The organism is Neorickettsia risticii str. Illinois, from assembly GCF_000022525.1.
Classification (GTDB): Bacteria; Pseudomonadota; Alphaproteobacteria; order Rickettsiales; family Anaplasmataceae; genus Neorickettsia; species Neorickettsia risticii.
Genome location: NC_013009.1, coordinates 692058 through 749728 on the forward strand (window position 1 = coordinate 692058; position 57671 = coordinate 749728).

The following is a 57671-nucleotide window of genomic DNA, read 5'->3' on the forward strand; positions in this document are numbered from 1 at the left end:
TTATTTCCAATACTCTTGATATATAGATTCGAAGCACTCGTGCCCATTGAGGTGGCGAATCTCTCCACAACCGAAAGATCTGAACCAACACTTGGACCCTTTTTATCAACTTTTTTATTAACAGGATCGCTGTTTACATCGTCTATGAGTACTGCTATTCTCCTGCAACTAGTAAAGACTTCTATCTTTCCAACACTTAGGTCCTTCGTAGCAGACGAAAAAAGGTCAAAAAAACTTTTCTGTGCATAACTTTGGAGAGCTGCGGGTATTTCTTCAGACAAAATTTCTAGAAGAAACTTAGGCACAAGACCCCTCCTGTTCTACAAAGAGCTCACAACACTGCTTCACCAAGCCCCTGATATCCAAGATGTACTTAGCTCGTTCACTGACGCTTATGAAGCCCCTAGAATCCATAAGATTCAATATATGGCTTGTCTTGACGCAATGGTCGTATGCAACAAGTGGCAACTTTCTCTCTATAAAAATTTTTGCTTGGGCAGCATTATCGTTGAATTGACTCAACAAGAGCTCATACTCATAGGACTCCAGGGCCGCAATGGAAAATTGACGCTCATTTTCGCCATAGACCTCCATATACTTCACAGTGTCCTTGGAATAGAGCAAGTTTCCCACATTGTCAACATCCTGCATATACATTGCAATCCTCTCCAAGCCGTAGGCCAGCTCTCCAGGAATACTACTTAGCGCGACCCCACCAACCTGCTGCATGTATGTAAACTGCGAAATCTCCATTCCATCACACCAGACTTCCCAACCCATACCCCATGCACCTACACTCGGATTCTCCCAATCATCTTCAACGAAACGTATATCATGATTACGTATGTCGATACCGACGTGTTTTAGGCTATCTAGATAAAGGTCCTGTAAATTATCTGGGGAAGGTTTTATAAGCACTTGGTACTGGTGGTGTTGATACAATCTATTTGGGTTCTTTCCATATCTCCCATCGGCCGGACGTATTACGGGTTGAACATAAGCAATCTTTGCATCCTTAGCTGAAATAGAAGAAAAAATTGTTGCAGGATGCAGAGTCGCGGCACCAAGCTCACTCGTATAGGGAAGCAAGATAGAACAACCGTATCCACTCCAATACTCTTCCAATTTTTTTATAAGACTGTAGAAACTACTTATGGACATCACAAGCCCAAGTATTAAGAGCTCAGTATAAACCAAAGGTAAGGAGACATTCAATCACCTTACCTTGGGAAATTAACGACTAATAATCCTCATTTGAGCACTTTGAACGCATTAACTATACGCACACAAGCTTGCTCCAGCAGATCCATTGACAAGGCATAAGAGATCCTGAAATATCCTGGTACTCCAAATTCCTCGCCAGGCACAACCGCAACAGCATGTTCCTCAAGAAGATATTCCGCTACATCAGAATCCGTTTTTAATTCAAAACCACTAGGACTCCTTTTGCCGAAGAAGCCCGAGCAACGGAGAAAAAGGTAAAACGCACCATCTGGTTTATAACAACACAACTCAGGCAACACAGAAAGCATCTCAACAGCCTTATTTCTTTTCCTTTCAAAAACAACAAGTCTATCAGAAAGAACCTCTTGTCCAGAGCGCAGTGCTCCTATAGCGGCAACCTGTGCTATCGTACATACACCAAATGTACTGTGCTCCTGTAACCTACAAACTAGAGAAATAACTGTCTTATTTGGAATAGCGGCATAACCCACTCTCCAACCGGTCATAGCATAACATTTAGAAACACCGTTCACCAAAATTATGCGCTCCCTCAACTCCGGCGCAACATTGGCAATATTGAGAAAGTTAGACTCCGAATAAGTGATATGCTCGTATATGTCATCGGATATGATATAAACCTGCGGATGCGCTTTCAGGACATTTGCCAACTCTCTGAGTTCATTTTCATCGTAGCACACCCCAGATGGATTATTAGGAGAGTTAATCAGTATTGCCTTGGTTTTTGTGTTCAGTGCTTCCTGTATTGCCGTGATATTCATTTTAAACTTTTCTGTGCTTGGCACGACAACAGGCTTACCTGAAAAGATGCGCACCATTTCGCAATAGGAAACCCAATAAGGAGCAATAAGCACAACTTCATCCTCGGGATTAAGGAGGGCACCAAGGATATTATACAACACTTGCTTTGCACCATTACTCACGACAATTTCATGCGGTGAATAATGCAAGGCATTATCACGAGCAAACTTCGCAGCAATCTCCTCGCGGAGCACCATTGTTCCAGCAACCGGAGAATAATTATCATCACAATCTTTTATGGCCTGTATAGCCATTTCCTGCCCTAAGAAAGGTGTAGAAAAGTCGGGCTCTCCTATACACAAGGATATCACATCCCTTCCACGCGCCTTCAACTCACGCACCCTACGCGCAGCCTCAGCCGTCGCAGAAGGTTTAATGCTCTCAATCTTTTTTGACAACATAAATCAAAACTCAATTAAATAAATTTGCCCCTTCCTCAAAACACGGACTTTTGAGTCCTTTGTCATATTTGGCAACACATGAAGTAAGCAACAACAATAGGCAGATGGATAAGACTCGCATTGTATGGCATCTCGAAAACAGCTCAATTCTAAGTCAGCAGAACTGATCTTTCAACAAATGAACAAAAAATGTGCCCGATGAGTTGCGCACGTAACAGTAATTTGAATCCTAGTTCACGAAACTGTTTCGTGATACTCTTTTAAGCCGTCCGGATGTGTATAGGATATAATATGATTAACAAAGTTATTTTGATCGGCAACCTTGGTAAAGACCCGGAAATACGCACTATGGCTAATGCAAAGCAAGTGGCTACTTTCTCATTGGCAACAACCGAAAATTGGAACGATAAAAATACGGGGGAACGTGTTTCAAAAACTGAATGGCATCAGGTAGTTGTATTCAACGAGCCTCTAATCAAGGTGATAAGTAACTACGTAAATAAAGGTACTCGGTTGTACATCGAAGGTTCACTCCAAACAAGGAAATGGACGGATAACAATGGCATTGAGAGATACACAACCGAAGTTGTGCTAAACCCATTTAATTCGGTTTTAAAGATACTCAGCCCGCAGGGGAGCACTGAAACCCATTATTCCGGAACTCCGTCCAACAACACAAGATCTGATTTGGGAACACCAGCAGCCCATGTTAATGACGTCTTAGATGATGACGATATTCCCTTTTGATTGAGAACCGTTTTTACGAGACGTGCTTTTGGCTTCGGATTCAGTTGCTAGGACTTTGCACATGAGCTTATGTATTGATCAAGCGGAGTGTGGAACTGTGAAAATTGTTTAATGTGCACCCACATCAAACGTGCATCAGTTGTACCTTTCCATTTTCTCAATTAGTCTCGCCTTAATCTTTGCGAACGCAACAATGTTTTTTATTCTCTTTCTTAGAAAGTCCCTACTTTTTTCGAAGCCATCTGAATAATCGTCAGCAAACTTAGCCATAAAAAGTGAATTTAAGGCCATTAGCGTGGCTCTTTTACTGTAAAAGGAGAAACCTGTGGCAATATCACCAATAGCATGCCATAGAGAATCAGATAAAGAAAACGAGCATCGCAGTGACTCGATAGAGTTTCCAGGTTTGAGCGCGAAACAAAACTTTGCTTTAATAAATTGTCTGTAGTTTTTAAATTCCGAGTACACTAGTGCCCTATTCCATAGAACAGATTCTATCTTTTGCGAAACTCCTCCAACTGTGTAGTCCGAACAAAGCAACGCCTTCTGCGTTACGTAATCTTCAAAAAATTCGAGAAACGTCACAATGCTCTCATTGTAGCGATACAGAAGATCCTCCGTTTGAGTCTCCTTTGCTGCAAACAACAACGCGGAATAATTCAACCCCATGAAATGGACAACATCAACAAATTTAGTTGTCAACTTTACAAACCTATCATCTTTCATGAGTAGCAAAAGAACTTACTTATCACGTTTGGCCTCTTTATAGTCTCTCATAAAAATCTCCAGACCCTTATCGGTAAGTGGATGCTCAAACATTTGTTTCAGGATTTTCACCGGCACGGTTACTACGTGTGCCCCAAGTTTCAAAGACGTGAGTACATGTTCTACACTTCTGATGGAGGCAGCAAGTATCTTCGTTTCATACCTATCCTCATACAGCTGAGCAATTTCATCTATCAGTAGTACACCCTGATGACCAATATCATCGAGGCGTCCAATGAAAGGTGAAACAAAATCGGCACCTACGCTAGCAGCAAGGACCGCCTGAGCAGCAGAAAAACAAAGGGTAATATTCACCATACACCCACGTGCTTTCAGTTTGGAAGCAGCTCTTATGCCATCTTCAGTGCATGGAAGTTTGACAACAACATTTTTTGCGATACCAGACAGGTGCAAACCTTCATCTACCATTTCAGATGAGGTAATAGACACAACTTCAGCACTCACAGGACCACGTACAATATTACAAATTTCGCTAATAACATCCTCATGTCTGCGCCCCGACTTACTAATAAGAGTCGGATTAGTTGTCACACCACTCACGAGACCCAGCTCTACAGCTGACCTTATCTCATCTAAATTTGCTGAATCAATAAAGAACATACTTCAGGCCTCCATTTGCTTAACCACACGAGCAACTACTTCAGCATCGCGGTAACGTTTTAAAAATTCTTCGTCCACTAGTTCGATATCCAGTACGGTCTCGGCTGTTAGAACATATGTTTTGTCTTGGATCCTTAGAACTGCACCCTCAACAAAAAATTTCTTCTTTATCCCATCAGCAAGAACCAGAAAGATGAGTCCATTTTTCAATGCAAAAACAGACGGTTCATGCCCTGTAAGAACAACGAATCTCCCACTATCTGTATCACCCCCCAAACTCACGACGTGCAACTTTCTGCACTCAAGGGGAGTAAAAATACTAAGCTCAAAAGTGGACATCTATTTCTCCTTTAGACTAATGGCCTTTTCTCTTGCCTCGTTCATGTTACCAACCATATAAAAAGCAGCTTCGGGCATATCATCACATTTGCCCTCAACCAGCTCCTTGAAACCGGCGATGGTATCTTTAAGGCTCACGAATTTGCCCGGCTGGCCCGTAAAGACCTCTGCTACATGAAACGGCTGAGACAAAAATTTCTCAATTTTCCTTGCTCTATAAACCGTAAGTTTATCTTCCTCGGAAAGCTCTTCCATGCCCAAAATCGCAATGATGTCTTGAAGGGATTTATAACTTTGAAGAATTCCCTTCACCTTTTGTGCAACCTCGTAATGTTCTTGACCCAACACTTCCGGAGAAAGAATCTGTGCACTAGAAGCAAGCGCGTCAACTGCGGGGTATATACCGGCTTCAGCAACTTGTCTTGACAGAACAGTTGTAGAGTCTAGGTGAGCAAAAGAGGTAGCCGGAGCTGGGTCGGTAATATCATCTGCAGGAACATATATCGCTTGCACAGAAGTAATGGAACCGTGCTTAGTGGAAGTAATACGTTCCTGTAGCCTTCCCATATCCGTCGCAAGAGTTGGTTGATATCCTACCGCCGATGGGATTCTTCCCAACAAAGTAGAGAGTTCTGCACCAGCTTGAGTGAATCTAAAGATGTTATCCACAAAGAAAAGTACATCCTGGCCTTCTTTGTCACGAAAGTACTCAGCCATGGTGAGGGCACTCATCGCAACTTTTGCACGCGCACCAGGAGGTTCATTCATCTGACCATAAACCAGGACAACCTTAGATTTCTCAGGATGTTCCTTATTGATCACCCCCGATTCAACCATTTCGTTGTAAAGGTCATTTCCTTCTCTGGTTCGCTCACCAACACCTGCGAAAACAGAGAAACCTCCATAAGCCTTCGCGATATTGTTTATAAGCTCCATAATAAGAACAGTCTTTCCAACTCCTGCACCACCAAAGAGACCAACCTTACCCCCTTTGGAATAGGGCGCAAGCAAATCGATTACTTTGATCCCCGTCTCCAGAATTTCAGAGGAGGTACTCTGCATATCAAACTTAGGAGGCTCTGCATATATTGAGGAAACTTTATTGGGTTCTGGTACAGGGCCCCCACCGTCTATAATTTCCCCAACTACGTTAAAGATTCGCCCAAGGGTCTGTCTACCAACTGGAACACAGATCGGCTTTCCAGTATCTTGGACGACTTTATCTCTTGTCAAACCATCCGTCGAATCCATCGCTACAGCGCGGACTATTCCATCTCCCAACTGCTGTGCAACTTCTAAGTATAGGGTCTTTCCATTATTCTCACAGGTAAGAGCATTCTCTATTTTTGGCAATGCGCCGTCCTCGAACTTTACATCAACTGTTGGACCAACGACTCGAACTATTTTTCCTGTACTTACTGGCATCAAAAGACTTACTTAGAGATCACTCAGGATCACATTGTAAGGTATACACAAACTTTTTCAAATCCCTGGGACACACAGCAACTTTGCACGAAATCCAACAGACAAGACAAAAACAGTCCTTCGAAAACGCAAGCGTCTCTACTTCTTAAACATTTGACAACGTACACGAATCACACCTGCACCACCACCCTGTTGCACCTCATCAGGAACTTTGTCAGGACTATCAGCATTACTCCGGACACAGTATTTAGCTGGACAACCACCTCTGCCATATTTAGCAGTTTTCTTACATTCAACCCACTGTTTGTCAGAATGTAAGCCCGCTTGTGCTAACGCATTCTTCTCTCCTTCATTTTCACGCTCGAGCGCTGTACATATGGCTTCTTCGGGCTCGGTATAAGATGGTTGACGCGTCTTTAGATCATAATACGGAACAGACGAGTGACACGGCAAAAGCGCTAATTTTCCAATAACAGATGGTTTATAGACTTTATTTATAAACCTGTCCTCAAATTCACTACCAAACCGATTAAATTCGTCCTTCTCAGGTGTAGCAGCCTGGTGCACTTTACCACCACGCGCAGCAATCAAAATGCTACAGTGCTCTTTCAGATACTCCTGATTGCGAGGGTCTGCCCTCAAACATCCAGAACCACCATCAGCAGAAGAACTTGAATCACACTCGTAGTCTTTATCACCGGTTACACGAGGATTATAACGTTTCTCAAAACTATCCTTATCACATACGTAAAGAATCGAATCTCCACCATCATTTTCACCGTCTTTTTCACCACCTCCAAGACCGACCAGGGGGAGCAAAACCTGATCCGAAGCTAAGATATTCATAAAATCCTTCGTGATCATTCTAACCGCCACATACTCACCGGAATTGCCTCCGCTCATACCACTACCAGCAGAACCACCACCTAGTGCTTCTATTTCAACTATATCACAACTTGCATAACTACCATTTTCACCCTCCCAGAATGGATCAATGGTGACCCTGTTATGCGCTTTTTCGCGATAATTCGGCGCTTTTACTTTCTGTCCACCGCCCTTAGCAGGGGAATCAATGACAGCCCTATAGTCATAACAGAGACCATCTTCTTTTTCGAAAAAGCACAGACCCTTGTATAGTGGCGTAGCAGGAACATAACATGGACCACCTCCACACTGGTTTAGTGAGTACCTGTTCTTGTCATAATCGTCAGGCAAAAAAAACGCTATCCCTTCAAAATTAGAAAACCGGGTAACGGCATATTGCACACCTTGGGAAAGATGTTCTAAGGAATAAAAAGGTCTGTTACAAGAGCCCTTTCCATCTAGATCCCCCTTAAGACAGTATACCGCCTGTTCCTCATATCTATAATTAACAACCTTAGTTTCAGACTCCGCTTTATAAAAACCCGTCCGCCTATCAAATGTTAGACTGTCCAGAACTGACTGCTCCGTATGTGGAATATCTAACGCACGTTCTTCAGATGGCATACTCTCACCATCCTTGATTCTATAAGGGATAAATTTTTTGATATTTTCTCTAAATAATCTTATTCTATCGTTGACAACAGTCATATATTCTTGAGGTAGGGAGAGTACATCCTTTGGACAGAGCACATTTCCATCTGGATCATTAACGTAACGCAATCTTGGTTGGTAGCCAGATGGACATACCTCAGCTCCTTCATTTTGGCAATGCAGATCACCCTCATTGCCTATAGAGAACTTTCCGTCACCACAAATAGGATGTGTTTTCTCGCTACCAGAATCTTCAGATTTATTCTCTACGCAAATATACCCACCAACGAAAAACCCTTTCTGGCAGAGCGGACCAGCACATTTGTCTTGCTCTTCTTTTTTTACAATGAGAGGTCTAAGGTACGGAATTGTTTTTTTACCAATGCACAGACCAGAACCACTTTCACAAATCCTTAAACCCGAATAATCCGTAGAACCATACCTATTAAAACAATGTTCTCGTTGAGCCTCACTTTCTCCACCAAAAACTTGGACCACTCTTGCACATATCTGATTCCTTGTCAGCCTTTTTTCGACTATGATCGGACCCGCCTTACCCCCTTCACTGTGGATCACTTGCCTGTGACTTTTGTAGTCCGTTGGATCTGGATAGTCGATGTTATACGTACTCATGTCATTCAAAGTTGAGACCACTACACGCAGCTTAGGATGCATGTAGTCAGAAGACCGCACTGGAACAACAGTCACCCTAGGCAAGTTGCCAAGTGTCTCAAAAAACGTCGGTGGCATAGGAAGTGGAATCAACATCACACACCCGAGCGGCATCCCATCAATTGCAGTTTTTTTATCACAAACCGTAACCTGCCTTGCACACAAACACTCCTTAGTGTAGTTTACGCTTTCTGAACTGCTCCAATCCGTGCAGACATCGGTTGGTTTTTTGAAACAAGACTTATCGCACCAAGCAGCTTTCGCACGCACGTTTGTGGGGAAAATATACTTACAATCATTAGCGGTAAGGGTCACGAAATCAGAGGTTGTCGTTGAATATACATTAATTGCGGGTTCCACAAAGCTACCTGTATCGTATTCAGGTAAAGAAACTGGCTGCTTAGACTTGCACAAAGCCCCCCTCGGAGAGCAAAGACATAGAAAAAACAAAAGCAAGAGAAATTTCTTCAGTTGCATTCGCGGCAAAATATCGGTAACCAAATAGCGGGATTATTGCCTGCTTCCCGCATAGCAGCCCTCATTTTCTCAATCCTTCCACGAGATGACAAAATTTTCATCTCATCAAATAACAAACAATCAAACTTAAGAATCACAGAATTGCGATTTTGATTAAGGAAGAAACATTTCCCGAAAAGGGATGCATCATCAAGTGTACGCATGACAGGAGAAGAGATAGTGAAGAATTTATTATATTCTGCTGGCAAAGTATCACTTAATGGCAAGAAGATCCTCGTGGTGATGTATTTCTTTCCTACTTCACCCAACTTTTCGAGAAAAGCTGTATTCTCAGCTGAGAACAGAATCATACCACCGTATTCACTCACTTTACGGAGAAACGACTCACACTTTGACAACGAAGAAAAAAGCGTCTTAAAACGAGCTGGGCTCTGTATCACGATTATAAACGGCTTCCCGGAATGCTGACGAACTTCAAGGTACTTTGCAATCATGTAAGACGTGATAGACGAAACAACTCTTTCAGGCAAAGACAATTTACCCAGTGAAAAACCAAGCTTGTCATCAAGCAACCAGTTATTTTCAGCGTCAACGGCAAAAATGTGTCCATAACTTTCTTGAAACACCGAAAGCTCACCAAAAATGGGTTGAAGATATACGGCACAGTCAGGTAGACTTCTTTTACCCGGCGGAATTTCAGATATCCTTTTCACCGCTTCTGCGATTTCTTCGCTTTTGACATCCTTAGAACAAAAGGCCGATAGAATGTCATATAAAACATCTGCATCAGTCACATCAAGTAAATTGCACTTAAATGAATCATCTGCGACCTGCAAGTAAGAGCCTTCCAACGCATGTACAAATACTTCCGAAAGACACTGATCATCCACTATCAAGAACTCAGCACCGAGCCTCACAACCGACTCTAATAAGAGAAAATTCTGCAGCTCGATTCTATTAGATTTCTCTTTACCAAAGATAATAGCGTGGCTCTCGCTTTTAGCGTCAGGAAAACTAAAGTAGTGCAACTCCCCTTCAAGCGAAACGAACTTTGTAATGCATTTACTTACATCAGTCAAAGCAGAACGAAAATGCGCATGCGTAAAGGCAAATGAATTGACCTCTTTCAGTAAGACTATCTCCCATTTTCTCATCCTGGAGAAACTCCCAGGTAAGTTGCCCCAGAAAGTATCTTCTAAAAGCAGGTCGTCACGTACAATCATGAAACCTCGCTGCGAGAAAAGCTTTTCACAATTTGCGACAACAAGACAAAGCTCCTCTAAAGAATCTGCAAACAGCGTCACCTTGAAGGAGCGCTTACAGAACTCTTCCTGCCTCTTCTCATTCATATGCTCCGCAATAACGTCTTTAGAAGAAGCACTCTGATAAGCTGTGTCACTCACAACCCCTGTTAGCTCAAGACTTTCCTCAAAGGTATTCCTAATATCCTCCTCCGTAGTCTTTGTTATGACTTCTGTGATTACCATCCTGTTTTGGACGCCCAGAAACCTTGCTACAAACTGAACATCCTCAAGGTTCCTAAAACTCTTTACCGAAAAGCTCGCACCAAAAGTCCTTTTGTCTCCATGTATCTCAAAGGTATTAAAACCGAAAAATACCTTTCTGTCAGAAAGAAGTTCTGTTGATATATCTCTAACACCACTCTCGAGACCAGTTTTTGAAATCCCAAGCAACGCGGAAAGAAAACTCATTACCCCTGCTTCACAGAGGAGCACAGGCTGGTATTCTGCCAATTCCCTACAAACCACCGCAACCGCATCTTCCAAACCTTTTATGATTACCTTGGAGGCAAACTCATCAAACCTCTTTAGCAGACTCCTAAGCAGGAAGTCGACCCGCCCGATTGCACACTCAAGAGCTGACCCTGATACAATGGAGATGAATACCTCGTTTGAGAATCTACTCTCTTTTTCTATGAATTCGCGGTAGGCATTAGATAAGCTCGCTGCAAATCCGTCCATATTCACATTCTCAGCGCTGACAGATTTAACAGGCGAGCGCACCACATTGATCCAGAGAGCCAAACAATCGAACTCACCTGAATAAAGGACTTTTTTGCACAAAGAGCGCATCCTTTCCAAAGAAGATGTGGTGAACCTAAAATCTGATAGTTTCACCACCCTTACCAGAGTACCATTCGCGTTCAAAACGGTGCTCGAGTCGTAAAAACAAGAGGCTTGAACATTCCGTGAGACTTCCTTCGTATACAAATCACCTACCATGATCCATCGCACCGATGAGTGAAACAGATACACCTTGAAAAAGGATTAAGGAAAAACTCGCAACATAAGACCCCATACTTTCGCAGACATTGACTATTTCCCTCCACCGCCTGCAACTTGGCCCCCTGTACACTTGTAGTCAGTCCCTAAAATCCAACCCATAATCGTTTGTGCACCAAAGACGAACATTATTCCTGCTGCAACAATGAACAACATACCTATGGACACCTTCCCCACAAAGAAGCTATACCCCGTTATAATAATCACAAGTGTCGCTATAGCCTGCGAAATCGGACCAGAAAGTTGGGTCACTATGTTACAAATCACACGCGACACTATACTATCATCCTTATCTGGACCAGCGACAGCCACTGGCGCTGCCAGCACAAACATACAACATAACATCAAGCACCAAAGAAATGTCTTCTTCATTCTGAAAACCTTTAAAACCACCATTCATGGGCATTGTATGTTAGTAATGCTAAAAAATCTATGATCATGAAATAAGCAAAATGCCTAAAATAGTCACAAACCTACCTTATACAGAGCACTCTAGAATGCTGCAGATCCTTCACAATGGCTGTCGGGACAAGATAATTAGAAATTTATCAGTCCCTAGAACGATGGAAAAACAGTTATGAAAACCTGAAAAACACAGCCGGCATTTTATTTTGCTTGCGCACCCTGGACAATACTTCCGCCTTTGCACTCATAAGCTCTCTGACCAAGTATCCAACCCATAATCGTTTGTGCACCAAAGACGAACATTATTCCTGCTGCAACAATGAACAACATACCTATGGATACCTTCCCTACAAAGAAGCTATACCCAGTGATAATAATCACAAGTGTCGCTATAGCTTGTGATATCGGACCAGAAAGTTGGGTCACTATGTTACAAATCACGCTTGACACTACATCACTACTCCCACTACTGGACTTTCGCGCTTCTGCTGGCTCAACAAACAAAAGTATGCAACATAGCATTAAACAAAACATTGCTATTTTACTCATTCCCTCTTTCCTCCCAAGCAAGGATCTCAGGGGATTCTATAGCAAAATTATTAAATCATTACTTATCCATTTGGATAAAAAAGAAATTTCTTATCACCTAACTGCAGGTCTAAAGGAAAGATCATTTAGCAAAAGCAATACTAGAGGAAAGCAAGAGCACATAACCAATCCCTTAGAGAGGACAATCATGGTTTTACTTTTAACGCCTCTATAAACGCATTCTGGGGAATGTTTGCCTTTCCTATGCTATGCATTCTCTTTTTACCCTTCTTTTGCTTTTCGAGGAGCTTCATCCGTCTAGTTCTGTCACCGCCATATAATTTTGCAGTAACGTCTTTCCTATATGGATTAACAGTTTCCCTTGCGATGACCTTTCCTCCTATTGCAGCTTGTATTGCGATTTTATACTGCTGTCTAGGAATCAACTCTTTCAGGCGCTCACATATTTCCCTTCCGCGTCTTTCAGCATTTGGACGGTATATCATAACTGAGAGAGCGTCTACCTCCTCACCGTTAATGAAAATGGAAAGCTTCACAAGCTCACTCGAACGATAACCATGAATCTCCCAATCCAGGCTAGCATAACCCTTCGATACAGACTTCAATCTATCGTAAAAGTCAAAAACTATTTCAGAGAGCGGTAAGCTATATGTGAGAATCGCTTTGTTATCTACATAAGCTAGATCAATTTGTTCGCCCCGTTTTTCATTACACAAGTTTATAACCTCCCCTATGTAATCCCCGGGCAACATTACAGAGGCTTTTATCCAAGGCTCCTCTATATGATCTATTTTACTTGGGTCAGGCATCTCCGTTGGATTGTACAACTCTAAAACGGAACTATCTTTCATGTGAATCCTGTATACAACACTTGGCGCCGTGAGAACAAGAGCCAGATCGAACTCCTCATCTAGTCTTTGTGTAATTACCTCCAAGTGCAACATACCCAGGAAGCCACATCTGAAACCATGCCCCAAAGCCGATGAAGACTCCGATTCAAATGTAAAACTTGAATCATTTAGATGAAGCTTTTCCAAGCTCTGACGCAGCTTTGCGAACTCATCTGAACTGACTGGAAAAAGGCTACAAAATACAACTGGCCGAAGCTGCTTGAATCCAGGCAAATGTTCCGTACATGGGTTTTTCGCATCTGTTATCGTATCACCGATATTACAGTCCCTCGCATTCTTTATTGATGCAGTTAAAAACCCTATTTCACCCGCACTGAGCTCAGCTACATTTCTTTTTTCTGGAGTAAAAATTCCGACCTTTTCGACAGAGTATTTATTTCCATTTGACATCATTTCAATTGTCATACCACTCTTTATTGAGCCATTTTTTACACGGACGAGTATCACAACACCAAGGTAAATGTCGTACCAGCTATCAATCAGTAGAGCTTGAAGCCGTTCACTTACATTACCTTCTGGTGGTGGTATGTATTTCACAATGCTCTCAAGCAAATCCGCAATTCCTATGCCTGATTTAGCAGAGACCTCAACAGCATTTTCTGTGCTTATACCAATCACGTCTCTTATTTGCGCTCTTACCCTTTCTGGTTCAGCCGAATCCAAATCAATTTTGTTAATCACCGGTATAATTGCGTGATCATTGTCTATTGCCTTGTAAACATTTGCGAGGGTTTGTGCTTCCAGACCTTGAGTTGCATCCACAATTAGTAAAGAACCCTCACATGCTGCAAGAGATCTACTCACTTCATATGAAAAATCCACATGACCTGGTGTATCAATCAAGTTGAGCACATAATCTTCAGCATCCTTGGCGGTATACTTGAGCATTACCGTCTGAGATTTGATTGTGATACCTCGTTCTCGCTCTATTTTCATTGAGTCAAGCAGTTGCTCCTTCATTTTTCTCGGATCTACGGCTTTGCACTCCTCCATTAATCTATCAGCAAGTGTTGACTTACCATGATCTATGTGAGCAATGATTGCAAAGTTCCTAATGTTTTTCATGAATCTTTCTCAGTACGGATATTCGGGGCAACTATACCAGAAGAGACAAGACATACAGCGCCTTACCCCATCCATAAGCCGCGCACATTCGAAATAGTCAGGTTTCTAAAAGCGCCACAGCAACCCTAAATCACCAGGAGTATAACATTAGAGTAGCTAAAAGTACCCACCTAACTAAGCTTTATCTTGTAGCTGCACTTTCTATCATAGTGATGGCGTTATTCAAGCCATATAGCGCAAAAAATGACCCTATTCTTGGTCCCTCGTTCTGACCAAGCAATATCTGGTACAATACCCGAAACCATCCTTTTATGTCTGAAGAATACCCTTCTTCCTTGCCAACAAGGTATACAACACGTTGTATGTCATCCGCTATTGCATCGGAAGGGATTTTCCTTAGTTCTCGAGATAGAGCTAGCAATGCCTTGGCTTCACTCTCATTTGGTACCCTATAAACCTTATTCAAAGCTACGAAGTCTCTATAATACGCAATTGCATGATCGACCAACCTTCCCAGTAAGGGATCATTTTCAGGGGTCGCAGTTGGACTATAACGTTGTATAAAACCCCAAAGTACACTCGAATTCTCTGGATTACATGCAGAAGCAAGATTCAAAAGCAACGAATAACTAATTCCTTTTGTTATGTTTCGGTCCTTTGCATCAATGAAGCTGAGTGGATTTGTCAGATCACCCTCCTCGAAAGACTCAGAAAAACGCAGGTAATCGTCAACACTTCGTGGAATAACATCAAAATACAGACGCTTCGCCCTCTTAGGATTCTGAAACATAAAAAACGCTAGACTCTCCCAAGGAGCATATTTAAGCCATTCCTCTATCGTCAAACCATTACCTTTGGACTTCGAGATTTTTTTGCCTTCTTCATCGAGAAAGAGTTCATAAACAGAAAGTTCTGGGGGTTCAGCACCTAGTATGCGCGCGACTCTTGCTGACAAAACCGCAGAAGGAGTTAAGTCTTTTCCATGAAACTCAAAATCCACGCCAAGTGCTGCCCAACGCATCCCCCAATCGACCTTCCACTGTAACTTGCAGTTACCTCCAATCACAGGAGATTCAAATAATTTTCCGCACTCCGGATCTTTATAGACAATGACATCTTCTTTAAGTTCGACAACTTCCGCTTGAAGTACCTTACCATCTCTGACCGGAAGAAAGGGACTATATGTCTGTTGTCTTTCATCACCAAGGGTTGGCTTTATTAAGTCCAGAAGGTCTTGGTTATGTCTTAATGCAAGGAGTAATTGTTCATCGAACAACCCAGATTTGTAGCACTCTGTTGAACTTTTAAATTCGTATTCAAAGCCGAAAAGATCTAAAAAAGACATCAGCCTTGCATTCATATGCGCACCATAACTCTCATGCGTACCAAAGGGATCTGGAATTGAGGTTAATGCGTATCCAAGGTATTTCTTCACTTCATGAGGGTTGGGCACATTATCAGGTACCTTTCTCAGTCCATCCATATCATCAGAGAAACAGATAAGTTTCATTTTTACATCAGGGGAAAGATATTGCAGCGCTTTCATAACCATTATGGTTCGCACCACTTCTCCGAATGTCCCTATATGAGGTAAACCTGAAGGACCATATCCCGTTTCGAAAAGTATTATCTTGCCATTTTTTATCCTAGGTAGTAGTTTCTTCGCCTCTTCTATTGGCCAGGCAGTTTGTGTTTCCATTTCCAATTGGTAAGGAGCTCTCGGGCTGAAGCATTAATGTTAGCACAAAAAACGGGTGTCGCATCTAGTGGGAACATTTTTCCAAATCAATTGGAATCTTACTTGAAGTGATATATTTGCAAAATAGTATTAAGAAAAAAATATTTTTTAAATTTATTTACTTTCATTAAGCTCTGTGCTACAATGGGCGGCATTGGTTATCTATACATTTTTTATGAGGCATACATCTAATAAGACCTGCATCACTCACGCTCGTTGCTGGTCTAAAATTTCTTTATGGGCTTTTTTAATGCCTACAAGTATGCGCAGCGTGCCATGTCTTTATAATGCTCGATCTGATATGTCAGAGACGGCTAACAGCATAAGACATAATTCCACCAAGGATTTCATAAATAGCTTAACAAATCAACTTTACCAGGAGGAACTGATACCATGTTAAATGCTCGCATGATATTGTCTCGAATGCGCGAGGCAAGAAGAACTATACTTACATCTCCGGGACTCGACCCATCTCAAAAAATACAACAATTTAGAACTGTACTGTTTCAACAACTGAGCACTGCGCCTGAAGCAATAACAGGAAGAGTATCTCCAGCAGTGGAAGCAGTTGACCAAGCAATCCAGAGTAATGGAGCATCTGGTGCACACTCTTTGGCGTCTTCCTTCCTCAGTAGTGGTGAAGTTAGCCGTAGAGCAGCACGTGCTGTATGTGCGGATATAAATTACGCATCGCTGAAAATCCCGTTGTCCAAGGAAGCTGCATCAACTAGCGCATCCAGCTGCATTCTGAGAATGTACTGCACTTTCATAAAGGAGGCTGTTGAAGGAGGTACACAGTCTGGACAGACTCCCAGCACAACACTGACCTCGTCAGCATCTGAAAGTGCCCAAGGAAGATGCATCCAACAATAACTTTAGCATAGGCCTAATTGCCGAGCTGCCATTTGCACTGTTACATCGGAAGTGGCAGCCGGCACTGATGTTCACCTAAGTGGCTATTCAAATGCATCTGAGTTCATAAGAATCTGACAGAGCTACCGTTTGCTTTGTTATAGAAAACCATGGCAGTCAGTACTACCATTCAGCCGCATTATCACTCAACTACACCTCTGCCCACACACATTGCAATACGGATCCCGCATGATAATTGCACTTCTGAAACGATTATTAAGAATGTCACAGAAAATAAGTTTACCTGCCTTTTCTGGATTAATATGCAAAATCTCCTGAATTACTTTCATTGCTTGAATGCTTCCTATTGTACTGACTGCAGCACCAATCACTCCACCGTCCTCACATGAACCTTTAAAACAGGCTTCCGGCTCTCCTGGACAGAAACATCTGTAACAGGGTGAGTCATCAGAGACAAAAGGCTTGAGCACAATAACGTACCCGGAATATCCTGTAACACCAGCAGAAATCAAAGCTTTTCTTTTAAGAAAGCACAACTCATTAAGATAGAATCTAGTCTTAAAATCGTCCGTACAATCAAGCACTACTTCACACCCTTCGATCACTTCCGAGCAGTCTTGTATTCGCATTGGATAGCAGAAGATCTTACAATCCGGATTAAATGCATTGAGCCTCCTTTTAGCTGCATATACTTTGAGCTGTTGCACTGAAGAATTCTCAAAGAGGAACTGTCTATTCAGATCAGACTCAGAGACCCTATCGAAATCCACAATAACAATTTCACCCAACCCAGCAGCAGCAAGATTATACAACACTGAACACCCAAGCCCTCCTGAACCAATGACTGCAACCTTCGCATCAAGAAGTGCGTACTGACCCTCTTTCCCAAAAAGACCAAAGTGTCGTAAGTACCTACGATTCACGGAACAGACACCTATCAGAGTGCACCATTCTCTCACTGCAAACACCAGGAAATCAATTGCTTCTCCCGCTGATGCAAGAAACAACCGCGGAACAGAGCACTTGTTCAAGTAGTGCACTGACTTCATGCAACACTCAAACATTTGAAAAGATCTGAATAATCTTCAAAACGATCGGTAACCTGTTATCATACCTAGAAGTTGGGATTCTAATCAGGTGAACACTGACGTTATCATAATAGGAGCTGGTCCTGTCGGGATATTTACAGCTTTTCAGGCTGGTATGTTAGGTATGCGGGTGCACGTAGTTGATTCACTACCTTCCATCGGTGGACAGTGTACGGCACTTTACCCAGAGAAATTCATATACGATATACCTGGGTATAAACAGATCACTGCTGCCGCGCTTATTTCGAACCTAGCCGACCAGGCTGAGAGATTTAATCCAACATACCATACTGGCCAGTTTGCCACGCATATGACTAGGTTAGACACATCCTTTGCAGTAAAAACGAGCAAGGAAATTGAGATTACCGCTAAAGCAGTCATTATAGCGGCAGGAGCAGGCGCATTTGATTACAATAGGATTCCAATAGAATCGAGTCATGTTTATGAGGGAAAATCTCTCTTCTATAGCGTGAAGGATCCAAGTATTTTCGCTAACAAGGCTGTTGTTATAGCCGGTGGTGGAGATTCTGCTGCGGATTGGTGTTTGATCCTATCTAATATAGCTAGAAAGGTGTACTTGATCCACAGACGTTCGAAGTTTAGATGTTCGGATAGTACGTTTAGGGATCTAAAGTCCCTAGAAGAAACGAAGAAACTTAAGATACTCACTCCATATCAAATTACTGGTTTAAGGGGAAGCAGAAGCCAAATTTCCCACGTCGAGCTTGGTGGGCTTACTGGTGAATCAGTCACCTTAGAGGCTGATTATCTACTAGCTTTTTTTGGCCTCAAGCCATCGTTACGACATCTCGAGGACTGGGGCCTAGACATCACTCACCATTGCATTAATGTCGATCCGCTTACCTGCAGTACCAACATTAAGGGTGTGTACGCGGTCGGAGATGTGGCACATTACGACTCAAAATTAAAACTCATCCTTTCTGGATTTTCCGAAGCGGCAACTGCGTGCCATCACATCCGCGAAAAAATTATAGGCGAAGATGTGTACAATTTTCGCTACTCAACAAACATGAACGAAGTCTTCAAATGAGGAATATGCAAGCTCTATCTTGGTGCTAGAACGTGTCTTCTAACTGTTCTACCAAACTAGTGTCAAATTAGAAGAGTTAGAAACTGATAGTCCATTTGAGAAGCAAACCTCGCTGTGTGATACCAGTGTTAATATTTGAAAACCTCTATTAGCACCCTAACAGATGCAACTCATCCAGAACAACCTTCAACAAACCAATTCCCTCAATGCTGAGAGGAGTTTTTCCCGTGTAACCGTTATCTGCTGACCAGTCTCCATTATTTTCACAACTAGCTCCCTTTTTGAGAGTTCTTCCTCACCAAGAATGACCGTAACTGTGCTTCTTTCAGCACGTTTCATTCTTGACCTAACACTGAGTCCATAGCACATATCGGCGCATAATCCTTCACTTCGCAGGTAGAACAGTAGTTTTAGCGCCTCTCTTTCTGCAATTTCCCCGATGGGAACAATCGAGACGATTTTATCACTCACAGGTTTCCAAGCCGGCATTACATCAATTAAGCGCTCAATTCCTGCAGCAAACCCAATTGATTGTACTTTTTTTCCGCCCAAATTCTCTGAAAGTTGCTCATATGCTCCACCTCCCAAGAGGGCATCCTGTGCACCGAGATCAGGACTAGTAAATTCGAAAATTAAACCAGAATAATAATCTAATCCTCTGACCAGTCTATGATCTACAGAAAACTCAATATCAAGGAGTTTAAGTGTATCACAAATTGATTCGAACTCCTTTAGAGCATCATCAGTATGGTAATCCAGAATTTTTGGTGCGCCCACAACAATTTCCTCCTCAGATGGGTCCTTAGAGTCTAATATTCTCAACGGATTCTTTTCCAATCTGAGTAAACTATCGGCCGAAAGGTAGTCTTTGTACTGTCGAAAATAGTCGATGAGTGCAAGCTTGTACTCCTCACGAGTTCTAGAACAACCAAGTGAATTAACACGTATTTCACACCTTATTCCAATTTCTCTAAGGAACGACTTTGCCAAAACTACAGCTTCAACAACCCAAAGATAATGCTTTGATCCGATCCATTCAAAATTCACCTGATGAAATTGCCTATATCTCCCTTTTTGTGGTCTTTCATATCTGAATAGCGGACCAAAAGAAAATAACCGAACAGGTGATTGAATATGCTGAAAATTCTCCACAAACGCCCTGGTTACAGCAGCTGTAAATTCTGGTCTTAGGCAAATATTGTGATCACTTTTGTCCCGAAACGAATAGATCTCTTTATTTACTACGTCTGACGTTTCACCGAGATTCCTAATAAAAAGCTCTGTATGCTCAATTATCGGGGTCTCAAGCTCGGTAAACAAATACCGAATCGAAAGATCCTTAGCTACCTGCTCAATGAAACGCATCTTGTCTAACTGCTCACCAAACAGATCCCTGGTCCCTTTGACATTATTGATTTTTATACTCATCTTCTGTCCATAGTTTCATAGATAACGCATGCAAGCCAAGTTTGAAGTGCTCATCAAGTATTTTGAAAATCATTCTGTGTCTAGAAATTTTTGATAGACCCGTAAAAGAAGGTGATACAACAATTACCTCGAAGTGAGAATCTTGAGAGTGATTAACATGTCCTATGTGATCCTCTGAAACATTTTTCACTTCACAGAAAATAACATTCAGGAAATTGCATATAGAATTTTTAATTTGCTCAGATCTCGCACTCTCATCAATGGACATAGTTTTAAAATAACCCGCCTTGGATACAACGTCAGAAACCCTTACTACTAGATGAAGTTCATTGTAATGTGATTTTGTAGAGCTAGTGTAATACTTTTGAATAAAAATATAGAGAACCTAAAGTCAAAAACCCGACAAGAACTAAAGGAATCGCCGCTGAAAGATTATTACCTGTCGTTGCAATAAGAAACATTGTAAAAGCTGGTGCCATTCCTCCAAACAGCGCACTTGAGATATTTCGGGAGATTGCCAGTCCTGTATAAGAAATCTCGGCGGGAAATATTTCATACACAGCGGTGCTCACGGGCCCCAATGAGAACCCCGTTATCACTACAAACAAGATTTTTGCAATAATAATATTCCCCAACCCCCCGCTTTCTATGAGAAAAAAGATCGGATACGCAGACACAATCGCAAGTATTGCAGCCAATGAGAGTATTAATTTTCTACCGAAAAAATCAGATAGTAGCGCCGAAAACAATGTCAACACACCCAGCAAGAGCAAGAACAGTAGATGTACTAATCCAGCAGTTGTACCAGAAAATCCAACTTTATTCGCAAAATAAACATCCAAGAAAACAAGAAAAAGGTACAGACTTGTTTCTTCCAAACTGTCTATGCCAATTGAAACAAAAAATGCCTTCTTATATTCGCTAAAGAGGGTCGCTACGGGTAAAATATCAGCTCTCTTGGCATTTTCAAAGACTGGCGTTTCACCAAGTGTATTTCTAAAAACTGCACCCAAGACACCGACACATGTTCCTATAACAAAAGGTACTCTCCAACCCCAACTTAAAAACGCTTCTTCAGGAATCATGTTTCTACATATCAGAACCACGACACTGCTCATTGCAGCACCTATCACTGCACTGAGCACCTCAAAACTGCCAAAGAATCCCCTATACTTGGGAGGACTGCATTCTATCAAGAAGAGTACATTTCCAACTTCTCCGCCCAGAGCAAATCCTTGAATTAATCTAATCAAAATAAGCAGAACAATCGCCGACGTACCAATACTGTGATACGTCGGTAAAACAGCTATCAGCCCCACAGGTAAGAACATCATCATCAGAGATAGCAGAACCCCAATTTTTCTACCGTATTTGTCTCCTATGTGCCCAAAAAAAACCGCCCCTATTGGCCTCATAAAGAAACCAACAGCAAATGTTCCAAAAGATGAGAGGAGTTGTGCTACTTGGTTAATTTCAGGGAAGAATAAGATGTTAATGATACCTATAAGGTGACCATAAAGTGCATAGTCATACCACACGAGACTATTACACAGAAGGGTTACGGTAATTTGTTTAACAAACCCAGACTTCTCGGACACGGCACGCTACCACAGTAGATCGGATAAACAAGCTAAAATCTAGACTTTCCAGATATAGCATATTACTAGAGCAAGCCCGAACAAAGGATAAAAACCCGAATGAGAAAACACTCTCTTCTCAGGCCAGGCTCTGGACTCCAAAAATCCATGGACTAGAAAGTAGCTTAAAACGCTTTACATGTCCATTATTAATGTAGATATAAAGCGTTAGTCGCTCCTCTCCAGACATGAACCATGCTGTCACTATTCAGTGTGGATTCGAATTGACTAGAGCATAGGTATTCTGGTATCAGTAGATGAGGCTCCGTTCCTGTATAAATGCCACATTCATCAAGGATCCTCCGCACAGTTTGTAGGAGTAAAACACTTTGGCTGATAATAGCTCTTGTCATAGTACGCAGTCTGTTTTACGAGCCGTTCATCATACCCTCGGGCTCGATGAAGAAGACTCTTCTGGCCGGAGACTACATAGTGGCTTCTAAGTATGCCTATGGATATAGTAAGTATTCCTTCCCTTTTTCTCCATCTTTTATAAAGGGAAAGCCAAGAATTCTCTATGAGCCCCCAAAACGCGGAGATGTTGTCGTCTTCAGAAACCCACACAAGGACAACACAAATTACATCAAAAGAGTTATTGGGCTACCGGGAGATAGGATCCAACTAATTGGGAGCAGAGTCTATGTGAATCACAAACCTATAAAAAGAGTTGAAGCCGGAATTTTTATGGACTCTAGTACACCAGAAGTACAAAGTTTCACAGAAATCCTTGATAGCGGGCTTGCATACCCAGTACTACAGAAAACAACTGATGGACCAGCAAACAACACCGGTGTATACTACGTGCCACAAGGACATTTTTTCGTTCTTGGTGATAATAGAGATAATTCCACGGATAGCAGATTCCTCGCAGCTGTAGGCTTCATTCCAGCAGAATATTTAGTTGGCAGAGCAGAGCGCATTCTTCTTTCGTTCCGTATAGCGGAGAACAGCTTTATACCGATAAAACTACGCTTGGAAAGAACATGGAAATCGCTTCGTCCAGAGGAGCTGGCTCAAAAGAAAAGATAAAACTACCCAAGAAAGCATAACCGGATCGAATAGTAAGTTTTGGAACCCTCCCTTACCTTTCCTATACTGGAAGCGGAAACATTACGTCACATATTAAGCCAGAACTGAGCATTTTAACACAAAAAATTACGCTATAATCTGCCCCGACAGCATTTCCGCGTCACTGCAACCCGTTATCTTGACACGTATGATACCAGTGTCATCACTTACAGCACGATCTAGCTTCACTAGACAAAAATTTTCACTCCTTCCAACATCATCTCTCTCAAGTACAAGGTTGTGTATCCTACCGACTTGCACGGTATTGAATATTTGCAAATTCTCTTTTCCCAATTCTATAAGCTTTCTTGCACGTCTTTTTTTTACTACTCCCTCTACTTGAGGCATTAAAGCAGCCTTTGTTCCTTTTTTAGGCGAAAAAGGAAAAACGTGTAGGTATGGAATAGCAAGCCTTTTGATTAATTCGTAACTATTGTGGAACATTTCTTCACTCTCTGTTGGAAACCCCACGATTATATCAGCGCCAAAACCTGTTTCCGGGCGAACAGCTAAAATCTTTGAATGAAATTCAACAACCTGTTCAGGAGTGTGCCTCCTTTTCATCCTCTTCAGGATAATGGAATCGCCTGACTGTATGCTTAAGTGCAAGTGCGGCATTAGACGAGCTTCCGTAGCAAATAACTCGATGAAATCATCACTAAGCTCAGAGACATCAACTGAAGATAAACGCAATCTCTTTAGCTCTGGAACATCATTGAGTATCTTTTTTAGCAAATAAACTAACGCCGGTTTCCCAAAAAGATCTTTTCCATAATCAGTAATATCAACCCCGGTAAGCACGACCTCATTTATACCAAAAGCGACCATTTTACGCACTTCCGAAACAATTTTTATAGCATCTGAAGAGCGATTCTTACCCCTGGCAAGGGTGATTGCGCAAAAGGTGCAATCATGATCGCATCCATTTTGAATCTCAAGAAAAGCCCGTTTACGCACAGTGGAAACCACAGGCATCATTGTGCCAGAAAAAGCAGTCTCAGGTGCATGAGTTATATCTGCAACTGCTATCTTTTGCTCAGAAGTGTAACTTTCAACCTTCAGTTTCTCAATATTTCCAAGGACTTTAAAAACCCCAGGCATATGAGAATACGCATGAGGATCAAGTTGGGGACCACAACCCACAACTATGATTTTTTTTTCTGGTTCTTCTTTGTGACATTTTCTTATCTTCTGCTTTACCTTGCGTACAGCTTCATTCGTGACAGCACAGGTATTAATGATGATACACTCTCTACTATCTCGTATACCTACGAGATTTTTAATAAGGTCACTCTCATAAAAATTCAGACGACACCCAAAAGTGATAACTTTCACCATGAATTTATCGGAAAAGCCAGGCAAGTTAAAAGTTACCACCTTTCATTATGACAAAGGATACCCTTGCAAAATTTCATCCTATACAAAATCCTGTTTTCGCAGGAATGCTCAACTTTGACAAGATTAATCAAATTTATCCACAGTCTTGCATTGTCAAAAATTCAACCAAAACTATAATAACTGTTACAAATAGAAGGCCAGGGCAACACCTGGAAGCTTCATAGCCTGAACTATTTATTTACTCTTTGCTACTACTTTTATTTCAACGGAGCAATGAAAAAACACAGATTATTGGCAGTGTTGGATAAAGTAATTATATACGTTTCCGAAGAGAGTATTACGCTATTCGAGACAACCAGTGAAGATGGCAATATCATCTCGTGCAAAAGCGTAGACCTACAAAAAATCGCGGAGATAGTAAACTTCAGTGACGCTACTTGTTACATCATATACTGTCCTTCAAAACCTGGTCAGAGATTTTTTACAAGGGATTTTCCTTTTATATCGTACATCAACATAAACTCCTTATTGAAAAGAACAATACTCGAAGAAGAGTGCGGACACTACGATTTATGTGAATACTTTCCCAGTAGTAAAACCGCAAACAGGTTATTTTACTCATTTGTATGTTCAAACGTAGGTCCAGAAATTGAACTATTTATTAATAGCGCGGGTAAAAAGTGCAAGGGAATCTTTTTCCCCTTTCTGGAAATGGGAGAGATTTCAAAAAACATATTTGGCCCCTTTAACAGGTTACAAAGAGAGAATGTAGTTCTCGTCTACAGCCCTACACGTACCTTGACTGTCATCCGACTCACCAAAGAGCATATCCCACTAGAAATAATAAACATAAAACTAGAACAAAATACCCCAACAAGAATTGGCGGGGAGATATTGCAGAAAATTGAAGATCTTTCTCTCAGGAAAAGCAGCAACATTGCTGTCATAGCGACTAAAACGATAAATCAAATCATAAAAAGCGAAGAAAAACTTGCTGACATGTTTTTACTTACGCCATACGAAGCAGCTATACTACTCAAAGTTGAAAAATTCTTTAGAGAAGATGAGGAAAGAAGTGAGCTACTTTTTGCTACAAACATACTTTTGGGAAAAACAAAATACAGAACATTACCAAGGAAACATGCACTCATGGAAAGACAACGTTCTAAGGAAAAGGGCCTTTCTGTGGGGAGTCTTTTCATGTTTCTGTTAGTAGCCTTAATAGTCTTTTTCGGTGAGATAAAATTACATAACTATGCAAACAAAAACAACACAATCTCTAAAGAGATACTCCACCTGGAAAAAGTAATAGGAAAATTAAGACTGGATCTCGATAATTACGATGCACGGTCTAAAGAAAAAATAAAACTCTACAAAGTTTTCCAAAGCCCAAACAAATCTCCCGTAGACTACTTAAGAAAACTAGAAAATCAAGTTTCGCTAAAGAAAGTACGCATCGAATACGACGAAGAGAACATAGATCCTGAGAAGCGAATCACCCTATACGTTGAAGGAAACGCATATGTGGAAATAGCCGCAATAACAGAGGAGTTAAAGAAATACTATACGAATCATTGCTTAACTTTAAATGGTAAGGTGGTAGCACCGCAGTAGGGGAGAAACGCACTGTGTCCAGATGTTGTCTAAAGTATGGTTTACTTTTATTCTCGTTCCTTCTTTTATGTGGAGCTGCACTGTACTACAACACGCGTATTTTGGAAGTCACTCATCAGCTAAGACTGAATAAGTGGGAAACCATTAAGCAACAGTCCGACATCGAAAGGACGAAAGCTGAAATCAGAAAATTAATAACAGAGGACTCTCTTGCAACACAGATTATCTTCGCAAATAAAATAGAGAATCTAAACCTCTTATTTGAACTTATCAGGGATGACTATGAACTTGAAAATTATAATTTCCTTGTGAAAAACTCCATCAGGGTAGATACCGTCAAGCAATCCTCATTCTATGACGTTATCTTAACTGATGTAACGCTCTCCTTCACAGCAGATTCTAGGATGAGACTCTATATGTTTCTGGATGAGGTGATCAGCAAGATACCAGGTCATGTGCACATTAAATCAGTAGCCTTTACGATGATAGAAAACGTGTTGTATGTGGTCTTAGACCTTGGGATTTATACACTTAGCGTAAAGAATCTTTAATCTATGAAGATTGACAATTTTAAAAAAGCAACATAGCAAGTAAAAATGCTATAATAAGGATTACAGAGAACGGTCGTTTGATACCTTGTTCGGAGCTGCTACCTCCGATCTTGCTGTTCCTATTAACTAAGAAGATGAATTTCTTTGCTTACAGATAATGCTACCAACATACGAATTCAAAAACCAGTTTGCATTTTCACTTGGAGATTCCACAAACAAAATAGCAGAAGAAGTTCTTGGAAGGTGTTTCGGGAGAGTAGATCCGCTACATATACGCGTAAAAACGCAAAATGTAGGCGTGATCTCAGTAGACATCTTGGCTCCTGATAGGAGTACTCTCATCAAAACCCAGATTATTTTAGAGGTAGGAGCTAAAACTGTCTTGCGTGATATAGAAGGACAGTTCTTTGGGCTCTTGCATAACACAACAACCTTGATTGCTCCTTCAGACGCATTGTCTGCATGGATTCTATCCAGGATTGCTTCACAGGAAGATGAACACACACCCGGAATAAAAAATCGCTATGAGATAGCAACAAAAAATCTTAAAGGACTCAAAAAAAAATCACAGATTTTTGGAATTTTAGGAATTGTTTTTTGCGTGTACCTTATCATTGCAGCAACTTTATCAACAGCTGCCGCTCTAACTGATAATTCTTCACTAAATAGATATGGATTGCCAACTTTTGTTGCACTCACAGCTGTGTTTGCTGCTCTAGCAATTGCCTTTGCGGTTGCAACATTTTGCATGAAAAAGGAGATAAAAAAAGCAGACATCGTTTTTAGTTGCGTACACAACGAATTACTTGCACTCCATGACGTATCAATAGAAGAATTGGCACAATTGTGTAATCAGTATCTACAAGAACAAGGGATGGCAATAGAGCTAGTCAAACCGATCACGGAACACGAAAACCCTCCAGAAGTAACAAGCGCCTTACCTCAACAAAATGAAGCAGAATTTTGCAGATTCTCTTAGAGCAATATATAAGAACTACCCAGTTTCAAACCTGCAAAAACACATCTTGTGTTTCATAGAGCACTCTGATTCAACCCTTTCACAAGAATTAAGACATAATTCAGCCAGACAACGTATAAATTTTGGATGCGCGGAAAGAGTGGGAACTCTAAAGTATCCCGCCCTAGCTAGTGATGCATATTCGATATCTAGCTCTACACGTGTCTCTGAATGCTCGGAAACGAATGCTATTGGTACAACCACTATAGGTCGTCCTGAGTGAGACTTTATAGTGCCCGCTGCGTCAGGAGAAAGCCACTTTGCTTTACCGACTTTACTCTGATAGCATAATTCCCAATCCAAGTCTTCTATTTTTAAGGCTGCAACTATCCTATTTACAGACTCTTCTACTTGGAATTTATACGGATCACCAGCCTCGATAACACTCAACGGCAGGCCATGTGCTGAGAATAAAATAATGGGTTTCCCAAAAGCACACGCCTCGGTATAGACTGGTAAAATGGTTTCCACATGTGCCTCTATAAAGAGCTGTTCATCATAGTAACAACACACGACTCGCGTCGGAATGCGCAATACCTTAAAACACTGTTCTATTGATGACAAAGAAGTAGTGGTGGAAAATTGAGGATAGAGTGGCAGAAGAATAGCCTTTTTAAATTCTCCTCCATTGATTCTGGCTGCGCTTTGATGAATAAAGGGATGCCAATGCCGCATAGCAACGAAGACCTCATACTTCGGACCAAGTAAATCCCCAAGAAGCTTCGCTTGCATATTTGTTTCGGGTAATATTGACGACTTACCTCCCATCTGGCTATATATCTTGCGAGCCTCCTGTGATCTCTTGCAAGAAATCCACCAAGCGAGACAATACCTGAACGGATTGGGTAAATTAATGATTCTACGATCACAAAAGAGATTAAACAAAAAGGGCTGCACAGCCTCAAGGGAGTCGGGACCCCCAAGATTAAGCAAAACAACAGCTACCCTACTCACACCAACATCCTAAATCGAACAGGATACAACGCCAAGAACCAGCCCCTGACATGGTATACACCAGCGCCACGTAAAAACAAGCAGAAATAAGAGAGGGTAGCTTAACAGAAACCAATACCAGAAAAGGCAACTAAACCAATGTAACCCCTGCTCCAGCACCTTCCGCTCCCGCGTTCTCCAACCGACCTTCGGGACCACCCCCTGAACGATGCCCCTCACCAGGCATGCCCATGACTCTTCGCACAGCAGCATGAAAAGCTCCGCCAATCCTCTGTTGTGCAGTCTCTGGTAAAACGCAGGTAACTGGCTCCATAATCTGATAAACACCATAAAGCATCTGGCGCACAACATCCCGAGAACCAGCAAAAGGATGTGCGCGTCCCTCACGAGTGCATAAAGCAGCACAATCCAAGACAGCAACAAGAGGCAATTCAAGAAGGTTTAGTGCAAGCATCACCATCCAAAGCGGCGCAGCAGCAAGTGCACCAACACAGTGCCAGGCTTTTTCCCCAGGAGTAACGATCGGATAACCATCATCGGCCGGCTCAGGAACATGCCTATCGAACGCAAAATATCCGGACAGACTTTTACCAGGAAAAAGCACACTCAAACTATTCCTAATCCCTGAGCAGGAAGGGACATCAAAGTGCATGCCATAACCACCCGCCCTGTCAAAGGATTTATCATAGTCATAGTCATCACAACAGTCTCTGCGCGCTTCAAATACCCTAAGCAAGGTACAGATTAGCATCATGAGCACCACGCAAATCGCCAGTGAGACCGCTGCCCTCACCCACGGATCAGGAATGACTCTTTTAAAGGCAATACGTTCTAGCAGGACACACAAAACACCCATGCACAACAACACTTCCAACGTTGGGATGATATTGTTATACATTGCATAGAGCCCCCCATATCTTTTTTCAGGCCCTGATCCACCCCCCGGCACGGTAGATCTGATAACAGCACCATTAGTCGCAACGATAGCACCGATAAGGAAATGAGTTGCTCCTTTGAAGCCACACAAAATGGATTTCTGCAGCATTCTTATACTTACTCTTCTCATAGGACAAACGGAAAAAATAGAAAAACCACCCAACTAAAAAGACAACCAACGGATCTCTCCCACGAAATGGGGGACAGCCAGCACATCATACAATGACCCAGGATTAAGCCATTTTCTTTATATGCCCGGAAAGTCTACTAACAATTCGAGCAGCTCTGTTCTTATGTAGAACACCCTTCGTAACACCTCTGTGAATCTCCGGCTGGGCAATACGCAAAGCCTCAGCGGCAGCCGACTTAGGCCCAACAGCGATCGCATTTTTTACCTTCCTTACGAAGGTCCTTATGCGGCTCATACGCATTTTGTTGACCAAAGTTCTTCGCTTGATCTTGCGAACCATCTTCTTCGCGCTAGCAGTGTTTGCCATTCCTCTACACCATTTTATTGCTCACTCTAATGCCGACGAGACAACCAATTGATATCAACCGCACGCCTGCAGTTGCCATAATACAACACCCACAATGGTATTTCAATAATCTTGTTTCCGATATAACAGTCAGCAGTCATACAACTTTTACTTTTGTAAAAACCCTTCTAGAATCAGCAAGTATTATGTTATGACTGGTCTTGTTATATCCACCAGCAGTTTTTTCTACATAAGAATGGTCAGAAACGCAAAAACCCACTTTTTTCACTGATGGACAAATCAGTTGAGCGACTTCTGAGAAAAGACCTATAACACGGACAAGATCGAGTGGAAAAATTAATGACGCTTCACCGTATGATTACAAATACGTGAACTCGTGTGTGCAAATATTCAACTATGGATCGTGTAGAAAATCGAATACTGTGTTACATGTACCGAAATGGATGCAGCAAACTATAAAAAGTGAAACCAAAAATCATATGTGCAGTTGATAACCCTGATTTTGGATATTCGTACTCACTAGTAAGCAGCATATTGGAATACGTGCATGTCATAAAACTTGGGTTAGAGTTCTTTTCCTCGTGCGGTATTGCAGGTATCGAGAAAATCGCTGCTCTTGGACTACCAATTTTTCTGGATCTCAAACTGCACGACATTCCCAATACAGTTGTTAGAACTATTAGCGTTATCAAGCAGATGGAATGTGTTGACTTCCTTACTGTCCATATCACTGGTGGTATGGAAATGCTTACAGCTGCTAAAGAAGCCCTTCAAGATACTGGAATACTCTTAATTGGGGTCTCTGTTTTGACAAGCCTTGAACAAAAGGATCTGAAAAATAATGGCATTGAAATTCCTCTACCAGAATACGTAAAAAAACTGTCTGTATTTGCAAAAAAATGCGGTCTAGACGGTGTCGTATGCTCAAACCAAGAAGCCCCCCTAGTGCGGGATGCTTGTGGAGAGGAATTCATAATTGTCACACCAGGAGTTGCAAGTGAACACTCTGATGATCAAAAAAGGGTTTCTCAAATTTCAGCACTAAAAAACAGCGTTTCCGATTACATAGTCATTGGGAGGGCTATAACACGTGCATCAGATCCGGTAAAAGCAACCAGGGAAATAATTTCTTCACTCACAAGTGAATAGGCTGCCACGATATTTCAATGTGCACCGATCAGAAGCACCAGAACTATTTCTCGTTAGTGCTCCTATATTTTCGTACAACATTGCACAGTTGCACAATCAGTGAGAAAGCAAATGCGAAATATAAGTAGGACTTCTTAAACTCAATATGCAATCCTTCCAAGAACAAAAGAACCCCTATAGATACAACGAATACAAGTGCAAGTGTCTTTAATTCTGGAAATCGTTCTATCCATTTTGATACAGAATCTGCCATGACAATCATGAAAATGATCGTTAATGTGAAAGCCAACCCTATAAGAAAGGTATTTTTGGTAATCGCAACTGCCGTAAGAATGGAATCTACTGAAAAAACGAGATCTACAAATGCAACGTAACACACAGTAAGAAAACTGTTTTTTGCTTCATAGTGGATATCTTTCAGTCTGACATACTGCAAAAGCTCCTTTAAACCCTTAAACAGGAGAAACATCCCACCAGCAAGAAAAACTATATCCTGGACTGAAAGTGAGTAGCACAGCGGTTTTTTAAGCGTTAGAACAAACGAGACGCATAGGAGCATCGCCAGACGCAGTAAAAGGGCAAGTCCGAGCCCAATATACCTTATAGTGCGCCCATCACGCATTTTACCCGTGAGAATTGCGATGAACACAATATTATCTATGCCGAGTACTATCTCAAGAAATAGGAGGACTACTAAGATACCCAGCTCAGAAAACACCTTGAAAATCAAACCAGAAATCACGAAAAATCTGCCGCCTACACACCAATGGGTAAAACTACTTAAGCGGCAAATTAGACCACTACACTCTAGCAGATGCTACAAAGCACTATCAAGATACTAAGACTGATATAATATCTAAATTTAAAAGCACCCAATTTCATACTGATTTTTCCACAGATCCGCTTCTTTCTGTTAGATAAATCTGAAAAAATTATTACGTAGCACTACATCTTATTACTCAACACAATGCCTGTATCTAGGAAGAACGGGATTGATAAAACACCAGCGGTCCCAGATACGAATAAAGCGTAATTTGCGTTTACCCCAAAGAAAAGAAGATAAAACATAATGTAGGTATCACAAACTGTAAAACCCTACACACTACTTATCAGGTTGGGAAAAAGCAAAGCACAGATAAGGTTAATATTGTTATATTTATTTTAATAATTTATTATTACACCTTTTAAACTGCCTTATTGACGGTAAATAGATCAATTAGGTATAATACAATTTATCGTTCAGGCACCTTTAGCATGCAAAAATCTCTTCAGCTTTCCCTAGGTGAGTCAACAAAAGCACAATCTGTGACTTCCAAGCTTACTGCCCGCGAAAGATTGGAAGTCCTGTTCGATGATGGGAAATTTGTGGAAATTGATAGCTTAGTCCGCCACAGGTGCACCAATTTTGGACTCGAAAAAAAATCTGTAGATGGGGACGGTGTCATTGCGGCACATGGCCAAATCAATGGGAGAAGTGTCTTTGCGTATTCGCAAGATTTTTCAGTGTTTGGCGGGTCACTCAGTGAAAAGAATGCTGAGAAGATCTGTAAAATCATGGACCTTGCAGCCAAGACTCGTGCCCCTATCATCGGGATAAACGACTCTGGCGGTGCAAGAATACAAGAGGGAGTTGATTCTCTCGGTGGATACGGAGAGATATTCTTGCGCAATGTTCGACTCTCTGGTGTCGTGCCACAAATTTCACTGATTATGGGACCATGTGCTGGTGGTGCTGTGTACTCACCTGCGTTGACCGACTTTATTTTCATGGTTAAAGAGACGAGCTATATGTTCGTTACCGGCCCAAAAGTGGTAAAGACTGTTCTCAAGGAAGATCTTACGCAAAATGAGCTTGGTGGTTCCGAGATACACACGAAAAAATCAGGCGTATGTGACAGAGCATTTGAAAATTCTGTTGAGCTGCTTATTGCAGTGAGAAATTTTCTTGATTTTCTACCGCAAAACAACACCGAAACCCCTCGTCAAAGAGAATGCACTGATCCTGTGCGTAGGCAGATCGAGTGGCTAGATCGTTCTACTCCGGTAGTGTCAAACTTACCGTATGATATGAGCAATATCATAAGGGCAATAGTCGATGATGGCGAGTTCTTTGAGCTCTCGCCTGATTTTGCAAAAAACGTATTGATCGGCTTTGCCCATATTGGCGGGATTCGCATAGGTATTGTTGCAAACCAACCATCTGTTTTGGCAGGCTGCCTTGATATCAATTCTTCCAGGAAAGCAGCGCGCTTTGTTCGTTTCTGTGATGCCTTCAACATCCCGATCCTTACGTTCGTCGATGTACCAGGTTTCTTGCCTGGATCCTCTCAGGAGCAAAATGCCATTATAAAACACGGAGCAAAATTGCTTTACGCATATGCCGAAGCAACGGTCCCAAAAGTGACACTCATTATAAAAAAAGCTTATGGTGGTGCATACATAGTGATGGGATCAAAACATCTTGGTGGAGACGTGAACTTTTCCTGGCCAAATGCAGAAATTGCTGTGATGGGACCAGAAGCAGCTGTAGAAATCGTGTTTAGGCGAGAAATCGATACACCAAACAAAATCACGGAATTAGCATCAGATTATAGAACACAGATTGCAAATCCAAGAGTACCCGCTGCACGTGGATATTTGGACGATATAATAAAACCTTCGGATAGCAGAAGGAAAATAGTAGAAGCCTTCAGAATGCTGGCTGGCAAAACGATGGAAAAACCATGGAAAAAACACGATAATCTTCCACTCTAGCCAGCGCCATGGATCAAACGGACCGATGAGATTACGACAAACAACGACGTCTGTGTGAAACTCGAATTATACTCTGGTTAGTTTTTATGTGGTAGCATTGCGTGGACTCGTCTGTGCTGCTTATGCGTCTGCCTTTCTTATTATTTGCCATTTTAGCTGTAAGTGCGGGATTTGCTACTGCGAATCCTATTATGGAATACTTTTTAACAATGAGTTACGTGGAAGGTGGTATGGAACCTTGTGCATCCGTTGTTGAACGACTTGGTGACTCTAACAAAAGGACGCAGTTTTTGCGTGTGCTTGCACCTACGCTTGCAGCCATACAATCAGTAGGAAAAAATTCCATAGACACTGAACAGATAACTAAAACGCTTGAAAGTGCTGTTCTCTATTGCAACGCTTGTCCATCTGCAACCTTTGGCATGGCTCTTATGAATGCTGCGAGAAATTCTGATTCAACGGGATGGTGCAAGGATCGGCCTGAAAGTAAACTCCCTAGAGGCGCGGGTAATACTGGTACCAGCGCAACCCTACCTTCAAATGCAATTGAGAAGAGAAGTGATACCCAAGTGCACAATTACAATGGTAATAACTCGAACAACAAACAATCTACGCGTTCTAAAGGTAGCCCAGACAGAAGCAATGATGTACAAATCATCGAATAGCACACTAGCCTCACTTCGGAAGCGTTAATGTGGATATCCGCGTTTGTTGACTTGGAAGTAGGTTAAAAGGACTTTTCGCAGTATTCAAATTCTGAAAGCGCTGAAGATTCTCATGATGATATTTTGAAATATAGATTTATAGGTGCTACCATTGCAGTTTGTCCTTTGCATGTGAAAATGCGCCTTTTGATTTTCTTGCTGCTGTGGTTTACGTTTGTGGATTTTGCATACTCTTACAGCCTGGAGGATGCGTTTCACGACACGCTACTCAATAACGATACGGTAAAATCTTTATCCAAACAGCACGATCTCGCATTTCTGAGAAGAAGAATGTCCGTTTCGGAACTCCTTCCAACGGCCTCACTTGGATTACTGCATGATTTTAACAGAGAGTTTTGGGCACCCGTAGGAAGCGCTAAAACAAACCCAGTAATCGGACTGACTGTGACACAGAATATTGGTAATCCCTTTGCACCACTGTCTAAGTTATTCCTAGCAAAGCATGAGTATCTCAATGCGACCTTCCTTTACGCTGATGCTATCCACAATGTTATGTTGCATGTCATGCATGCCTACCTGGAAGCAATCAGAACTGAAGAGATCCTCGCTCTACACAAGGAAACCCTACGCGCACTGGAGATGAATCTAGATGCAGTGCAAAAGTCGTTGAAATTGGGCGAAAGTACAAAGGGAGAGCTAGCATATGCAAAAGCCAAACTCCTGTCGGCACGATCTCAGTTTCTGGAAAGCAAAAGTAAAGCCGAAAGTAGTAGAGCTTCTCTCTGCCACCTAGTTGGAAGAAAAAGTATACAAACAAAGCTCGAAGACCCTATCTTGAAAGTGGAATACCTGCCACGAACTCTACAGGAGTGTGTTATTCTTGCATTTGCAAATAACACTCCTATAAAAGCGGCGAAAAACGCTATAGAATCGGCAAAATTGAAAATAGTGGAAAGTGTGGGAAGGTGGCTTCCTGCAATGAGCCTCGAGACAACATTACGCTATGTACCATCCAAAAAAACCATAGCTGGTGGATTTCAGAACGTCGGTACACACACGACAATAAGTATCAGCCTACCGCTCTTCACAGGAGGCAGAAACACTTTAGCCGTAGCAATGGCGTATGAAGACAAGTCTCTTAAGGAACACGAATATCACGCGAAAAGTAAACTTCTAGAGGAAGAAGTCCAAAATACATGGAATGATTACCACAATGCCTTGCTTTTCGCCTCTGCATTAAAAGAACTTGTGAAAGCAAGTAATATTGCCGCTGATAGTATTAGACAGGAAGCACATCTTAATCTTAAAAGCAATCTAAACGTGATAGATGCTGAATTGGAGTTGCTAAAGGTCAAAACACAGCTCAGACAGGCAGAAGCCGCAAAGGTAGGTGCCTTTTACAAACTTCTTTTTATGATATACGGACACGAGACACTAGACATATTGCTTAGGGAAGACTTGGACGCATCCGCACAACAAAAATCATGACTTACGTAAAAGTAGATCCAGTCTAACTTTATGGAACACACTAGTTTTTAATGTTCTAAGATAACCCGCCTTGATTCCTCATGAGGTCCTTCACTTAACTTCGTGGGGCATATTTGTTCCTGATGTACTCCAAAATAATCCGCTTTGATTCCTCGAGAATGTTCTCGCCAGTAAGCTTTGCTGAAGGCTTTCCGTCAATAAAAACCGCTGCTACCATATTTTCATTATAACCAGGTAAGCTAATACCTACGTCTGCGTGTTTACTCTCGCCTGGACCATTAACAACACAACCCATTACCGCAAGTTTGAAATTCTCAACACCTGGATAAAGCTTCTTCCAATCGACCAGATTATCGTTTATGAAATCACTCAGGTCACTACTAATCTGCTGAAAATAATTTCCATTCGTCCTCCCACAACCAGGACATGAAGTAACCTGAGGGGCAAAGACTCTTAAACCCATTGACTGCAATATCAACTGACACGTTTCCACTTCTATTACTCTTGATTCACCAGGTTTCTGTGTTAAAGAAGCACGTATTGTATCACCAATACCACTATTAAGAAGTACTGAAAGTGCTGCGGTAGTTTTTATTATTCCTGAGGCACCCATGCCTGCTTCCGTCAGTCCCAAGTGTAGTGGATAACGACATTGTTCGGCCAAAGAGGAATAGACCGCTATTAAATCCTGAAAATTGCTTACCTTACACGAAAGTATAATTTTATCCGGTGATAATCCAACCTCCTCAGCGCGCTTCGCACTGGCCAGCGCAGACTGAATCAGTGCACATCTCAGTACTTCATTGTAGGAGCTGGGTTTCTCCTTTTTTGCATTATCATCCATTATCTGACGCAGAACCGATTGATCCAGACTTCCCCAGTTAACACCAATTCTAATGGGGAGATCATGTTTGCAAATCAACTCAATTACCTTGTCAAAATTTGTATCTCTCTTTGAACCAAATCCTATATTACCTGGGTTAATTCTTATCTTACCCAGGGATCTGATCGCTTCAGTCTGTGTTTCAAGTACGCGCTTAATCTCATACTGACCACATCCAACAAGCGGAACTTTTTCAAACCCGGACTTATCTAGATTTTCCCTTATATAAGGAATCGCTGCCGCAGCCTTCTCACTATTTATTGCAATTCTTATTAGCTCAGAGCCAGCCTTAGCCAAAGCCACAGCTTCGCGGGATTCATCTATAGCTATTGCTGACACGTCATCTGGATTTGTTCTGCTACCAGAGGTCATGGACTGCACAACTATTGGGTTCCCACCACCTATCTTAACGCCCGCTACATCAACAACAAGCGACTTCTTATCGAGTTCATACATCACAACCTCAAACGTTACTGATTATAGCCTCACCTCAAAAGCGGGCCGTCCCTTACTGAGTCACACCTAGCAATTGCTTGAACTTTTCACATAGATCCAGGTGAGCAAATAATACCACATCCTGAAAGCGCAACTCTTTTCCACCACTTTCTGCTATCAGCAATCTTATCAGTGACAACAACTCCGGATTAACATCTCCTACTTTTAGGAGTAGCGCATCTCCCCTACAAGAAGCAACGTAACAGGCAGCCAGGCTATCGCAGCCTAACATTCTGCGTCCCACAAGATCTAATCGGTTTTCCATGTAATCAAGAAAGACTACTATTTTAGTGATGTCAAAAGCTACACAGTTTTTTATTTTCAGACGCATCGTTCCTCCAAGATCTTCAAGATAAGCTCCTGAAGACAACTCCGCGTAAAACGTGGTATGAGTCATAGGAAGCTCAACAACAGAAGCAAAGGCCTTGCCATCTTTTTTTATCAGTACAGAAACCGTAAAGTCCGATATACCACGAAAAAAATTTTCCCTTCCATCTATTGGAAAAACAACAAGCTCGTACCTGGATCCAGTAGCAGCGTTATAACTGTCGAGCTCAAACAATAACTTTGATCGTACACGTTCATGCGTCACCTGCACAAACGATGATAAATTTTGATAGCCCTGTAAACGCTGTATCTCATGGAAATCTCTGACGAGCGGGTTACACACCTTGCGAATTACTTCGCCCACCTTCCTCACAATGCTCGAGCGCGTCACCATCCTCAGATTCCACACGGAAACACCGAAATGCTAACACCCCGAAAAAAAATTGCAAGCCATACGAAAGCCCACAACTTCCTCATGGAAAGTTACCCTCACTCCGAATAAATATTTGTCATGAGATTTGCCTGATCAGGAAAAGCAGAAGCACGCGCATAAGCTACACTACTCGATATCCGATCCTTAACTACCTTTTGCACACGGTCTAGCTCGCTGGGCAACACACCCGCCTGCAGAAGCAAGGTTTCCACACTTTTCAAAGGATCCCGCTCCTTAAAGGAAGAAACCTCCTCCTTAGACCTGTAAGAAGCTGGATCAGACATGGAGTGCCCCTTGAATCGATAAGTCTTATATTCTACAAGAACCGGACCGCTTCCGCTTCGCACACGCTCAACTGCATTCATCGTGACACGAATCACATCTATCAGATCCATACCATTAGCAGAGTAGCCGGGTATTCCAAACGACTCGCCCCTGTTCGAAAGTGAAGAATTAGCGCACACGCTCTCAACGGAGCTACCCATAGCGTACATGTTATTTTCCACAACATAGAGTACAGGAAGCTTCCACAGGGCAGCCATATTAAAAGATTCATAGACCTGCCCCTGGTTGATCGCACCATCCCCAAAACAACTTGCAACAACGGCGTTAGACTCCCTGTATTTTTCAGCAAAAGCTATACCTGTTCCTAGCGAGACTTGGGAACCAACAATACCATGACCCCCAAAGAAATTCCTCTCAGGATCGAACATGTGCATCGACCCACCTTTACCAGCAGAACAACCAGACGATCTTCCCAGAAGCTCAGCCATCATAACATCAGTGGAAGAACCTCGAGCAAGCATCATCCCGTGATCCCTATAGCTAGTAATGATAGAGTCTTCCTTACCCAGACAGTACTCCAAACCAACAGCGATTGCCTCCTGTCCTATGTAAAGATGACAAAAGCCGCATATCTCACCCATACTGTAAAGCTGCCCCGCCCTCTCTTCGAAGCGCCGGATCAATAGCATTTTTCCATAAAGAGACAAAAGAACCGACGAATCTAAAGGTTCAAGCAGCATACACTCGAGGCAGGAATCAAATACGTAGCCATGAAAAACGTCTGTGATTTCAAGGACCTAGCAACCACCTACTCTCCCACATAAGCAGTACCATCGGCGCAAAAAGGTTTCACTTTCGAGTTCGGAATGGAGTCGAGTGTTTCACTTTAGCTATTATCACTAGACCCATGAAATCACAGACAAGTAGGCTCAGTCCTGTACATAAAATCTAAGACCAAACTGTAAATCAATCGGGCTATTAGTACTGGTAAGCTCAACACGTTACCGTGCTTACACACCCAGCCTATCAACGTGGTAGTCTCCCACGGCCCTATAGGGAAATTTAGTTTTGAGGTGGACTTCCCGCTTAGATGCTTTCAGCAGTTATTCCTTCCATACGTAGCTACCCAGCGGTGCCCCTGGCGGGACAACTGGTACACAATTGGTATGTCCAACTCGGTCCTCTCGTACTAGAGTTAGCTCCTCTCAAATTTCCAACACCCACGGCAGATAGAAACCGAACTGTCTCACGACGTTCTAAACCCAACTCACGTACCACTTTAATCGGCGAACAGCCGAACCCTTGGGACCTTCTACAGCCCCAGGATGTGATGAGTCGACATCGAGGTGGCAAACAGCGTCGTCGATATGAACTCTTGGACGCTATTACCCTGTTATCCCCGGCGTACCTTTTATCCGTTGAGCGATGACCCTTCCACGCGGAATCACCGGATCACTATAACCGACTTTCGTCTCTGCTCGGCTTGTCAGCCTCGCAGTCAGGCAGGCTTATGCTATTATACTCGACGACTGATTTCCAACCAGCCTGAGCCTACCATTGCACGCCTCCGTTACTCTTTAGGAGGCGACCGCCCCAGTCAAACTGCCCACCATACACTGTCCTCGCTCTCGATAAGAAAGCGGAGTTAGATATCAATAACAGGAAGGTTGGTATCTCAACAACGACTCCACCCAGACTAGCGCCCGAGTCTCACTGTCTCCCAACTATCCTGCACATCCTGTCATTAATACCAATGTAAAGCTACAGTAAAGGTGCACGGGGTCTCTTCGTCTGACCGCAGGTACCCCGCATCTTCACGGGGAGTTCAATTTCGCTGAGTTGATGTTGGAGACAGCGGGGAAGTCGTTACGCCATTCGTGCAGGTCGGAACTTACCCGACAAGGAATTTCGCTACCTTAGGACCGTCAGTGTTACGGCCGCCGTTCACCGGGGCTTCAATTCAAAGCTATTCACCTCTCCTATTAACCTTCCGGCACCGGGCAGGCGTCAGACCCTATACTTCCACTTACGTGTTCGCAGAGTCCTGTGTTTTTAGTAAACAGTCGCTACCCCCTGGCCTGTGCCGCCTTACCGTGGTTGCCCACAACAAGGCCATCCTTCTCCCGAAGTTACGGATGCAATTTGCCGAGTTCCTTCAACATCATTATCTCAATCACCTAAGTATACTCTACCCACTTACCTGTGTCGGTTTGCGGTACGGCCTATATGTAAGAGCTATTTCTTGGAGCCACATAAGCAGCATTCCCAATCCAATAAGAGAATACCACCACAGTAACCCGTCACTACTTACAGGTCAAGGAATATTAACCTTGTTTCCATCGACTACCCCTTTCGGACTCGTCTTAGGGACCGACTAACCCTGCTCAGATTAACTTTAAACAGGAAACCTTAAGTTTTCGGTGGGAGTGTTTTTCACACTCCTTACGCTACTCATGTCAGCATTTGCACTTCCAATACCTCCACCCGACCTCACGGTCGACCTTCGACGGCTTATGGAACGCTCCGCTACCATTGCCACGGGGATACCCGCAACAATCCGCATTTTCGGTATGCAACTTTAGCCCCGGTACATCTTCGGCGCAGGAAAGCTTGTTTAGACTAGTGAGCTGTTACGCTTTCTTTAAAGGATGGCTGCTTCTAAGCCCACCTCCTAGCTGTCTTGGCCTTCCAACATCCTTCCACACTTAGTTGCAATTTGGGGACCTTAAATGGCGGTCTGGACTGTTTTCCTCTTCACCACGGATCTTAGCACCCGTAGTGTGTCTGCCGCAGAACTATTACTGGTATTCGGAGTTTAGCTGAGCTCAGTAAGATTTTACTCCCCCTAACCCATCAAGTGCTCTACCCCCAGCAATATATTTATACGACGCTCTACCTAAATAGATTTCGCGGAGAACCAGCTATTTCCAGGTTTGATTGGCCTTTCACCCCTAGCCACAGCTCATCCCCTGGTATTGCAACACCAGTGGGTTCGACCCTCCAGTACGTCTTACCGCACCTTCAGTCTGGCCATAGCTAGATCACCTGGTTTCGGGTCTAATCCATTGAACTAATCGCCCTATTAAGACTCGCTTTCGCTACGCCTACACCTGATACGGCTTAAGCTTGCTCAATAAATTAAGTCGCTGACCCATTATACAAAAGGTACGCCGTCACCCGCAGACACCACCCCGAAGGATGATGCTCAGGCTCCGACTGTTTGTAAGTGTCCGATTTCAGGATCTATTTCACTCCCCTAACAGGGGTTCTTTTCACCTTTCCCTCACGGTACTAGTTCACTATCGGTCGCCAAGTAGTATTTAGGCTTGGAGGGTGGTCCCCCCACGTTCAGACAGGATTTCACGTGTCCCGCCTTACTCAAGGACCTGGACAAGCATTACCTATACGGGGCTATCACCCTATCTTGCTGCCCTTTCCAGAGCATTCTAGTTTTCTTGTCCAGGCCACTGGCCTGGTCCGCGTTCGCTCGTCACTACTAGCGGAATCTCGGTTGATTTCTTTTCCTCCAGCTACTTAGATATTTCAGTTCGCTGGGTTCGCTTTACACACCTATGAATTCAGTGCGCAATGACTAGCAAGCTAGCCGGGTTCCCCCATTCGGAAATCCACGGATAAACGTTTTTTGGCAACTACCCGCGGCTTATCGCAGCCTAACACGTCCTTCTTCGCCTCTTGGCACCAAGGCATCCATCAGACACTCTTAGTTTTTTACAGTATACATCTTAGGTTATGTACAGAACAAAACCTACTTATCATACTTCTGTTTTATTTGAGACCTATTAATCTTTCGAACTTTTCAAACAACACGCTGCACAAACAGCGACGGCCGTGCAGTCCACCGAAACCGGCACTTTTGAAAGCACGTGTTCCCAGGTTACATGCAAAGAAAAATAATGTCAACGGTTCAATTTTTACTGATTTCACTAAAGCTATGCAACAACCAACTTGCTTTGAACCTCAAGTGTTCATAAATGCATATCTTATCTTCCGAGTTTGCATACTCGAATTTCACTCCTTCGCGTGGTATTACAAGAGCGAACTTGAATTTACAACTTCCTGATAGAACTACCTTGAAAAATGAAAATTAAAAAGTATGCTTCCCTGATTCGGTTCCAGAGTCTTGGTGGGATGTGGTTGTGTTTTTTTCCCGCTCTATTTGTGGTTGCGCTCCTTGGAAGTAGTTTCTACTCATTCCTGTGGATTCCCTTCTTTCTTTTAGGTGCTTTCCTTGTAAGATCAGCGGGCTGTATCGCAAATGATATTGCTGATCGAAATATCGATGGAAAAGTTAAAAGAACTGCTTCACGCCCTATAGCATCTGGAGAGGTAAGCGTCACTGAAGCGGTACTGCTGTTTTTAATTCTACTGATACTAGCAACGGTGTTATTGGCTTTCCTTCCTCTCGAAGCAACCGCACTTGGAGCATTCACAATTGTAGGAGTGGTGGTTTATCCATTTTCCAAAAGATATTTTGCCTATCCTCAATTGCTCCTCGCAGTTATCTTCAATGTAGGAGCCCTTTTCGCATCGATTGTAGTTGTCAATTCCATTCATGCCTCAGCGCTTTTTATTTATTTAGCTTGCTTCTTCTGGACGCTTTACTATGACACAATATATGGACACCAAGACAAACGCTACGATGCGGCACTCGGAGTACATTCTTTGTCACTGGGAAAGTTTGGTTCGAAGGAATGGTTGAAGAAATACGCAAGGCTAGCACTTTCCTTTCTTGCTTTCTCTGCTGTGCTACCTGGACTCAACCTTCTGTATTACATTGGCTTAGCAGCTCTCTTCTTTATGGAGGAAAAATTTACGGAATCTATAAACTTAGATGATCCAAAAAACTGCGGAATAGCATTCAAGCGAATGAATTTTGTTGGCGTGCTCATTTTCTTTATTATTCTACTAGGCAGACTATGAGTGACGAAGCCCTATTTAAAGAGTGTATGAGTCGATTTGCTACAGGAATATCAGTTGTGGCAACTAGTTTCATGGGAGAAAAGTATGGAATAACAGTTAGTTCACTCTGCTCAGTTTCGCTGAAACCACAATTAATCTCGTACTGCCTCGATAGAAATTCAAGTAGGTTTGACATCTTCTTCTCCGCGGAAGAGTTTGTGGTGAGCGTATTAGATGAAACAGCTAAACAAACCTCAGTTTCATTCTCGCAGAATAATACCCAAGCATGGAAAGAAGAATTTTCAACAAGCTTAGAATTAAAAAAAGCATTGTGTTGGATGTATTGTCGCACCAAAGATCGGTACGATGCCGGCGATCACAAAATCATCGTCGCCGCGGTAGAGGAAAAAAAGCTTAATGTTTCAAAATCCCTTCCTTTGGTCTACTATAGGAGGGATTACTGCTCAATTAAGTAGATAGACGTAACCGCTAAAAGCCCAAGAAGAGTCGAGTTTCCAGCAAAACAGCGGTGATGTGTAAGGGGTGTCTTTCGTAGTAGTTAATAGATCTGACTCTTATGTCTTTAGATAAAAAAATCAAAGCATCCGTAAAAAATCTAAATGTTTTCTATAAAGCAAAACATGTTCTTAAAGATATAAACTTCGACATCTACTCAAAATCCGTAACTTCGCTTATAGGCTCGTCTGGATGCGGAAAAACAACTCTTCTGAGATGTTTCAATAGAATGAATGATTTCTTTGATGATTGCAGGATCACGGGTGAGCTACTGATAGACAATTACAATATCTATGCTCCAACGGTGGATGTGGTAATGCTACGCGCTAGAGTTGGAATGGTCTTTCAAAAACCAAATCCTTTTCCAAAATCTATATATGATAATGTTGCTTACGGTCCGCGGCTCCAAGGAATAACAAACAAACGTGGTCAATTAGACGAAATTGTCTGTAAGAGTCTCCTAAGGAGCGGGCTTTGGGAAGAGGTGCACGAGAATCTGCATCAAAATGCACTGGAACTTTCAGGTGGACAACAACAACGACTTTGCATAGCTAGAGCTATAGCAGTTAAGCCAACTATACTCCTGATGGACGAGCCCTGTTCTGCGCTCGATCCAAAAGCAACGAAACTCATAGAGGACCTTGTAATAGAACTAAAAAAGAAGTTCACCATCATAATCGTGACGCACTCCATGAAACAAGCCCGGAGTATCTCAGACGTAATCGTGTACCTAGAAAAAGGAAAAATTGTAGAATACGGACGGACAGAGGAAGTATTCCAAAAATTGAAAGAGGATTCTTTGAGAAACTACTTTAGCACAAACGATTGACGGAAAATGATGATAAGCTTAAAAGCATACCTCTAGTAAAAAGCTAACTTCACCCAGCAAAAACTTCTAATCTTGTTTTCTATGTCGAACGGTTAGTGGTGCACTTGATAGGAATCGAACCTACGGCCTTTGCTTCCGGAGAGCAACGCTCTATCCACTGAGCTACAAGTGCGTACAGCGATCCTAGCACATCAGTTGACTACTTAGAATAACTTGATTTCCCCATACTGATCGTAGAACAGTACATCTTGAGCTACTGTCATAAAGAATCAAATTCTGGCGAAAATGAAGAGTTTTATCTAAGCACACCTATTATCCAGAAAAAACGACTGTTGTTATTCAAAATACACATATGAAGGCAATAACATCCACTTTCTCATTGTTAACGCAACAACATACAGACGTGAAAAACAAGAGAGCCACATCAATGACTTCTACACCACTACAGAAAGGCTCAACCCAAACAGATCAAAACATGCCTCAACCACTGGGATCTTGTACGCATCCTGACTGCTCCACCTAAAAACCTGGAATGGCTAAGTACAAAAACCATAAAATCCGGGATACCAAGGAAAAATTGATTCATCTGCAGATAGAATTCGAGCAATACAAAGCAAAGTGATTGCCTCACAAAAGAGATAGACGCATTCATACCTAACTGAAATCTTGCTGAGCTTGCTTTCTTGCCCAATCACGATCCTTGATATCCTGACGTTTATCATATTTTTTCTTACCTTTTGCTAAGGCAAACTTCACTTTTATAAGCCCATTTTCATTCACGTATATAGACAATGGAACTAGAGTTAGTCCCTTGGTTCTTACTGCACCGGATATCTTATTTAGCTGTCTTTTGTGAACAAGTAATTTACGAGATCTAGTAGGAACGTGATTGGACCTGCTCGCAGGCTTATAAGGTGGAACATGCATGTTATTAAGCCACAGTTCAAAACGCCTAAAGGCAACAAAGGCCTCGTTTAATGAAGCTGAATGATACTTTAAAGCCTTAACTTCCGTTCCAAGTAAGACAATCCCGGCCTCAAACTCATCAACTAGTGAGTAATCAAATCGGGCCTTTTTATTGGTTGCAATGACTTTCATTATGTGAACGCTACCTGCACGTAGATCCTAACACTCTATTACTTGGTGAGAAAGTGAGAACATTTTTACATCATCAGCAAGACAAGATCCGTACAAAACTGCATCCTACAATTGTCATCTTTACTATCAAGATTGGGTAATCCTATAAACGAAGAGTGTTATCACATTGACCTGGTCATAATAAAGCGATTTAATCATGACTGATCCCAGTTATGGGGATAATGAAGTAGTAGAAGTTCTCACGAAATGCAGGCAATCATAGAAGTTCGCAAACCGTACTCAGACCCAAGAATCACAACACTTGCAAGTAATGGTGTTATCAATATTCGGGAAGTTGTTGATGCGTACCGATTCTATTCCACAGATTATTCTTTGAAAGACAATCTCTTAGAAATCGCACACTCATTAACTAATCACGTCTCAGAACAGTTCAGGTGCTTCATTTATGAGCCGGATAAAAACAAGATAGAAATTCTTGAAGCCAACAAAACAAGTCACCACGAAGGCAACAGTACTCTATGGGATTTCAGAAAATGCTATACAAGCGACTTCTGGGTAATAGAAAAACAGCCTCTCCAAGGAGTAAAGAACTCATTAGCGGAAGTGATTCTAGGCATTGTGATCACGTTACTGCAACAAAAGGGTATCAACGCAATAGAACAATGCATACAAGTAGACACGAGCCTACTCATGATAGGAACAGGTAGGTTGCCCGACCTTAACCTACTGTACAACCCTATGATTGAAGAGCTCTCACTGGAAAAGGTCCATAGCAAAAAAGTTGCATTTTGTTATTCACATGAAATGGATAGCGCCACTTTTTCTGGCAATACAAAAGATCTGACTTTAGAGGAATTAGATTCTTTCAATTGTCAGAACGCACTAAACCTCAGTGACATTCAGCTATCCAAAATAGTTGAGTACTTTAAATTGCAGGAAGGTAGAAGCTACGTGCGGGATATAGAGCTCGAAACTATTGCACAAACTTGGTCTGAGCACTGCAAGCACAATATTATGTCTTATCCTATAGATGACCTACAAGAAGGAATATTCCGAGGATACATAAAGAAATCAACTGAGACAATCATCAGAAATAACCCAGACCATATCTGCGCTTCGGTATTCACCGACAATGCTGGTGCAATTTGGTTCGATAAGGATTATCTCATCTGCGTGAAGGTCGAAACACATAACAGCCCTTCTGCATTAGAACCATTTGGAGGTGCAATGACAGGGATTCTCGGAGTTAACAGAGATATCCTGGGTTTTGGCCTTGCAGCAAAACCTATAGCAAATTATTATGCCTTCTGCGTTGAAGATCCAGACACTGAAATACAAGACTTGTACCATGATTCACACAAGACAAGGCCCAAACTGGATTCGCGAAACATCCTCAAGGGAATAATTCATGGTGTCAACGCTGGAGGCAATTGTTCTGGCATTCCAACCCCACAAGGCGCACTTTATTTCAGCAGTGCATTCAAGGCAAAACCACTCGTGTTTGTCGGATGTGCAGGCATTATCCCGGCAAAAATTGCAGAGAAAGAATCCTGGATAAAAGCACCAGAAGACGGGGATCTGATTGTCATAGCAGGTGGAAGAACTGGACGGGACGGCATACACGGAGCAACTTTTTCCTCAGCTGGAATAACAGACTCAAATGTCAAAGGTACTGAGGTTCAATTAGGTGACCCTTTTACACAGAAAAAACTTTCCGACGCAATAATACGTGAAGTAAGAGATGCAGATCTTTATAACGCCATCACTGATAATGGAGCCGGTGGCTTATCTTCTTCTGTTGGAGAAATGGGAAAAGATGGGTTTGTGGTGCATCTAGAAAAAGTGCTTTTGAAGACAATGGGGCTCGCACCGTGGGAGATATGGATCTCTGAGTCTCAAGAAAGAATGACATTTGCGATTCCACCCGGAAAGTTTGAGACCTTCGGGCGCATTATGACCAAACATGGCGTTGAGTTTGCTGCCATAGGCGAGTTTAACAAGTCCGGCAGGGGACTTATCACTTTTGATGGCAAGACTGTTTTTGATTTGTCATTGCGCTTTCTACATGATGGAAACCCTACAATCCATTTACAAACTAAAAAACCAAAAGAAATGCCAGAACAGCCTTATGTGAGTTTCTCATCCCTTGAGGAGGCAATTAGAGATAAAAATGTTTGCAGTAGAAAGTTCATAGCAGGGCAATACGATCACGAAGTTCAGGGAACATCTATACTAAAACCACTACAAGGAAGAAATGAAATTTTTTCAGACGTAACAGCGATAAAACCGTTGTACAACTCCAGGAAGTGCATAGGGCAATCACAAGACCTAGCAATTATGATACGCAATCCATATTTGGATACATGTTCTTCGATTGAACAGGCAGTAAGGAACTTAGTGACAATTGGGGTAAACCCTCAAAAGATTGCTCTTCTAGATAATTTTTGTTGGTCCGACTCGAATGACCTAGAAAAACTATGGCTACTAAAAGAAGCCGGAAGAGCTTGTCACGATACCTCTATAGCTTTAGGTACTCCTTTCATTTCCGGAAAGGACAGCATGTTTAATGATTTCAGTGGATATACCGCCTCAGGTGCGAAAATCAAAGTTTCCAACATTCCATCATTGTTAATAACCGCAGTTGGAATAATAGATGATTATGAAGATATAGTCTCGCTGGATGCAAAATACCCGGAGGATTTAATATACCTAATCGACATGAACGTGGAAGTAAAAAGGGCCTTGGAAATTTTCGGACGTTACCACTCGGCACTGAAAAATCAATTAGTCGCTTCCGCTATTCCAGTGGGGCTCGGTGGAAGGCTTGTATCAATCGCAAAAATGCTTATGGCCAACGGCCATGGAGGAACGATTTCCCTTGAAAACAACAAGAACAATCTTGAAAAATCACATGAAATTGTTGTCACTGTTTCACCAAAAAACGAATTGGCTTTCAGGGAGACATTTTTGGATACAGAAATTACAAAAATTGGTAAAGTTACACGTGAAGCGGTACTGGAAATAGGAAAATCCAGCAAGATAGAGGTCGATGCACTATTGTCAGCATACAAGCGCGTACTACTCTAGTTTGACTCACAGAGGCGTGATACGGAGAGAAAGAAGTATTAATTTGAGCACTGTGGATATGTGCAAACTTCTTTAGTTCTCTTGAACAACTGTTCACCTTTTATAGGCGTGTCGCATGCGAATAGAGGTATGGATACAGCAGCAGTATAACAAGTTCTTGCAGATCCCACGCTTCCATAAAAAAAGTGCATGCCCCTTCCAAGTTCAAAGGAAATTTTCAATCGCCGAAGGCAAAAATGCCCTATCTTTGGATAGTAGATCTACTTCTCTAGGTGTAACAAAGACGTCATAAATGATAGATCACACAATTCTTTCCCAAAATAATTTTTCACAAAGGTGTAAGTTATAGGAAGCTTTCTTTACGCTCAAAATTCCACTACTGGTTCTATAAACACTGTTACCTAACACATCGCAGACAAATCTCTAGACGAAAGCACTCTGCTGGAAGACAAAAGACCGTTTATCAACTATAAGGTTCTAACCGAAGGCTCAAAGGCAAGTTAATGACACAAATCAGTCACATCAACATCACAGAGTAAAAACAAATGAATATACTCATCCTGGGGACCTTTCGCTTCTAGCACACTTCTCTAGAAACAAGACCAAAAACAATGCTGGAAGACCTAAGACAACACTTGTAACAAACAGTGCCGTCCAACCAAAGTAGTCAGCAATTAGCCCTGCAATTACAGGTAAAACCGAACGATCTACCATAAAGAGAGAACTGAAAATTGCATATACACTCCCAGAAAAGCGAGCCTTACTTGCCAGTCCCGAGATATACCCAATAATGGCTGTGGTAGCAATACTCCCACAAACATTTTCCGTTGCTATGGTCAGATACAGCAATGGAAGATTGTATCCCACCTTTGACTGCACAACGAACATTACATTTGAAAGCATTTGCACTATGGCTCCAAAAACGAGTCCTTTAACGATCCCGTACCTATAGACAATTTTCGAACCAATAACACCTCCAACAACAAGAGAAAGCAAACCGAATGTCTTGGCAACAACTGCAATTTCGGTGAGTGAAAAGCCGATGTCCACAAGAAATGGGGAAATCATCGTCGCTATGAGTGAATCACAAGAACGATATATCACAACCAAAATAACAATATAGACACTCTTCTTTATTTGTAGGATCTCTTTCAGTGGTCGGAGAATTGTTTCAGGAAGGAAAGATCGTGAACTTATACCGATCTCCTTTTGTTGCACTTTCAGCTTTGGTTCACCCATGCACAAAACCGTTACACTAGCACTCAAGCTTAAAAAGGCTGAGAAGATGTATAGTATCCTCCAATTAATAAAATCCTCACACAATCCATATGAGTTACAAAGATAATCAACTAGAAAAAGGGTCAGAGCACCACTGATTAAATGTGCAATTCTCCATCCAAGTAAAACATTAGAAGAACCTATTAATTGTTCTTTTGTTCTCAAAATAGAAATTCGATAGTTATCGATAACAAGTTCCTGAAGAGAAGAAAAAAATGCAACAACTAAAGCAAAAAAACCCATAAGATATATATCTTTTAGGGGATTCATGAAGCTCAGTCCGACAATCGAGAGAAAAACACACTGCTGCAAGAGCAGTATCCATCCTCTTTTTTGCCCAAAATATCGACCAAGTATTGGAACAGTGTAGAGGTCAAAAAATGGGGCAAAGACAAACTTTATTATGTATGGTATACCTACAAGCGAAAATAACCCGATACTTGAACAATTTACACCAGCCTTTGCTAGCCACACACTCAAAGTGGGCACAACGAGCACAATTGGGACACCACAGGAAAACCCAAGAAAAAAGGTAGCGACGACCTTCATGTAGAAATTTAGTAATAACTTCCTTCTTCTCACTCTGTACGGGAATCACACACTCAGGGACAAATCATAGAAAGGCTCTCATAACCATTTATCAGCAGACTAACCGCCTTTGGAGCCAAATAAAGTCTAGATCTTTATTTATACTTTTAAAAACTTCAACAATAAATCACCCTCGCTCACATTTTGACCAGGCACCACGCAGACTTCCTTCACAGTACCAGTTCGTTCAGCGGTGATGGTGTTCTGCATTTTCATTGCTTCGACTAAAAATAACGGATCACCTGGTCTGACAATGTCACCAACACTAACGTAAATGCTCAATATGACCCCCGTCATTGCAGACACCATTTTGTCTGATTGTTGTATACCTGAAGTATTCTTTTGCACAGATACCCACTTCGTATACACTCCCTTAGGAAGAGCAACACACAACAATGAAAGACCATCGTACTCAACTCGTTTGCATAATTTATCAGTGTTGAAGAACCTAGCAGCGAACGCTTCATCATTGATCTTTGCAAGAAATAGGCCCTCTTTTGTTTCTCTCAGAGGCTCAACGGCATATCCCTCCTTAGCAAGAGTGAAGCTAAATGTACCCATAGCAGTAGAGACATCAACTTCATATTCCTGACTCCCAAGTCTTACAATAAAAGCACGACTTTCCTCAAATGAGCCACTCCATATGCTCAGCATGGCATATAAAGTCACTGCAATAAAGCGCAGGGTCGCACATTTATCGAGAGACTCATACCAACTTACCCCTTGATACTGCTTTTCTACAAAATGAGTGCTTATATTTCCATTAATAAAATCAGCATTACGAAACAGAGATTCTAGAAAAACTAAATTATTCCTTACACCCACTATGCACGTCATCTGAAGCGCCTCACACATCCTTTCTAACGCATCAGAACGCGTTTTACCCTTCACGATGATCTTTGCCATCATTGGATCATAAAACATACCAACCTCGGAGCCTGTACTTACACTACTTTCAACCCTGACATCCGTGGGAAAATCAGCACAACGTACAAAACCACTCGTTGGCATAAAGTTGTTTATGGGATCCTCTGCATATATGCGTGCTTCAAATGACCAACCGTTAAACTTCGTAACACTTTTCTTTTTTGATAGATCATTGCCCTCAGCGATGCGGATCATCTCTTCGACTATATCAATATCAGTAATCATTTCGGTTACTGGGTGTTCAACTTGGATGCGAGCATTCATTTCCATAAAGTAGAAATTTCGCTCCTGGTCCAGTATATATTCCACCGTCCCAACAGAAGTGTAACTAACTGCACGGGCTAATCTAATAGACTGTTCATACATCTTTTCTCTGAGTCCCCGATCAAGTACAAGACTAGGAGCCTCCTCAACAACCTTTTGATGCCGCCTCTGTACTGAACATTCTCGCTCACCCAAACAAATAACGTGACCATTTTTGTCAGCAATTATTTGTATTTCTATATGTCTCGGGTTCGTTATATATTTCTCAATGAAAATTCGTTCATCCGAAAAAAAATTCAGAGCCTCATGGCAAGCAAGCTGCATAGCTTCGCGCAATTCCTCTTCTCTATTGACCAACCGCATTCCTTTACCTCCCCCTCCGGCGGCAGCCTTTATCAGAACTGGGAAACCTATTTCTTTGGCAATAGAGACAGCTTGTTCATAATCAGAGATTTCTCCTAAATACCCGGGTACAAGATTGATTGAGGCCTCCAGAGCAATCTTTTTTGCCATCACCTTATCGCTCATCATGGAGATGCACTCTGAGCTGGGACCAATAAAGGTAAATCCAGCTTGCTCAACAGATCGGGCAAAACTAGGATTTTCAGACAAAAACCCATATCCAGGATGCACAGCGTCTGCCCCACTTTTTTTGACCGCCGTGAGTATGGATTCCATATTGTTATAGCTCTCACTAACGGTAACACCCCCTATGTAGACCGCCTCATCTGTATGCCGAATGTACTCCGCATTAACATCGAGATCGGAATAAATAGCAACACTCTTTTTACCCAATTTTTTTAAGGTGCGCGCTATTCTTGATACTATCTCCCCTCGGTTAGCAATTAGGACTTTTTGTATTGACATCTAGATAAACTGAACGAATTTTTCTTGCGAGTAAGTCTGCAGCACTAATGATCTCTATTTTCCCTTTAGCCTCAAATCCAGGTATGCTGTTGGTGACAATAATCCTATCTACCTGTGAGTCCATAATTTTCTGTCTTGCGCTACCAGAAAATACGCCGTGGGTAACAAACGCAGCAACAGATTTTGCACCAAGCTCTTTAAGTTTAGCAGCCGAATTGCAGAGGGTCCCACCACCACAGACGATATCATCAACTATCACGCAGTCCCTACCATAAATTTCCCCAACCACCTCAGTAACCTCGGATAAACATGCTCTAGGCCTGCGTTTATTCATGATAACGAGACTTGCTCCCAGCTCTTCGGAGAGAGGCTTCAACTTTTTTACAGCACCTACATCGGGAGCAACAAGCGCTATATTGTGATCCAGATGCACACTTTCCTTGAGCAGCGACCATGGAAGGATATTATACACTGGGATCTCAAAGAAACCCTCAAACTGAGCGAAGTGTACATCAAGCACGAAAAGCGATGAAATCCTTTCTCCAACAAGGCGCGCAACTACTTTTGCTGCAACAGCCGAGCCAGGTGTAACAATCCTATCGGCGCGAGCATAACCAAAATATGGAGAGACCAAAGTAATATCACGCACCCCTAGTCTGTTCAAAGCATCCACGATAAACAAAAACTCCATTATGTCGCCATCACTACAGAGACTTTGGATGACGAGCACTTTGGTTCCAGGAATAACATCCTCATGGTGCACGAGAACATCACTCTCACCATCGGGAAATCTATTTGCTTGTGCACGAAGCACTGCCAGTTTAAGGAGCAACGCTATTTCCTGGCCAAGTTTCCCAGCTTTGCTACCCATGAGGACTTTCATGTTATCAGCGCAACAGCCACATTGAATTGATTAGAAAAGGATATCGGATATGGTAGAACAAATCCACCACAAAGGGTCACGTTCTCAAAGAAACGGCAGTACAAAAAGAACATCGCACCGATGTACGAGGCTGAAAAGATACCCATGCAACAAGGAACCTATCCATCAAACCTGCTGAACTTCTCTCACTTCAGGAACATAGTACTGAAGTAGGTTCTCTATACCATCCTTGAGAGTCACAGAAGCACTAGGACAGCCGGCACATGCCCCCTGAAGTTTCAGATACACAATCCCATCCTTATAACCCTTAAACACAACATTGCCACCGTCTTCGATAACAGAAGGTCGGACTTTAGTATCTATAATCTCCCGTATTTTCTTAGAAACCTCATCAGTGCATTCGACTTCCTCGTCTTCTGTGACAGGTCGAACAAAATCGGAGCCAGTAGTAAAATACTCAACCAGCACACTAAAGATCTGCGGCTTCAATACGTCCCATTCTGCATCTTCAGTTTTGCTCACAGATACAAAATCCACCCCAAGCATTACACCAGAGACACCTTGTATTTCCCAAAGCATCTCAGGAAGTTTATTACCAGAGGCGTCACTGGCTGTGACAAAATCAGCAATTCCACTATCAAGTATGTTTACACCAGGAAAAAATTTTAGTACATTCGGATTTGGGGTGTGTTCAGTTTGGATAAACATACTTTAAGTTCACCGGACAATTACTTATTAACTACGGCGAGATTATAATATACAATACTTCCTAGTTTCAACGCTCGTAAATGTTCTCCATAATCCTGCTGATTTTGTTGCTAGTGATTCTCTTGCCGATATTGTTTCTACTGGTGGTTGCGTTTATCTACAGGAAGAAGTTTAAGCTTTCTGAAAATTTCTCGCAGATATACGACACCGTTTACGAAATGATGAAAAGCGGGAATTTCAGCTTTGAGAATTTACAACAGTTTCAGCAAGGAGCATCGTCTTCTGATTCAACAGGAAAGATGTCTAAGGCACAGGCACGGGAAATTCTCGGAGTATCTGTGAATGCTAGCAAGGCAGAAATCAACAAGGCATACCACGCCCTGGTACAGAAAGTACATCCGGACAAGGGCGGTTCACATTACTTCGCGCAGCAACTCAACAAAGCCCGTGATACGCTTGTAAAGTAGCATTGAAGATTACTTGATGTGACCCTTGCATGTGCTGAGATCACGCGTGTCTCTCACATCTCTTCTGTCTTATCAGTTGTGCGGAAGACAGCTCACCTTCCATATAACGCATCATCGAAAACCACTTCATGTACCGAGTGATGTTTTATAGAACGCACATTTTACTTAACAAACCACATATGTTAGCATTTCGCTGTTCTTGGTCGGTGTATGTTTAAGTTCCTAAGACAGATGCAGCTGACCCGCTTCTTTGTTGGTTTCAGGACCGTCTTGCGGTACTTTTTTGCACCAAAGGTTACGATAAAATATCCGCAAGAAAAGGGACCTATAAGTCTGCGTTTCAGAGGTGAACACGCGCTGAGACGCTACAAAAACGGGGAAGAGCGTTGCATAGCTTGTAAATTATGTGAGGTGATCTGTCCTGCCCAGGCGATCACGATTGAAGCAGCTCCCAGAGAATCTGATGGAAGTAGGCGTACCACAAGATACGATATAGATATGACTAAGTGCATTTATTGTGGCTTTTGTCAGGAAGCTTGCCCCGTAGATGCAATCGTTGAAGGACCGAATTTTGAGTTTGCAAGGGAAAATCGGGAAGATTTGCTCTACAACAAGGAGAAATTACTCGACAATGGTAGTAAATGGGAAAGTGCATTAATTAAGATGCTCAATAAAAATGACACAACTCATTGATGGTTTTGGAATTGCTGCAGGTATCTGTGAATCTATTGCAACTTCTGTAACACACCTAAAGAAAAGCAATGGTTTAGTACCCAGTCTGAGAGTCGTCATTGTTGGTGAAAACCCGGCAAGTCAGGTATATGTTCGAAGTAAACAGAAAAAAGCAGAGTCGCTTGGTATAGACGCAAGGACTATAGCACTACCAAAGGAGACAAGTGAGGAAGAGCTAATACGATTAGTGGAGTCTTTAAACAGCGACATTAGCGTTAATGCCATACTCGTCCAACTACCACTGCCTTCACACATCAATACGACCAGGATTATTGAATCAATTGATTCAAAAAAAGACGTTGATTGTTTCCATCCTGAGAATGTGGGCAGACTGGCTCTCAGCAAAGATGCATTGTTAAAACCATGTACGCCAGCAGGCTCCCTGTATCTAATAAAATCAGTTCTGGGGAACAATTTATCTGGTATGGATGCCGTTGTTATAGGGCGTTCAAATATCGTTGGCAAGCCAATGGCAATGCTTCTGTTGCATGAGAATTGCACTGTTACGCTTACACACTCTAAGACCAGGGATATACAGGAAAAAACCAAGCAAGCAGACATCGTTATTTCAGCTGTTGGCATACCGCATTTTGTGAAAAAAGACTTCATCAAGCCCGGAGCAACTGTTATAGATGTCGGAATAAATAAAGTGGACGGTAAATTAGTTGGAGACGTCGATTTTGAAAACGTTCTTCAAAAAGTGAAATTCATTACACCTGTACCAAGAGGCGTCGGCCCAATGACAATCGCTTTTCTCATGCTAAACACAGTAATTGCCACCTGTGTACAAAACCAATTGGATCATCAAAACGTGATTGAAATTATTATCTAGGAAGCACAGCGCAAGACAACTGACTCATCCCGCACAACGAAAACCGGATGGGGTGGGATTCGAACCCACGGTATGCTTCCACATACGGCAGTTTTCAAGACTGCTGCCTTAAACCGCTCGGCCACCCATCCACCGAGGAAGTTAACATAAAGCAGATTATCTTGCAATCTATGCGGATAAAAGTACTACCACAGTCTTGTTCGGGAGGATATGAATTACCAATATTGATTAAAATCTTCGTCATATTATAAAATTGTTAATATAGTTTTAAAAAGAAGTCTGAAAAATGCAAAATCCTACAGGGCCAGATCCTGAAAATCCTGATAGTCCTAGGAGTCCTTCTTCAGCAGGACCTAGCACTCCAACTCCTTCATCCCCCGCATCTTCATCTTCTACATCTACTGCTACTGAAAATCCGGAAAGCGATGAAAAGGATACCTCATCACAACGAGGAGAAGTAGAACAAAACCCTGATAGTCCTAGGAGTCCTTCTTCAGCAGGACCTAGCACTCCCGTACCTTCACCTGCTGCATTTGTTTCCATTGAAAGTGATGAAGGCTCTGAAAGTGAAAGTACAGCAGCTGCATCTTCCACAACTGGCACCAAGAAAAAGCGGCCAAGTTTTAGGCTTTTTACACCAGAAGACTCTGAAGATCCTAGCGACAATCGTGATCATCCATACGCCACACCTTTTCCTAGTGAAGATATAGAAGAGGCTGTCCGGGAAGCTCTTGCGGCAGAAATGGGCCCTGCAAGCGGACCGTTGTGGCTAGAACGAACCGTCCAAGGAGTGCTGGAAGATGTATCCCATGAAGAACAGAGGACAACATCAGGCACATCCAGCTCAGATAAGCAAACGGAGACTGGAACAGGCAGTGGATCCTCTAGTTCAAGTTCGCCTACTCCATCTACTTCAACTGAAGATACTAGTCGGAGAGAAAAGAAACGTCCACATCGTAGGGCAGCGGTGGCCGCACTTAGCTTCATATATGAGACAAACGAATCAGGACGTCGCAAAAGGCGTAGAAAAGACGAAATGTCTGCTCAAGAGAGCCAGGAGAAACAGAGTAGTACAAATACACAGGGAGGAGCAGAAACATCGTCTAGCACATCCAGCTCAGACGAGCAAACGGAGACTGCAACAGGCAGTGAATCCTCTAGTTCAAG

The 57671-nt window shown here is 42.3% G+C and carries 49 protein-coding genes, 2 tRNA genes and 2 rRNA genes (2 of these 53 cut by a window edge); 19 read left to right on the forward strand and 34 right to left on the reverse strand.

What is annotated here, in order from left to right; genetic code table 11:
- The 3 genes from glyS to NRI_RS03170 all read right to left on the reverse strand — a co-directional run.
- On the reverse strand, window positions 1–305 hold the beginning of the coding sequence (glyS, locus tag NRI_RS03160; RefSeq protein ID WP_015816586.1) for a glycine--tRNA ligase subunit beta. The gene continues 1786 nt to the left of window position 1, outside the view; only the first 305 of its 2091 coding nucleotides appear in the window; it begins with the start codon at window positions 303–305; its stop codon lies beyond the left edge, outside the window.
- Complete coding sequence (locus tag NRI_RS03165; RefSeq protein WP_015816587.1) at window positions 298–1161, reverse strand: glycine--tRNA ligase subunit alpha; 864 nt, start codon at window positions 1159–1161, stop codon at window positions 298–300. Before NRI_RS03165 ends, glyS begins: the two co-directional genes overlap by 8 nt.
- An 89-nt stretch (window positions 1162–1250) precedes the next feature.
- Window positions 1251–2444 (reverse strand): pyridoxal phosphate-dependent aminotransferase, encoded by a 1194-nt coding sequence (locus NRI_RS03170; RefSeq protein WP_015816539.1) that lies wholly within the window; start codon window positions 2442–2444, stop codon window positions 1251–1253.
- A gap of 291 nt (window positions 2445–2735) precedes the next feature.
- Here NRI_RS03170 and ssb point away from each other — a divergent pair, with 291 nt between their 5' ends.
- The gene (gene ssb / locus NRI_RS03175) at window positions 2736–3191 is read left to right on the forward strand and encodes a single-stranded DNA-binding protein (RefSeq protein ID WP_015816588.1); all 456 of its coding nucleotides are present in this window, start codon (window positions 2736–2738) and stop codon (window positions 3189–3191) included.
- Between the two features lie 135 nt (window positions 3192–3326).
- On the opposite strand, the gene NRI_RS03180 is transcribed toward ssb, so the two are convergent.
- The 10 genes from NRI_RS03180 to NRI_RS03225 all read right to left on the reverse strand — a co-directional run bounded on the left by NRI_RS03180 (window position 3327) and on the right by NRI_RS03225 (window position 15937).
- Complete coding sequence (locus NRI_RS03180) at window positions 3327–3917, reverse strand: COQ9 family protein (protein WP_015816540.1); 591 nt, start codon at window positions 3915–3917, stop codon at window positions 3327–3329.
- 15 nt (window positions 3918–3932) lie between these two features.
- Window positions 3933–4577 (reverse strand): fructose-6-phosphate aldolase, encoded by a 645-nt coding sequence (fsa, locus tag NRI_RS03185; RefSeq protein ID WP_015816589.1) that lies wholly within the window; start codon window positions 4575–4577, stop codon window positions 3933–3935.
- Between the two features lie 3 nt (window positions 4578–4580).
- Window positions 4581–4916 (reverse strand): hypothetical protein, encoded by a 336-nt coding sequence (locus NRI_RS03190; protein WP_015816541.1) that lies wholly within the window; start codon window positions 4914–4916, stop codon window positions 4581–4583.
- Complete coding sequence (gene atpD, locus NRI_RS03195; protein WP_015816590.1) at window positions 4917–6341, reverse strand: F0F1 ATP synthase subunit beta; 1425 nt, start codon at window positions 6339–6341, stop codon at window positions 4917–4919.
- 138 nt (window positions 6342–6479) lie between these two features.
- On the reverse strand, window positions 6480–8942 hold the full coding sequence (locus tag NRI_RS03200) for a hypothetical protein (protein WP_238522984.1): 2463 nt from the start codon (window positions 8940–8942) through the stop codon (window positions 6480–6482).
- 53 nt (window positions 8943–8995) lie between these two features.
- On the reverse strand, window positions 8996–11248 hold the full coding sequence (locus NRI_RS03205; RefSeq protein ID WP_081436408.1) for a VirB4 family type IV secretion/conjugal transfer ATPase: 2253 nt from the start codon (window positions 11246–11248) through the stop codon (window positions 8996–8998).
- 93 nt (window positions 11249–11341) lie between these two features.
- Window positions 11342–11680 carry a TrbC/VirB2 family protein gene (locus NRI_RS03210; protein WP_187146004.1) on the reverse strand — a complete coding sequence of 113 codons (339 nt, stop codon included), beginning with the start codon at window positions 11678–11680 and terminating at the stop codon, window positions 11342–11344.
- Between the two features lie 234 nt (window positions 11681–11914).
- On the reverse strand, window positions 11915–12262 hold the full coding sequence (locus NRI_RS03215; RefSeq protein WP_015816592.1) for a TrbC/VirB2 family protein: 348 nt from the start codon (window positions 12260–12262) through the stop codon (window positions 11915–11917).
- Window positions 12263–12447: 185 nt separating this feature from the next.
- Complete coding sequence (gene lepA, locus NRI_RS03220; RefSeq protein WP_015816593.1) at window positions 12448–14238, reverse strand: translation elongation factor 4; 1791 nt, start codon at window positions 14236–14238, stop codon at window positions 12448–12450.
- A 181-nt stretch (window positions 14239–14419) separates the two neighbouring features.
- Window positions 14420–15937: a lysine--tRNA ligase gene (locus NRI_RS03225; RefSeq protein WP_015816595.1), complete on the reverse strand. Its 1518-nt coding sequence runs from the start codon at window positions 15935–15937 to the stop codon at window positions 14420–14422.
- A 447-nt stretch (window positions 15938–16384) separates the two neighbouring features.
- On the opposite strand from NRI_RS03225, the gene NRI_RS03230 reads away from it, so the two are divergent.
- Window positions 16385–16849 carry a hypothetical protein gene (locus NRI_RS03230; protein ID WP_148205726.1) on the forward strand — a complete coding sequence of 155 codons (465 nt, stop codon included), beginning with the start codon at window positions 16385–16387 and terminating at the stop codon, window positions 16847–16849.
- Window positions 16850–17034: 185 nt separating this feature from the next.
- Here NRI_RS03230 and NRI_RS03235 read toward each other — a convergent pair whose 3' ends face one another.
- Complete coding sequence (locus NRI_RS03235) at window positions 17035–17913, reverse strand: HesA/MoeB/ThiF family protein (protein WP_015816597.1); 879 nt, start codon at window positions 17911–17913, stop codon at window positions 17035–17037.
- 73 nt (window positions 17914–17986) lie between these two features.
- On the opposite strand from NRI_RS03235, the gene NRI_RS03240 reads away from it, so the two are divergent.
- Window positions 17987–18988 carry an NAD(P)/FAD-dependent oxidoreductase gene (locus tag NRI_RS03240; protein WP_015816600.1) on the forward strand — a complete coding sequence of 334 codons (1002 nt, stop codon included), beginning with the start codon at window positions 17987–17989 and terminating at the stop codon, window positions 18986–18988.
- A gap of 186 nt (window positions 18989–19174) precedes the next feature.
- Here the strand turns inward: NRI_RS03240 and hisS are convergent, their stop codons facing one another.
- From hisS to NRI_RS03255, 3 genes are all read right to left on the reverse strand, one after another.
- On the reverse strand, window positions 19175–20416 hold the full coding sequence (gene hisS, locus NRI_RS03245; RefSeq protein WP_015816613.1) for a histidine--tRNA ligase: 1242 nt from the start codon (window positions 20414–20416) through the stop codon (window positions 19175–19177).
- A complete protein-coding gene (locus NRI_RS03250; RefSeq protein WP_015816601.1) occupies window positions 20397–20684 on the reverse strand; it encodes a BolA family protein in 288 nt (95 codons plus the stop codon). The genes hisS and NRI_RS03250 overlap by 20 nt, the downstream gene beginning before the upstream one ends.
- An 82-nt stretch (window positions 20685–20766) precedes the next feature.
- Window positions 20767–22014, reverse strand: a complete 1248-nt coding sequence (locus tag NRI_RS03255) for an MFS transporter (RefSeq protein WP_015816614.1) — start codon at window positions 22012–22014, stop codon at window positions 20767–20769.
- Window positions 22015–22332: 318 nt separating this feature from the next.
- On the opposite strand from NRI_RS03255, the gene lepB reads away from it, so the two are divergent.
- Window positions 22333–23082 (forward strand): signal peptidase I, encoded by a 750-nt coding sequence (gene lepB, locus NRI_RS03260; RefSeq protein ID WP_049751179.1) that lies wholly within the window; start codon window positions 22333–22335, stop codon window positions 23080–23082.
- Window positions 23083–23208: 126 nt separating this feature from the next.
- Here the strand turns inward: lepB and mtaB are convergent, their stop codons facing one another.
- A complete protein-coding gene (gene mtaB / locus NRI_RS03265; RefSeq protein WP_015816615.1) occupies window positions 23209–24459 on the reverse strand; it encodes a tRNA (N(6)-L-threonylcarbamoyladenosine(37)-C(2))-methylthiotransferase MtaB in 1251 nt (416 codons plus the stop codon).
- A gap of 273 nt (window positions 24460–24732) precedes the next feature.
- On the opposite strand from mtaB, the gene NRI_RS03270 reads away from it, so the two are divergent.
- From NRI_RS03270 to NRI_RS03280, 3 genes are all read left to right on the forward strand, one after another.
- A complete protein-coding gene (locus tag NRI_RS03270) occupies window positions 24733–26073 on the forward strand; it encodes a hypothetical protein (protein ID WP_015816616.1) in 1341 nt (446 codons plus the stop codon).
- Between the two features lie 14 nt (window positions 26074–26087).
- Window positions 26088–26624: a hypothetical protein gene (locus NRI_RS03275; RefSeq protein WP_015816604.1), complete on the forward strand. Its 537-nt coding sequence runs from the start codon at window positions 26088–26090 to the stop codon at window positions 26622–26624.
- 157 nt (window positions 26625–26781) lie between these two features.
- Window positions 26782–27603, forward strand: coding sequence for a hypothetical protein (locus NRI_RS03280; RefSeq protein WP_015816617.1), 822 nt, complete (start codon window positions 26782–26784; stop codon window positions 27601–27603).
- A 15-nt stretch (window positions 27604–27618) separates the two neighbouring features.
- Here NRI_RS03280 and hemH read toward each other — a convergent pair whose 3' ends face one another.
- The 3 genes from hemH to rpsT form a co-directional block, all read right to left on the reverse strand.
- Window positions 27619–28596: a ferrochelatase gene (gene hemH, locus NRI_RS03285; RefSeq protein WP_015816605.1), complete on the reverse strand. Its 978-nt coding sequence runs from the start codon at window positions 28594–28596 to the stop codon at window positions 27619–27621.
- Between the two features lie 130 nt (window positions 28597–28726).
- The gene (locus tag NRI_RS03290) at window positions 28727–29662 is read right to left on the reverse strand and encodes a hypothetical protein (RefSeq protein ID WP_238522986.1); all 936 of its coding nucleotides are present in this window, start codon (window positions 29660–29662) and stop codon (window positions 28727–28729) included.
- A 103-nt stretch (window positions 29663–29765) separates the two neighbouring features.
- Complete coding sequence (gene rpsT, locus NRI_RS03295) at window positions 29766–30029, reverse strand: 30S ribosomal protein S20 (RefSeq protein ID WP_015816606.1); 264 nt, start codon at window positions 30027–30029, stop codon at window positions 29766–29768.
- Between the two features lie 462 nt (window positions 30030–30491).
- Here rpsT and pyrF point away from each other — a divergent pair, with 462 nt between their 5' ends.
- Window positions 30492–31178 carry an orotidine-5'-phosphate decarboxylase gene (gene pyrF / locus NRI_RS03300; RefSeq protein ID WP_015816607.1) on the forward strand — a complete coding sequence of 229 codons (687 nt, stop codon included), beginning with the start codon at window positions 30492–30494 and terminating at the stop codon, window positions 31176–31178.
- Window positions 31179–31221: 43 nt separating this feature from the next.
- On the opposite strand, the gene NRI_RS03305 is transcribed toward pyrF, so the two are convergent.
- Window positions 31222–31896, reverse strand: a complete 675-nt coding sequence (locus NRI_RS03305; RefSeq protein WP_148205727.1) for a TerC family protein — start codon at window positions 31894–31896, stop codon at window positions 31222–31224.
- A gap of 536 nt (window positions 31897–32432) precedes the next feature.
- Between NRI_RS03305 and NRI_RS03310 the strand changes: the two genes are divergently transcribed.
- The 3 genes from NRI_RS03310 (at window position 32433) to NRI_RS03320 (ending at window position 36085) form a co-directional block, all read left to right on the forward strand.
- On the forward strand, window positions 32433–33932 hold the full coding sequence (locus NRI_RS03310) for an acyl-CoA carboxylase subunit beta (RefSeq protein WP_015816621.1): 1500 nt from the start codon (window positions 32433–32435) through the stop codon (window positions 33930–33932).
- A 122-nt stretch (window positions 33933–34054) separates the two neighbouring features.
- A complete protein-coding gene (locus NRI_RS03315) occupies window positions 34055–34597 on the forward strand; it encodes a hypothetical protein (protein ID WP_238522987.1) in 543 nt (180 codons plus the stop codon).
- A 216-nt stretch (window positions 34598–34813) separates the two neighbouring features.
- Window positions 34814–36085, forward strand: a complete 1272-nt coding sequence (locus NRI_RS03320) for a TolC family protein (protein ID WP_238522988.1) — start codon at window positions 34814–34816, stop codon at window positions 36083–36085.
- Window positions 36086–36179: 94 nt separating this feature from the next.
- Here the strand turns inward: NRI_RS03320 and ispG are convergent, their stop codons facing one another.
- The 5 genes from ispG to NRI_RS03345 all read right to left on the reverse strand — a co-directional run bounded on the left by ispG (window position 36180) and on the right by NRI_RS03345 (window position 42243).
- Complete coding sequence (gene ispG / locus NRI_RS03325) at window positions 36180–37424, reverse strand: flavodoxin-dependent (E)-4-hydroxy-3-methylbut-2-enyl-diphosphate synthase (RefSeq protein WP_015816610.1); 1245 nt, start codon at window positions 37422–37424, stop codon at window positions 36180–36182.
- Window positions 37425–37476: 52 nt separating this feature from the next.
- Window positions 37477–38184, reverse strand: a complete 708-nt coding sequence (locus NRI_RS03330) for an inositol monophosphatase family protein (protein WP_015816623.1) — start codon at window positions 38182–38184, stop codon at window positions 37477–37479.
- A gap of 95 nt (window positions 38185–38279) precedes the next feature.
- Window positions 38280–39248: a pyruvate dehydrogenase (acetyl-transferring) E1 component subunit alpha gene (pdhA, locus tag NRI_RS03335; protein ID WP_015816611.1), complete on the reverse strand. Its 969-nt coding sequence runs from the start codon at window positions 39246–39248 to the stop codon at window positions 38280–38282.
- 55 nt (window positions 39249–39303) lie between these two features.
- A 5S ribosomal RNA gene (gene rrf, locus NRI_RS03340) occupies window positions 39304–39412 on the reverse strand.
- Between the two features lie 53 nt (window positions 39413–39465).
- Window positions 39466–42243 (reverse strand): 23S ribosomal RNA (locus NRI_RS03345).
- 363 nt (window positions 42244–42606) lie between these two features.
- Here NRI_RS03345 and NRI_RS03350 point away from each other — a divergent pair.
- The 3 genes from NRI_RS03350 (at window position 42607) to pstB (ending at window position 44773) form a co-directional block, all read left to right on the forward strand.
- A complete protein-coding gene (locus NRI_RS03350) occupies window positions 42607–43449 on the forward strand; it encodes a 4-hydroxybenzoate octaprenyltransferase (protein WP_015816627.1) in 843 nt (280 codons plus the stop codon).
- Window positions 43446–43904 (forward strand): flavin reductase family protein, encoded by a 459-nt coding sequence (locus NRI_RS03355; protein ID WP_015816625.1) that lies wholly within the window; start codon window positions 43446–43448, stop codon window positions 43902–43904. Before NRI_RS03350 ends, NRI_RS03355 begins: the two co-directional genes overlap by 4 nt.
- 101 nt (window positions 43905–44005) lie before the next feature.
- Complete coding sequence (gene pstB / locus NRI_RS03360; RefSeq protein WP_015816628.1) at window positions 44006–44773, forward strand: phosphate ABC transporter ATP-binding protein PstB; 768 nt, start codon at window positions 44006–44008, stop codon at window positions 44771–44773.
- Window positions 44774–44869: 96 nt separating this feature from the next.
- Here the strand turns inward: pstB and NRI_RS03365 are convergent.
- Together NRI_RS03365 and smpB are read right to left on the reverse strand one after the other, a co-directional pair.
- Window positions 44870–44945, reverse strand: a tRNA-Arg gene (locus NRI_RS03365).
- 482 nt (window positions 44946–45427) lie between these two features.
- The gene (smpB, locus tag NRI_RS03375; protein WP_015816629.1) at window positions 45428–45871 is read right to left on the reverse strand and encodes an SsrA-binding protein SmpB; all 444 of its coding nucleotides are present in this window, start codon (window positions 45869–45871) and stop codon (window positions 45428–45430) included.
- Between the two features lie 246 nt (window positions 45872–46117).
- Between smpB and NRI_RS03380 the strand changes: the two genes are divergently transcribed.
- The gene (locus tag NRI_RS03380) at window positions 46118–48958 is read left to right on the forward strand and encodes an AIR synthase-related protein (RefSeq protein ID WP_015816641.1); all 2841 of its coding nucleotides are present in this window, start codon (window positions 46118–46120) and stop codon (window positions 48956–48958) included.
- Between the two features lie 555 nt (window positions 48959–49513).
- Here NRI_RS03380 and NRI_RS03390 read toward each other — a convergent pair.
- The 4 genes from NRI_RS03390 to NRI_RS03405 all read right to left on the reverse strand — a co-directional run bounded on the left by NRI_RS03390 (window position 49514) and on the right by NRI_RS03405 (window position 54473).
- A complete protein-coding gene (locus NRI_RS03390; RefSeq protein WP_015816642.1) occupies window positions 49514–50785 on the reverse strand; it encodes an AmpG family muropeptide MFS transporter in 1272 nt (423 codons plus the stop codon).
- 138 nt (window positions 50786–50923) lie between these two features.
- Window positions 50924–52882, reverse strand: a complete 1959-nt coding sequence (locus NRI_RS03395; RefSeq protein WP_015816631.1) for an acetyl/propionyl/methylcrotonyl-CoA carboxylase subunit alpha — start codon at window positions 52880–52882, stop codon at window positions 50924–50926.
- The gene (locus NRI_RS03400; protein ID WP_041351522.1) at window positions 52854–53765 is read right to left on the reverse strand and encodes a ribose-phosphate diphosphokinase; all 912 of its coding nucleotides are present in this window, start codon (window positions 53763–53765) and stop codon (window positions 52854–52856) included. Before NRI_RS03400 ends, NRI_RS03395 begins: the two co-directional genes overlap by 29 nt.
- Before the next feature lie 165 nt (window positions 53766–53930).
- On the reverse strand, window positions 53931–54473 hold the full coding sequence (locus NRI_RS03405) for a NifU family protein (RefSeq protein WP_015816644.1): 543 nt from the start codon (window positions 54471–54473) through the stop codon (window positions 53931–53933).
- Window positions 54474–54553: 80 nt separating this feature from the next.
- On the opposite strand from NRI_RS03405, the gene NRI_RS04210 reads away from it, so the two are divergent.
- The 3 genes from NRI_RS04210 to NRI_RS03420 all read left to right on the forward strand — a co-directional run bounded on the left by NRI_RS04210 (window position 54554) and on the right by NRI_RS03420 (window position 56504).
- Entirely contained in the window at window positions 54554–54940 is a 387-nt protein-coding gene (locus NRI_RS04210) for a J domain-containing protein (protein ID WP_015816633.1), read from the forward strand.
- 210 nt (window positions 54941–55150) lie between these two features.
- A complete protein-coding gene (gene nuoI / locus NRI_RS03415; RefSeq protein WP_015816634.1) occupies window positions 55151–55633 on the forward strand; it encodes an NADH-quinone oxidoreductase subunit NuoI in 483 nt (160 codons plus the stop codon).
- Window positions 55617–56504: a bifunctional 5,10-methylenetetrahydrofolate dehydrogenase/5,10-methenyltetrahydrofolate cyclohydrolase gene (locus tag NRI_RS03420; RefSeq protein WP_041351524.1), complete on the forward strand. Its 888-nt coding sequence runs from the start codon at window positions 55617–55619 to the stop codon at window positions 56502–56504. Before nuoI ends, NRI_RS03420 begins: the two co-directional genes overlap by 17 nt.
- 44 nt (window positions 56505–56548) lie before the next feature.
- Here the strand turns inward: NRI_RS03420 and NRI_RS03425 are convergent.
- Window positions 56549–56635, reverse strand: a tRNA-Ser gene (locus NRI_RS03425).
- Window positions 56636–56790: 155 nt separating this feature from the next.
- Here NRI_RS03425 and NRI_RS03430 point away from each other — a divergent pair.
- Window positions 56791–57671: the start of a hypothetical protein gene (locus NRI_RS03430; RefSeq protein ID WP_041351526.1), read on the forward strand. Its footprint extends 937 nt past the window's final position; 881 of the gene's 1818 nt are visible here — the first part of the coding sequence; its start codon is at window positions 56791–56793; the stop codon falls past the right edge of the window.

What these genes read in the sequence shown, in the direction of transcription:
- smpB (WP_015816629.1), bottom strand. Translation starts at nt 45,871, where the DNA reads ATGAAAGTCATTGCAACCAATAAAAAGGCCCGATTTGATTACTCACTA.
- NRI_RS03310 (WP_015816621.1), top strand. Translation starts at nt 32,433, where the DNA reads ATGCAAAAATCTCTTCAGCTTTCCCTAGGTGAGTCAACAAAAGCACAA.
- NRI_RS03190 (WP_015816541.1), bottom strand. Translation starts at nt 4,916, where the DNA reads ATGTCCACTTTTGAGCTTAGTATTTTTACTCCCCTTGAGTGCAGAAAG.
- ssb (WP_015816588.1), top strand. Translation starts at nt 2,736, where the DNA reads ATGATTAACAAAGTTATTTTGATCGGCAACCTTGGTAAAGACCCGGAA.
- pstB (WP_015816628.1), top strand. Translation starts at nt 44,006, where the DNA reads ATGTCTTTAGATAAAAAAATCAAAGCATCCGTAAAAAATCTAAATGTT.
- NRI_RS03210 (WP_187146004.1), bottom strand. Translation starts at nt 11,680, where the DNA reads ATGAAGAAGACATTTCTTTGGTGCTTGATGTTATGTTGTATGTTTGTG.
- NRI_RS03390 (WP_015816642.1), bottom strand. Translation starts at nt 50,785, where the DNA reads ATGAAGGTCGTCGCTACCTTTTTTCTTGGGTTTTCCTGTGGTGTCCCA.
- NRI_RS03270 (WP_015816616.1), top strand. Translation starts at nt 24,733, where the DNA reads ATGAAAAAACACAGATTATTGGCAGTGTTGGATAAAGTAATTATATAC.
- NRI_RS03350 (WP_015816627.1), top strand. Translation starts at nt 42,607, where the DNA reads ATGAAAATTAAAAAGTATGCTTCCCTGATTCGGTTCCAGAGTCTTGGT.
- NRI_RS03170 (WP_015816539.1), bottom strand. Translation starts at nt 2,444, where the DNA reads ATGTTGTCAAAAAAGATTGAGAGCATTAAACCTTCTGCGACGGCTGAG.
- rpsT (WP_015816606.1), bottom strand. Translation starts at nt 30,029, where the DNA reads ATGGCAAACACTGCTAGCGCGAAGAAGATGGTTCGCAAGATCAAGCGA.
- NRI_RS03205 (WP_081436408.1), bottom strand. Translation starts at nt 11,248, where the DNA reads ATGGTAGGTGATTTGTATACGAAGGAAGTCTCACGGAATGTTCAAGCC.
- NRI_RS03250 (WP_015816601.1), bottom strand. Translation starts at nt 20,684, where the DNA reads ATGTCCATTGATGAGAGTGCGAGATCTGAGCAAATTAAAAATTCTATA.
- NRI_RS03405 (WP_015816644.1), bottom strand. Translation starts at nt 54,473, where the DNA reads ATGTTTATCCAAACTGAACACACCCCAAATCCGAATGTACTAAAATTT.
- pdhA (WP_015816611.1), bottom strand. Translation starts at nt 39,248, where the DNA reads ATGCTGCTTGAACCTTTAGATTCGTCGGTTCTTTTGTCTCTTTATGGA.
- nuoI (WP_015816634.1), top strand. Translation starts at nt 55,151, where the DNA reads ATGTTTAAGTTCCTAAGACAGATGCAGCTGACCCGCTTCTTTGTTGGT.
- NRI_RS03165 (WP_015816587.1), bottom strand. Translation starts at nt 1,161, where the DNA reads ATGTCCATAAGTAGTTTCTACAGTCTTATAAAAAAATTGGAAGAGTAT.
- NRI_RS03395 (WP_015816631.1), bottom strand. Translation starts at nt 52,882, where the DNA reads ATGTCAATACAAAAAGTCCTAATTGCTAACCGAGGGGAGATAGTATCA.
- fsa (WP_015816589.1), bottom strand. Translation starts at nt 4,577, where the DNA reads ATGTTCTTTATTGATTCAGCAAATTTAGATGAGATAAGGTCAGCTGTA.
- NRI_RS03380 (WP_015816641.1), top strand. Translation starts at nt 46,118, where the DNA reads ATGCAGGCAATCATAGAAGTTCGCAAACCGTACTCAGACCCAAGAATC.
- NRI_RS03290 (WP_238522986.1), bottom strand. Translation starts at nt 29,662, where the DNA reads ATGAGAAGAGTAAGTATAAGAATGCTGCAGAAATCCATTTTGTGTGGC.
- NRI_RS03280 (WP_015816617.1), top strand. Translation starts at nt 26,782, where the DNA reads ATGCTACCAACATACGAATTCAAAAACCAGTTTGCATTTTCACTTGGA.
- NRI_RS03215 (WP_015816592.1), bottom strand. Translation starts at nt 12,262, where the DNA reads ATGAGTAAAATAGCAATGTTTTGTTTAATGCTATGTTGCATACTTTTG.
- lepB (WP_049751179.1), top strand. Translation starts at nt 22,333, where the DNA reads ATGCCACATTCATCAAGGATCCTCCGCACAGTTTGTAGGAGTAAAACA.
- lepA (WP_015816593.1), bottom strand. Translation starts at nt 14,238, where the DNA reads ATGAAAAACATTAGGAACTTTGCAATCATTGCTCACATAGATCATGGT.
- NRI_RS03355 (WP_015816625.1), top strand. Translation starts at nt 43,446, where the DNA reads ATGAGTGACGAAGCCCTATTTAAAGAGTGTATGAGTCGATTTGCTACA.
- hisS (WP_015816613.1), bottom strand. Translation starts at nt 20,416, where the DNA reads ATGAGTATAAAAATCAATAATGTCAAAGGGACCAGGGATCTGTTTGGT.
- NRI_RS03180 (WP_015816540.1), bottom strand. Translation starts at nt 3,917, where the DNA reads ATGAAAGATGATAGGTTTGTAAAGTTGACAACTAAATTTGTTGATGTT.
- NRI_RS03230 (WP_148205726.1), top strand. Translation starts at nt 16,385, where the DNA reads ATGATATTGTCTCGAATGCGCGAGGCAAGAAGAACTATACTTACATCT.
- atpD (WP_015816590.1), bottom strand. Translation starts at nt 6,341, where the DNA reads ATGCCAGTAAGTACAGGAAAAATAGTTCGAGTCGTTGGTCCAACAGTT.
- mtaB (WP_015816615.1), bottom strand. Translation starts at nt 24,459, where the DNA reads ATGGTGAAAGTTATCACTTTTGGGTGTCGTCTGAATTTTTATGAGAGT.
- NRI_RS03420 (WP_041351524.1), top strand. Translation starts at nt 55,617, where the DNA reads ATGACACAACTCATTGATGGTTTTGGAATTGCTGCAGGTATCTGTGAA.
- NRI_RS03400 (WP_041351522.1), bottom strand. Translation starts at nt 53,765, where the DNA reads ATGAAAGTCCTCATGGGTAGCAAAGCTGGGAAACTTGGCCAGGAAATA.
- NRI_RS03225 (WP_015816595.1), bottom strand. Translation starts at nt 15,937, where the DNA reads ATGGAAACACAAACTGCCTGGCCAATAGAAGAGGCGAAGAAACTACTA.
- NRI_RS03330 (WP_015816623.1), bottom strand. Translation starts at nt 38,184, where the DNA reads ATGGTGACGCGCTCGAGCATTGTGAGGAAGGTGGGCGAAGTAATTCGC.
- ispG (WP_015816610.1), bottom strand. Translation starts at nt 37,424, where the DNA reads ATGTATGAACTCGATAAGAAGTCGCTTGTTGTTGATGTAGCGGGCGTT.
- NRI_RS03315 (WP_238522987.1), top strand. Translation starts at nt 34,055, where the DNA reads ATGCGTCTGCCTTTCTTATTATTTGCCATTTTAGCTGTAAGTGCGGGA.
- NRI_RS04210 (WP_015816633.1), top strand. Translation starts at nt 54,554, where the DNA reads ATGTTCTCCATAATCCTGCTGATTTTGTTGCTAGTGATTCTCTTGCCG.
- NRI_RS03235 (WP_015816597.1), bottom strand. Translation starts at nt 17,913, where the DNA reads ATGTTTGAGTGTTGCATGAAGTCAGTGCACTACTTGAACAAGTGCTCT.